This is a genomic window from Flavobacterium sp. GNP011, from assembly GCF_056428925.1.
Genome location: NZ_JBWJVJ010000013.1, coordinates 57,672 through 115,342, shown reverse-complemented (window position 1 = coordinate 115,342; position 57,671 = coordinate 57,672). Strand labels below are relative to the sequence as shown.

Here is a 57,671-nt window from a genome sequence, read left to right as displayed (position 1 = left end):
TTGATGACATCTTTATTGTTTAATTTAAGCGCATTATAGGAAATTGAATTACTCAATGCAATAGTTGGCATATAAAAACACATAGCCAAAAGCATGATGTAAATAAAATTTTCAGGTGTCGTAACTTGAGGAATATAAAACAATACTCCTGCATACAATATATGTAGCACTCCGTACAACTTTTCAGCATTGATCCATCGGTCTGCCAATATACCAGTTAGGGTTGGCATAAACAATGACGCTATCCCCATGGTACTAAAAACCAATCCAAACTGGGTTCCTTCCCAACTTTTTGTACCAAACCAATAATTTGCAATTGTAATCAACCAAGCTCCCCACACAAAAAACTGGAGAAAACTCATTATGATCAATCTATTTTTAATTCCCATGAGATGAATTGTTTTTTTACTTTAAAAAATTTACAAGGCGTAAATCTACCATTAAAAATGTAATCTGCAAATAATTATATCGTTTTAGTGATATCGTTGACCATTTCTAAAACTTGAGTAAATTGTTCCTCACGACTCAAATGTGAATTGTCAATTTCAATTGCATCTTCTGCCATCACTAAAGGCGAATCTTCGCGATGGGTATCTATGTAATCTCTTTCTTCTACATTTTTTAGGACTTCCTCATAGGTTACCGCATCACCTTTAGCAACTAACTCATCATATCGTCTTTGCGCTCTGGTGCTAGCACTCGCTGTCATGAATATTTTAAGCTCAGCGTCAGGAAATACCACAGTACCAATGTCTCGTCCATCCATAACAATAGCCTTGTTCTTGCCCATTTCTTTTTGTTGTTCCACTAACTTAGCTCGAACTTGAGAAACCTCAGCAACTTTGCTCACAAAACGCGATACTTCAATAGTTCGAATTTCGGTTTCAACATTGACATCGTTCAAAAAAACCTCTGCAAATCCTAACTCCGCATTAAATTCAAAATGCAGTTTAATTGCAGGCAAACTTGCAATTAAAGTGGTACTATCAAAAGCATCTGCATTGATGTATCCTTGTTTCATTGCAAAAAAAGTTACGGCACGATACATTGCTCCTGTGTCTACATAAATATATCCTAAATGTTTTGCTAATTGTTTTGCTAGCGTACTTTTCCCCGTTGATGAAAATCCATCTATCGCAATGGTAATTTTTTTTGTCAAAATATAAAATTTAAAGTATTTGAAATGAATAAACTATTCTTGAAAATTTATGGTGAGCCCAAAGAGACTCGTGTTTCCAGCAAGCGTGTATCTGGAATAGGAATAATTGAACTTAAGTTTGTTTAATTTGAGTCCAAAACCAAAAGAAAGTCCCGAAAAATTGCGTTGTTCCAGAATGCGTAATTCCTCGGCTCGTCTAAAATTGTATCCCAAACGCAAGTTGAATCCTCTTTTTGGGAACAACTCTACTCCTGCAATTACATGCCTCAAAGCATTATTTACAAAAGATACTTTTTCAGGAGTTGCTGTTCCATTAAAAGATTGTTCTGATCGTGCTGGATTAGCAAAAGCAATATTCCATTGTTGTAAATTCTCTAAAGTTAAATGCCATCGAATGGGAACATTTTCTAACTCTTGCGAAACTCCTACTAAAACCTCCAGAGGTAACTTTTCTCGAACACCATTGTAAGTTGAAAATTGAGTACCTAGATTTCGTATGGCCAACGCCCAATTGACATCGTTCCGTTCATCAATATACAAAGCACCAATGTCTAATGCTCCTCCAAAAGAATGATAGGTTTCTAGACTCGACGAAATCAACTTGGCACTAGCACCAATATGCAAATCGGTATAAGGAACATTGTACGCATACCCCATAGATAAGGTTACTTCGCTTCCTGAAAAGGCAGTTGTGGCTTGACCATTTTCGTCATAGCCCTCAAAACTACCATAATTGATGTAATTTACACCTGCTTGAAACGTTTGCAGGTGTCTGTCATAGGTGTACGCATAAGAAGCGGTTCCGTAGGTAAGCGCACCATAGTAATTTCCATAATTCAGTGCTAAATGATTGTCCATCTCTGCATTGATTGTAGCTGGATTAAAATGAGCTTGATTCACATCATCATCATATATAGTCAACACTTTTCCTCCTAAAGCCGCTTGTCTTGGAGAGGCAACGAGATTTAAAAATTGATATATTGTTTTACCGCCTATCTGACCGATTGATGCGGTACCGTAGAGTAACAAACTGAATATCACTATTTTTTTAAACATGTTGCAAAAGCGCCAAAAGTATACAATGATAACGCCAGTGCGAAGATATTATTTTTTAGAAAAAGAAAAGTTTAAAAAGGGACAATTCAGTCCTTAAAATCAACAGTTCAGTATAAAACCTTTTTGAAACGTTTGGTTTACACCTAGTTTTGACAAAGAATTCAAAACTAAAACTAAAAACTATGAAAAATTTACTTTTTACTACGCTTCTATTATTATGTTTATGCAACGTTCAAGCTCAGATGGACGATAAATTTTATTATCCAAAAAAAGCAAAAACCATCACAATAGATTCTTTACAATTCAAAGAGCACAATTATTATATTGAAAAAGATACTATCAATAGTGTGGTATTATCACCAAAACAAAAACAACCCAAGGCAACTATACTTTATTTTCATGGTGCCGGTGGTAATTGTATGAGTTACGTACCTTTGGTAAAACCTTTGGTTAAAAATGGCTACGAAGTAATTATGCTTGACATGAGAGGCTACGGAAAATCAAGCGGCAAACCTACACACCTCAACATTGCAGCTGACGCTCAAACTGTTTTTAATGAAATTCAAAAAAATCCCGACTTTAAAAACAAAAAAATCATCATTTACGGGGCATCAATGGGAACACAAGTTGCGGTTAATTTAACCAAAAACAATCAAGATAAAATAAGCGGATTAATTGTAGACGGCGTTATTAGTTCCTTTACAGAAATAGCAGTTAGTAAAACTGCCGAAGCGCAACATCAAATGATTCGTATGTATGTTACTTCACCTTATTCCGCAGCAGAAGATATCAAAAGCATACAATCAGTACCCGTTTTATTTATACATTCTAAAACCGACAAAGACGTGCCGTTTGGCCAATGTGAAACAGTGTACAACAACACCAAATCTACAAAAGAACTTTGGATATATGAGGGCGATCACCTGAAAGCACCACAATTATACCCAACTATTTTCATACAAAAAGTAAACGCACTATTTCAATAACGATATCCCATTTATAAAAAAATCCAAATTCTTGAACTGAAAAAACAGTTTAGGAATTTGGATTTTTATCGATTTCAAAAACGACTTACTTACAAAGTTTTTGCGTTTTTAACTTTCTGATCTGTTAAAGCAAATTGCAATACTTCGCTCATTTCCTTTACATAATGAAAAGTTAGTCCTTCTAAATATTCTGGTTTAATCTCGTCAATATCATTTTTATTTTCGTGACACAAGATAATTTCTTTAATATTTGCTCTTTTAGCCGCAAGAATTTTTTCTTTGATTCCGCCTACAGGTAATACTTTACCACGCAAAGTAATTTCGCCAGTCATGGCAAGGTTTTTCTTAACACGTTTTTGGGTAAACAACGATACTAACGAAGTCAACATAGCAATACCTGCACTTGGTCCATCCTTTGGCGTAGCTCCTTCAGGAACGTGCAAATGAATGTTGTATTTAGAAAGCATGTCCGATTCTAATCCTAAAAGTTTGGTATTAGCCTTGATGTATTCCAAAGCAATTGTAGCCGATTCTTTCATTACAGTACCTAGATTACCCGTAATACTCATGGTGCCTTTCCCTGGAGAAAGCAACGATTCGATAAACAAAATATCACCACCAACTGAAGTCCACGCTAATCCAGTAACTACACCCGCTACATCATTATTTTCGTATTTATCACGCTCTAAACGCGCAACACCAAGTGTTTTTACAAGATCTTCATCGGTTACTTTTTTATTATATTCTTCCTCCATTGCAACTGACTTGGCTGCGTTTCTAATCACTTGTGCAATTTTACCCTCAAGTCCACGTACGCCTGATTCTCTGGTATAGCCTTCCACAATTTTTTCCAATTGTTTTTTACCAAAAGTCAAATCTTTAGTAGTTAAACCATGTTCTTTTAATTGTCTAGGAAACAAATGCTGACGCGCAATTTCTACTTTTTCTTCAATGGTATAGCCTGACATTTTGATGATTTCCATTCTGTCTCGCAAAGCGGGCTGAATGGCAGCCATATTATTTGACGTTGCAATAAACATTACTTTTGAAAGATCATATCCCATTTCTAGGAAATTATCATAAAAAGAATTGTTTTGCTCCGGATCTAAAACTTCAAGCAATGCTGATGATGGATCACCTTGATGGCTATTTGACAATTTATCAATTTCATCCAAAACAAAAACCGGATTTGATGTTCCCGCTTTTTTCAAACTTTGAATTATTCGGCCTGGCATAGCACCAATATACGTTTTTCTGTGACCACGAATTTCAGATTCATCACGCAAACCACCCAATGAAATACGTACATATTCCCTACCCAACGCTTCAGCTATAGAACGCCCAATAGAGGTTTTACCAACACCTGGAGGTCCTGTCAAGCAAATGATTGGCGATTTCATATCGTTACGCAATTTCAAAACAGCTAAATGCTCAATCATTCGTTTTTTAACTTCTTCTAAACCAAAATGGTCTCTATCTAAGATTTTTTGAGCGCGTTTTAAATCAAAAATATCTTTGGAGTATTCGTTCCAAGGCAAATCAAGAAACAACTCTAAGTAATTTCTTTGAATACCAAAATCAGGTGCCTGAGGATTCATTCGGCGCATTTTAGAAAGTTCTTTTTCAAAATGCTTTTTAGTCTTCTCATCCCACTTTTTGGTTAAGGATTTTTGCAGCATCTCGTCCATTTCCTCCTCTTGCGAAACGCCACCCAATTCTTCTTGAATGGTTTTCATTTGCTGGTGCAAGAAATATTCTCGTTGTTGCTGATCTAAATCAAAACGAACTTTTGACTGAATATCATTTTTTAATTCAAGTTTTTGCAATTCGATATTCATATAACGCAAAGTCTCTAATGCTCTTCCTTTCAGTTCATTGATAACCAATAAATCTTGCTTTTCTTTAACCAATAAATTCATGTTTGAAGTCACGAAATTGATTAAAAAAGATTGACTCTCGATGTTCTTTATTGCAAAAGTTGCTTCGCTAGGAATGTTAGGACTTTCTTTGATAATTTGAATCGCTAGTTCTTTTATAGAATCAAGAATGGCTAAGAATTCGGTATCATTTTTCTTTGGACGTTTTTCTGGAACTTCCTTTATTTTTGCAGTAAGATAGGGATCCTCAGAGACAACAGAGTCAATTTCGAAACGTTTTTTACCTTGAAGAATTACCGTTATATTTCCGTCTGGCATTTTTAAAACGCGTAAAATACGAGCAACAGTACCTATTTTATGAATATCATCCTTGGTTGGATCTTCATCTTCCTCGTTAATTTGAGCCACTACTCCTATGGTTTTACCCGCAGCATTGGCATCATTAATCAATTTTATAGATTTATCTCTACCGGCTGTAATAGGAATTACAACTCCAGGAAATAAAACCATGTTTCGCAAAGGTAAAATGGCAAGCAATTCAGGCAAAGCTTCATTATTCATTTCTTCTTCGTCCTCTGGAGTCAATAATGGAATTAAATCTGCTTCTGAATCAAATTCTTGAAGTGACAAATTGTCAATGGTAAGTATTTTATGATTTGACATATATTTATTTAAGTCTTTTTGTCATTAAAAAAAGTTTTTGGATCACAAATATAGGATTTCAGAATCGTCTTTATTGAAAAAAACAAGGATTAATCTTTATTAAATGACCATCAAGTAAAAGTCTCAATCTTTATGCCAAAAGAAATGAATCAAATGCTAATTATCTTATAAATAAGATTCATAAAAACAAATGGTTTCCAGTAAATCAATATCTTTAAAACTTATTTTTATACAAAGTGTAACATTTATACCATTACCAAGTCTTTATTAAAACGAAACCACTATTTGAACATTAACCAATGTAATATCGAGGAGCTGATTGTATTGTGCAAGCAAAACAATCAAAAAGCACAATACGAAGTATACAATCGTTATGCTTCTGCTATGTATAATGTAGCTATAAGAATCGTAAAAGACAGCCATTATGCTGAGGATGTAATGCAAGAAAGTTTTTTAAAGGCATTCGCAAAACTTGAACATTACAAGCAAGAAGTTTCATTTGGCGCTTGGTTAAAAAGAATTGTGGTCAACCAAAGCATTGATTTTTATAAAAAAAATAATCAGTTTAAGCCGGAAGATTTTGAGGTGACTTTACATAAAATTGAAGATATAGATTCGGATTTATCAATGAATAGTGACTTCACTAATTTGAAAGTCAAACAAATTTTAGAAACCATAGCAAATTTAAAATACAACTATCAGATGGTTTTGACATTATTTTATATTGAAGGATATGATCAAGAGGAAATCAGTGAGATACTTAATATTAGCTACGCAAATTGCAGAACAACCTTGAGCCGAGCCAAAGACAGTTTGAGAAAAAAATTAGAAGAAATATGAAAAGGAAAGAAGACCCAATAGACGAACTCTTTAGTAAACACCAATTTCAATGGGACATTGAGAATTTAGATGCAGATCATGAAGTGCGTTTTAAAGAAAAATTAAATCAAAAGAAATTTAATTGGAGATTCATAGTAAGTATTGGCATTGCGGCGTCAATAGCAATATTCTTATTTACAACTATGGGTGATCCAACCTATAAAAAACCTTCGGAATTGCAATACGCATCAAAAGAAACCATTCAAACCGATTCTATTTTTACAGTTTTAATTGAAAGAGAATTAGAAAAAATTGAAGAAAAGAAGTCACCCGAAAACAAGAAAATTATAGCTGATGCTCTAAAACAAATGAAACAACTAGATGCTGACTATGAAAAAATAATTCAGGAATTAGAGGTCAATGGCGAAAGTAAACAGATTATCTATGCCATGATTAGTAACTTACAAACACGTATTTCCTTTTTGCAAAAGGTACTCGAACAACTTGAAAATAACAAACACAAAAACGTATTGCCAGATGAAAAAACAATATAACTATATACTATTATTGCTTTTAGTACCATTTTTAGTGCAGGCAGCTACAAATGATTTTATTCATTCTAAACAAAAAAACATCAAAAAAGCATATTATGTTAATTCAAACGCTATTCTAGCGGTAGATAATTCATACGGATCTCTTATGGTAACTACATGGGACGAAGATAAAATAGAAATAGATGTTCAAATAAGAGTTAGCGGTGACAACGAAAATTGGGTCAATCAAAAAATAGACGCTATAACAATTGATATACAAGCTCTAAAAGGATTAGTAACCGCAAAAACAATATTTGAAAATTCGAATATTAAAAGTTCTGGGAAAAAAAATAGTTTTGAAATAAATTACATTCTCAAAATACCAAGAAATGGAAGTATTAAATTGAATAACAAATATGGTAACATTACCACTACTGATATTGTATCAAATGCTGAAATAAAATGTAAATATGGAAAGATTACCACTGGAAAACTACAAGGAATTAGCGACATCAATATAGAATATTGTAACAATTCCAGCATAGAGCTTATCAAAAACGGACAAATAAACGCCCGATATTCAAGTATTAAGATTGAGGAGACCTCCAAACTTCAATTAACAACTGATTATACAGACATAGAAATCTTAAATGGAGATTCTGTTGCTTACAGTAGTGATTATGGTAAAATTAAAATTTCAAAAATAAGAAACTTAGAAGCTAGTGGAGACTATCTTACTATTCAAATCGGAGAAATTACAGGAAGCTTATCACTCCAAACAAAATACAGTTCACTTGCTATTCAATCTGTTCATGCTAAAGCTAAGTCTCAAATTATATCAGCAGCTTATACAGGAATAACTATTGGTTTTCAACCCAATTATTATTTTGACCTGAATGCCATTTTAAAATATGCTAATCTAAAATACGATAGCGCTCTTGAAATGGACAGTAAAGAAGAAAACTCACAAACAAAAAAATACACAGGCTTTCATAAAAGAAAAGGAATCAATAGCATAACTATAACATCTAATTATGGGAACGTAGTGCTCACACAAAACCAATAAACTAAACTAAATTAATTATGAAAAAATCACTTTTATTACTTGCAGGTTGCGCTTTATTATCAACTAATTTAACCTTTGCTCAGTGGTCTAGCAAAAATAAAATTCAAGGAAATGGAAACATAGTTTCTGAAAAAAGAACCACAACAGATTATGATGCTGTTGCTGTATCTGGTTTCTTTGATGTAGAACTGGTTTCAGGAAAAGAAGGAGACATTACTGTTAAAGGAGAGGAAAATTTAATTCCCTTCTTAAAAATTGAAGTTGTAAACAATATACTTAAAATTAGTTCCGAAAAAAATAAGTACTTGAGTACGAGTAAAGGCAAGCAAATTTTAATTTCGGTTCCCTTTGAGGAAATCAACAAAATAAGTTTGACTGGATCAGGTGATGTTAATACAAAAAAAACAATCAACAGTAATTCGTTATCAGTACAGTTAACTGGTTCTGGGGATATTAATTTAGAAGTTGCATCAAATTCAGTTGCAATTGATGTAACAGGATCCGGAGATGTCACTATTTCAGGAACTACGGACGAATTAAATACAGCTCTAAACGGTTCTGGAGATATCGATACTTCAAAACTGAAGGCTAAAAACGTTCATGCTGCCGTATCAGGTTCAGGAGATACTACTGTTTATTGTTCTGATAACTTACACGCTAGAGTTTCTGGTTCAGGTGATATCGAATACAAAGGCGATCCAAAGAAAAAAGACACCAAAGTAAGTGGATCAGGGAGTATATCGAAATCCTAAAAACCTATTTCAAAAGATATTAAAAAGGTGTTTTACTATTGTAAAACACCTTTTTTTGGAACTTTGCTCAAAAGAATTACAGCAATTATAAAGAAAAGCGCCAATATAGCAATAGCAAGTCTAGGACTTCCAGTCTTTTGATCTACAATTCCATACACCACCATTCCTATAACAATACCTATTTTTTCGGCTACGTCATAAAAACTAAAAAACGATGCTGTATCCTTTGTTTGAGGTAGTAACTTTGAATAAGTAGACCTGGATAAGGACTGAATACCACCCATAACAAGTCCTACACAGCTCGCCATAATATAAAATTCTAAAGGTTGAGTAATGAAGTATGCTGCCACACAAAGTAAAACCCAAAAGCAATTGATAAAAATTAACGTTGGAATATTACCAAATTTACTGGAAGCTCTTGAAGTTAAGAAAGCTCCTAAAACTGCGACTAATTGAATGAGCAAAATACAAATTATCAAACCTACTGTTCCTTCTTCTTTAGTAGGCCATTGAATTTCTTGTGCACCAAAATAAGTAGCTACCAGCATCACGGTTTGTACAGCCATACTCGACACAAAAAAACTTCTTAAATATGCTTTTAAAGCTTTATTTTCTTGCAATAAAAGCCATACTTTTTTAAGTTCATTAAAACCATTAAACACTACTTGACGGGTAACTTTGTGACCGCTATTTTTGTTGCCGTTGGGTAAATAATAATATGAATATTGGCTAAAAAGAATCCACCAAACACCTACCATAACAAAAGAGTAGCGCATTGCCTTCATTGCAGCTTCTCCATCTGTTCCAGAAATTCCAAAAAGCTTAGGTTTCATAATCATTAATAAATTAATAACTAATAAAATAACACTCCCGCAATATCCCATTGAGTATCCCTTAGCACTTATTTGATCTTGCTGTTCTTCATGAGCAATATCTGGTAAATAAGAGTTATAAAAAACCAAACTCCCCCAATATCCAATTAATCCTAATAAATAAAATAATAAACCAACATATATATTATCAAGGTCAAACCAATACAAACCCATACAGGATAAGGCCCCCAAATAACAAAAGAATTTCATAAACGCCTTTTTATTTCCAACATAATCAGCAATTCCAGATAATAATGGAGATAAGAATGAAACTAGCAAAAAAGCAAAAGCAGTAATAAAACTTATTAACGCTGAATTTTTAAGGTGCATCCCAAAAACATCAATATAATGACTACGGTCGGCAAACAATGCATCATAAAAGATAGGAAAAACAGCTGATGCAATTGTTAAGGTGTATACCGAATTTGCCCAATCATAAAAAGCCCACGCATTTAATAATTTTTTACTTCCTTTTTCTAATTCAGCCATTTGTTTTATTTTTTTGAATACGAATGTATTTATTTTTTTTTAAGAACAATGCAAATCCTATTTTTTTTACACATTAAGAAATCATTAATCATGCAATCATCATATGTAAACAAAAAAGCTACCCAAAATGGATAGCTTAGATTGTGAATAAGTTTAGCTCTATTTAATCACTCCTACTTTAGCTGCAATAGCTTTTGCTTCGGGAATGTATGCTTGCAGATTAGCAATTCGGGTAGCATCTGACGGGTGTGTACTCATAAACTCTGGTGGTGCTTGACCATTAGATTGAGCCGACATGCGCTGCCAAAAAGCAATAGAAGTTTCAGGATTATATCCTGCAATGGTCATTAAAACCAATCCTATTTTATCAGCTTCAGTTTCGTGGCTGCGGCTAAAAGGCAACATAACACCAAATTGAGAGCTTAAACCATAGGCTTGACCAATAATTTGCTGCGTTCTTTCACTTTTACCTGATGTACCCACAGCTATAACTTGCCCAAGTACCTCTTGAGCTTGTCCTGCACTCATACGTTGTGCACCATGATCTGCAAGAGCGTGCGAAACTTCATGCCCCATAACAGTAGCTAGACCTGCGTCATCTTTAGTAATTGGTAAAATTCCAGAATACACTACAATTTTTCCACCTGGCATACACCATGCATTTACCTCTTTATTATCAACTAATTTATATTCCCAACGATAATCTACTAAATACTGTCCTTGTCCTAAATAATTTAAATATTTTTCGGCTGCCGCCTTAATTCGAAAACCGATAGCTTCTACTTTTTTAGCATCAGCAGTTCCTGAAATTACTTTATTCTCTTTCAAAAAAGTATCGTATTGTTGAAAGGCTGTTGGAAACAACTGATTATTTGGTACAAAATTGAGTGTTTTTTTTCCGGTAATGGGATTGGTAGCACATGAATAAACAATTCCTAATGTGATCATACCAACTAATACATATTTTTTCATAACTGTAATTTTATAAGAATCAAAAATACAATAAATGCACCTTCTGTACTTACATAATTATTAAAAATAGTTTCAATATTAGACAAAATCACTCATAATATAAAAAGATGTAAATCCTTTTTCAACAAGAATATATCCTTCTTTTTCTAAGGTATTACTATCAAATGCGACTGCTACATTGTCAATTTCTAAAGTTTTAACCTTAAAAGGCAACCCTATTAAATTCATCTTATACTTTGAATAATTAGTAACGTACTTCCCTTCTTGATGAGATTGAATAATCAATTCATTTTCTTTTCCAGTAGCTTGGAAAGACATAAAACTGTAACGCCCTTTTTTGTAATCATAACCGTCTTGAGCATCCTCATAGACTACAGATAATTCTTTACCCTCTTTGTAATAAACATCTAGTATCAATTCATCAAACTCTAACTCACCCACATATTGTTGAACAGGATATTTAGGAATAATGGCTCCTGCCTTTACAAAAATCGGAATTTGATCAAACTTGGTATCTACCCAAAGTTCTTTTCCTCCTTTGCAAAGCTCCTTTGTCCAGTAATTATACCATTCACCACGAGGTAAATACATTCTTCTACCTAAAGCATTAGGTTCTAAAATAGGACAGACTAATATTTGATTTCCAAAAACAAACTCATCATTACGATAATGCGTTTGTACGTCATCTTGATCAAAATATACTAATGGTTTTAACATTGGTACACCTTCTTCGATATACTGCCAAAACATGGTATACAAGTAAGGCAACAATTGGTATCTTAAATTTACAAACTTTCTCGTAATATCAATTACTTCGTCATCAAAAGCCCAAGGTTCTTGATCGCCATGATCTCCAGAAGAATGCGTTCTACAAAAGGGGTGAAACACTCCTAATTGTATCCATCTTGCATACAATTCCCCCGAGGGCTGCTCTGCAAAACCACCAATATCTGAACCCGTAAAACCCATTCCTGAAATGGACATGCGCTGTACTTGAATATTTGCAATCCATAAATGCTCCCATGTCGCTACATTGTCACCTGTCCAAGAAGAGGTGTAGCGTTGCGCACCAGCATAAGCTGATCGTGTAATGACAAAAGGTCTCTTAGGGTAAGCAAAGCGTTTTACACCATGATAGGTAGCTCTAGCCATTTGAGTACCGTAAATATTGTGTGCTTTCCTGTGACTACATGGATTTCCATCGTAATGATGACGCACGTCCATAGGAAATGTTTTATTAGGAACTTCCATAACGGCGGGCTCGTTCATATCATTCCAAACTCCTTTTACACCTATATCAGATATTAATTCTTTAAATAAACCCGCCCACCATTCTCTTACAGTGGGGTTTGTAAAATCAGGAAAATTACATTCTCCTGGCCAGACTTTCCCTTTCATGTAAGGACCATCGGCACGTTTACAAAAATAATCATTTGCCAATGCTTCTTTGTAAACCGAATATTCCTTGTCTATTTTTATCCCTGGATCAATAATTACTACTGTTTTAAAACCATCTTCGGCAAGTTCAGCTACCATTTTTTTAGGATCTGGAAAATAATTTTTGTTCCAAGTAAAACATCTAAAACCATCCATGTAATCAATGTCAAGATACAAAGCATCACAAGGAATTTTTAGCTCTCTAAACTTAGCGGCAACTTGTTTTAAATTACTCTCTGGATAGTAACTCCATTTGCATTGGTGATAACCTAATGCCCACAAAGGCGGTAACTCTGGTTTTCCTGTCAAGTCAGTGTAGGTAGTTACTACATCTTGCATTTGTGGACCATAAATGAAATAGTAATTCATTTCGCCACCTTCGGCCCAATAACTAGTTACGTTGCGACGTTCGTGGCAAAAATCAAAAAATGTTCTAAAGGTGTTATCAAAGAAAATTCCGTATGATTTTTTGTTGTGCAAACCTATGTAAAACGGAACTACTTTATACAGTGGCTCTTGATCTTTTTGAAAAGCATATTGATCTGTTGCAAAATTTTCAATACGTTTTCCTTTAAGATTCATTTGAGTGGCTTTATCACCTAAACCGTAAAAACATTCCCCGTCTTTTGAGGACTTACTCATTTTTACAATGTTCCCACCATATTCATAACTTTCTTCCCAGTGAAATCCTAGTTCGTCCTCGAGAATAATGGTATCTTCTAAGTCATAAATAGAAAGTCTCATGTCTGATTTTTGAATCCTACATTTAACTTTGCTTGTTTTTATTTGGTAAAACTCATCATACTCACTTACCTCAAGAAAATTATATCCGTGAGAATGACTTTTATCAATAGCATACGAAAAATCATTACTAAAATAGCCTTTGGTGGTAAACCTAAAACGTATTAAACTATCTCTTAATACCGTTACTTTTAAAATAACACTGTTGTCTGTGTGAAAAAAAACAGAATCAACATCATGTTCAAACGATACTATTTTTGTAGGATATAAGTCCCCTTTGTATTCTAGTTCTGTATTTGTAATCATTTGGTATGGTATTTATTTGGACTGGTTTCAAAAATCAAACATACAAAAAACCAACGTAATCTATTTAAAACGTGCTGTTTATTAACGAAAACGTTATAGATGATCTTGTTATGCACAATACATTATTTTAAAATAAAATTAAAATTTGCATGCAATTATTTATACAATCTGGAAAGTAATTACACTCAATGGAGGAAGAGTCAAAGCAACAGAATAATCTCTACCATCGTAAGGAATACTTTGAATTAACATTATTTTCGAGTTTTGAACACCGCTTCCTCCATAAATAGTCTCGTCACTATTAAATATAGATTGTAAAGCACCTGATCTTGGAATCCCAATGGTATAGTTTTCTCTAACCACTGGCGTGAAATTACACACAACAACTAAATCATCTTCTTGATTATTTCCTTTTCTGATAAATGAAAAAACTGCATTTTGATGATCCGAATAATTAATCCATTCAAAACCATCAGGAGTAAATTGTTTTTCATACAATGCAGGTTGCGATTTATACAATTCATTCAAATCTGAAATGATCTTTTTAATTCCTTTGTGAAAAGAAAATTCTAATAAATGCCAATCTAAGCTTTTTTCAAAATTCCATTCGCTACTTTGACCAAATTCACCGCCCATAAACAAGAGCTTGGTACCTGGATGCATGAACATATAGGCATATAAAAGTCTAAGATTTGCAAATTGTTGCCACTCATCACCCGGCATTCTTCCTAAAATAGATTTCTTACCATAAACCACTTCATCATGTGATAGTGGTAACATAAAATTCTCTGTAAAGGCATATGTCATGGAGAATGTTAACTCATTTTGATGGTATTTTCTATAAATAGTATCTTTTTTAAAATAATCCAAAGTATCATGCATCCAACCCATCATCCATTTCATCCCAAAACCTAAACCACCTATAGAGGTACGTCTTGAAACCATTGGGAATGATGTACTCTCCTCTGCAATGGTTTGAACACCTTCGTAATTAAGATAAACTGCTTCATTAAACTCTTTAAGAAAACTAATTGTATCCAGATTTTCTCGCCCTCCATAAATGTTTGGCTCCCACTCTCCTTCATTTCTAGAATAATCTAAATATAACATAGACGCCACTGCATCTACGCGCAATCCATCTGCATGATAATGCTGCAACCAGAATAAAGCATTACTTATTAAAAAAGAACGAACTTCATTTCGTCCGTAATTAAACACCAAACTTTTCCAATCTGGATGGTATCCTTTTCTTCGATCTGGATGTTCAAAAAGATTAGAACCATCAAAAAATCCTAAACCATGTGCATCATCTGGAAAATGAGAAGGCACCCAATCCAGAATCACTCCTATTCCTTCTTGATGTAATTTATCTATCAAATACATGAGCTCTTGAGGATTTCCAAATCTAGATGTTGGCGCAAAATATCCTACTAACTGATATCCCCAAGATGGATCGTATGGATACTCCATTATAGGCATAAACTCTACATGAGTAAACCCAGTTTCTTTGAGATATTGAACTAACTCAAGTGCTAATTCTTGATACGACAGAAAACTATTATCCTCAACGTGACGTTTCCAAGACCCCAAATGCATCTCGTAAACAGAAAAAGGTTTGTTTAAACCATTACATTCTTTTCTGTTTTGTATCCATTCTGCATCGTTCCAATCGTAATCAAGATCCCATACAACAGAGGCTGTTTTTGGCGGTTGCTCACAAAAAAAAGCAAATGGATCTGCTTTTTCAGTGACAACTCCATCAATGCTAGATTGGATTTTGTATTTGTAAATGGCTCCTTTTTCAATATTTGGAATAAAACCTTCCCATATTCCTGATGAATCCCACCGTACGTTTAATAAATGCGAATGTTGATGCCAAAAATTAAAATCCCCTACAACAGATACTGAATGAGCCGATGGTGCCCAAACTGCAAAGTACACTCCTTGCACTCCATTCACAGACATCATGTGAGCACCTAGTTTTTCATAAAGCCTAAAATGCTTGCCCGCTTTGAACAAGTCAATATCAAAATCAGTAAAAAGGGAGTGTGTGATAACAATATTCATATAGGATTTGTGTACATTTAAATGATGTACTATTTAAGTTATTTAATACTAAAATTATCTGGTAATACAACTCCTTTTTTAATTACAACAATACCATCTTTAATCGCATATAAATCTGTAGAAAAATCAGCTAAATGGCTTCCTCCGTTTATATGAACATCATTCCCTATCCTGCAATTTTTATCTACTATTGCATTATTGATGTAGCAACGTTCACCAATTCCTACAAGCTGCTTACCAGCATCAATATCTTTGTTCATATCATCTATATTTTGATAATAATCATTACCCATGATATAGCTATTCTCAATCACGGTACCCGTTCCTATCCTGGATCTAATACCTATTACTGAATGTTTAATATCTTTGGCATTCAAAATACAGCCTTCAGAAATTAAAGAACGATCAATCATTGTTTTCTGAAATTTTGATGGAGGCAAAAGTCTTGGTCTAGTGTAAATTTTATTGGTATCATCAAACAAATTAAACTTTGGTAAGTCTTCTGTAAGACCAATGTTAGCTTCAAAGAAAGAATCAATATTTCCAATATCGGTCCAGTATCCTTCATATTGATAACTTAGTATTTTTTTATGACCCACTGCTTGGGGAATAATTTCTTTTCCAAAGTCTTTTGTTTCCTTATTTGACATGATGTCTACTAACAAATCTTTGTTAAAGATATAAATTCCCATTGAAGCAAGGTAATGCTTACCCTCTTGTTTCATTTGGTCACTCACATCTGATTCCCAATCTGGCAATAACTCTTTAGCAGGTTTTTCAATAAAAGATTCAATACAACTTTCGGCATTTGTTTTTAAAATCCCAAATTCAGGAGCATCTTTAGCATTAACTGGCAAGGTTGCAATGGTAATATCGGCTTGTCGTTTGATATGTTCTTCAACCATGTCGTTAAAGTCCATTTGATACAACTGATCTCCAGAAAGTATTAATGCGTAATCAAAATCATGATTTAAAAAATGGGGCATACATTGTCTAACAGCATCTGCAGTGCCTTGAAACCAAGTGGGATTATCTGGAGTTTGCTCTGCAGCCAATATATCAACAAAAGCATGACTAAAAATACTAAAATTGTAGGTGTTTTTTATGTGAGCATTTAAAGAAGCCGAATTGAATTGAGTCAATACAAATATTCGATAAATATCTGAATTCATACAATTTGAAATAGGAATATCTACCAATCTATACTTTCCTCCAATGGGCACAGCAGGTTTAGATCTCGACTCTGTTAAAGGATATAATCTGGAACCTTGTCCACCACCTAAAATAATTGCAATAACATTTTTCTTTTTAGCTTTCATTTTTTGTTAATTATAACATTATACATTTCTAAATATTCTTGACACACTCGTTCCCATGAGTTATCTGTATTCATTCCTTTTTTTATTACTGAAAAAAGTTGCTCTTTATCCTCAAACAAATTCAGAGCTCTTCTAATAGAATAACAGATATCCACAACAGATGCCTGATCATGACAAATACCATTTCCATCATCACCAATATCAATTACCGTATCTCTTAATCCCCCTGTTCTGCGCACTATAGGAATTGTCCCGTATCGCATAGCGTACATTTGATTCAGTCCACAAGGTTCAACTCTTGATGGCATTAAGATAAAATCAGAACCTGCATAAATCAAATGGGCTAGTGCCTCGTTATAGCCTATGTAGGCATTGAAATTACCTTTAAACTCAGGAATAAGATTTTTTAATTTATTCTCTATAACTACATTTCCAGACCCTAAAACAAAAATGTTGATTTCATTGGCTTGTTCTTTTAAGGCAAAATAGGCTGCATCTGGCAATAAATCACCTCCCTTTTCTTCAAACAATCTTCCTATAAAACTAAAAAGTGGTTTTGTTGCATCCAGATTAAAAAGAGAGCAAAGCTTTTCTTTATTGGCTTGTTTTCCAATAGCAAAGTCAGCTATAGAATAATTCTTCTCCAGCATATCATCTGTCATTGAATTCCAAATTTCTACATCTATTCCGTTCAAAATCCCTTTGGACTTGTACCGTACATTTTGAAACAGCGATTCTAATCCACTAGCAAAACCATTTATTTCGTCTAAATAACTTGGTGAAACGGTGGTAACTCCTCCTGCACATTTTACGGCTACAGCCAATGAATTAATGCAATGATCCCATTCTAAAACGTTCTTATGAATCAAATCAAATTCTGGAATATAATCCATTTTTTCAAAACCAAATTGTCCTTGGTACAAACCATTATGGATTGTAATCACGGAAGGAACTGCTCGGATTTTTTCATATTTAAAGCTGTACAACATCATAAACGGAATTAAACCTGTATGATGGTCATGGCAATTGATAATATCTGGAATTGTATCTCTATTTGAAATAAAATCTAAAGCAGCGATCTGAAAAGCTAAAAAGCGTTCTATATCATCCGGAAACCCGTATACTTGCTTCCTATCAAATAATTCAGGGATGGCAACCAAATACAACTCAAATCCTAATTTATTTTTTACCTCTTTATGAATACTAAAAGGAAAATTTAAATTCCCTAAAGATACATTGCCTTTAAAAACAGTTTCAAATGCATTTACATTCATAAAAACCACATCATATTCTGGAATAATAACCCGAACTTCATGGCCTGCTTTAGTTTGATACTTGGGTAGTGCTCCAACAACATCGGCAAGACCACCAACTTTTGCAACTGGATAACATTCAGCGCTAATATGAAATAACTCCATGAAATTAATTTGTGTTTAAAAAATACTTTTTGTTAAAAAAACATTTAAATTTCTTTTAAAGATCTAAAAAAAAGTACTTTTATGTTTTTCTAAATTTAGTAAAAAAATTACAAAAAAATAATCCTATCGAAAATTTAGTATAATGACAAAAAAGAGTACCGTTCATACACAATCCTTAAAAATTCCCAAGATAATTTTACACACAAGCAAATTAATCGCTTTTTTTTCTTCAAAATTAGTAACACTATTTGCTGCAAAACTATTTACTACACCCACAAAATATAAGGTTCCCAAAAGAGAACTCACAATGGAAAGTAAAAGTTTAAAAAGTACCCTAACCATTCCTGCAATAAATAAAGAAATCACACTCTATGAATATGGCATTAGCGATAGAAAAATATTACTTGTTCATGGTTGGGCTGGTCGTGGAACACAGTTATTCAAAATAGCAGATGCGCTTTTGCAAAAAAATTATAAAACAATAAGTTTTGATGCCCCTGCACATGGAAAATCCCAAGGCTCATCAGCAGTTATGATGGACTTTATAGCTTCCATTCTTGAAATTGATAAAATTCATGGACCGTTTGAAGGTATTGTTGGCCATTCATTAGGAGGAATGTCGGTATTAAACGCCATAAAAAACGGAATGAAAGTCAACAAAGCAATTATTATTGGTAGTGGCGATGTTGTCTCTGACATAATAAATGATTTTATAGCAAAACTAAAACTAGACCCAAAAATAGGTCTGTCTTTACGAGCTCACTTCGAAGAAAAATACAAGGATGATATGAATAATTATTCGGCATCTCTTGCAGCAAAGGAAGTACATATCCCTGTTCTAGTAATTCATGATGAAGATGATCCAGAAGTTCCAGTAACCGCTGCAAAGAACATTCACAATCATTTAAAAAAAGGAGAATTAATGGTAACAAACGGTCTTGGACACCGAAAAATATTAGGAAACTCAAAAGTAATTGAAGCAACAATAGCATTTTTAGAAAAATAAGAACATTAAAAATATATCATTATGAAATATCCAATAGAAAAAACGGAAGCAGAATGGAAAGCGCTCTTAGGAGAAGAAAGATATAGAATTTTACGTCTTAAAGGCACCGAATATCCACATACAGGAACGTTCAATTTGCACTTTGAAAAAGGAACCTATACCTGTGGAGCTTGCAATGAAAGTTTATTTGAAAGCAATACAAAATTTGATGCGCATTGTGGCTGGCCTTCTTTTGATGAATCAATTCCTGGAAAAGTACAATACATTGATGATGTATCTCACGGAATGAAACGTACTGAAATTTTATGTGCCAATTGCGGCAGCCATTTAGGACATGTTTTTAATGATGGACCTACAAAAACAGGTCAACGATATTGTGTGAATTCGCTCTCTATCAACTTTAAGTAAATGATAAAAAGGGATTAAGAAGGAATGACTTAATCCCTTTTTCTATTTAGCTCAAGAAAGAGGCTTTGTATTTTGGCGCTAATCTTTTTTTGGTGGCTTGCTCATAAGCATATCCTAGAGAAATTAACAAGCCTTCGGTATATGGTTTACCAAAAAAGGAAAGCCCAACAGGTAATTCATATACCTGCCCACAGGGTACTGTGATATGAGGATAACCGCTCATTGCTGCAGGTGAAGTTAAGGAATAAGTTCCCCAACGGTCACCATAAATAGTGTCAATACTGCATGACGGACCCATTGTAATTCCGCAAATGGCATCAAGACTATTTTGAGCCATGACTTCATTCAATATTTTTTTACTTCCATTAAAACTCTTTTCTAGACTATCTTGATATTCAGATGCTTTTAAATCTTTTTTCAAATTAGAACTCAATAAAGTTTCTTGTTTAAAATATGGCATAGCTTTGTCTTCGTTTGCGTTATTAAAATCAATCACATCCTTTAATGTTTTTACTTTAGCTTTTGCGGTAGTTAAATATTGATTGAGTCCATCTTTGAATTCATATTGCAATACTTCAAACTCAGCTTGTCCTAATACATTAATTTTGTCTATATAATCAATTTTTACTACTGTAGCTCCTTGCTTCTCTAACAATTGAATGGCATCATCAAATAGAGCATTTATATATTGATTCTCTCCTTGCGGTTTGTTTTCAATACCAATTCTCTTTCCTTTTAATCCGTCTAATTTTAAAAAAGAACTATAATCTGTTACAGATTTTCCTTTACTTTCAAGAGTTACAGGATCTTTTTGATCTACAGAAGCTAATACACTTAATAAAATAGCAGCATCAGATACTGTTCTAGCCATAGGTCCAGCTGTATCTTGCGTTTTAGAAATAGGAATAATACCAGAACGACTCACTAAACCAACAGTAGGCTTAATACCTACAATTCCATTTACTGAAGCAGGACAAACAATAGAGCCATCTGTTTCTGTACCTACCGCCACTACACACAAATTTGCCGAAACTGCTGTTCCTGAACCCGCACTTGAACCACAAGGATTATGATCTAAAAAATAAGGATTTTTGGTTTGACCACCTCTACTACTCCATCCTGATGAAGATTGTGTTGATCTAAAGTTGGCCCATTCACTTAAATTGGTTTTACCAATGATTACTGCACCTGCATCCCTTAATTTTTTAACAACAGTTGCATCATTCGAAGCTATGTTCCCAGCCATGGATAAGGATCCAGCCGTTGTTTGCATTTTATCAGCTGTGTCAATATTGTCTTTAATCAAAACGGGAATTCCATGCATCGCACCACGACTTTTTCCAGCTTTAAGTTCTTCGTCAAGTTGTTTAGCAATAGTTAAAGCATCTGGATTAACCTCTATTACTGAATTGAGTTTAGGACCCTTTTTATCTATTTCTTCGATTCGATTCAAATACAAACGCACTAATTGCTCCGATGTAAATGTGCCTGATTTCAGTTTAGATTGTAAAGAAGTTATTGATTCTTCATCTAGTTCAAAACTAAAATTAAACTCCTCTCCAGAAGCTGATGTATTTTTATCATTTGATTTAGACTCACAGCTAGTGACCAAAAAAGTATTTATTCCAATGGCTGCAATAGCTGATGAAGCCAAAAAAGATCTTCTTTTCATAAAAATATGTATTTTTTATTTTTTATCTAATGTAGTAAAATAATAGTCCAGAGGATAAATAATTAAAAATGATTTTATCATACTAAAAATTAAACTATTTATATTTTAAAGATTAGTTGAACCAATAAATAACAATATTATAATTTTGTACTAAAAAAGTAATATGTTCAATATTATAATCCTTCGTTTTAAAATACAATTCAAAATGTAAAACAAATAGAATATCTAACACCCCGTTTATTTTATTTAAAAAATTTAATATTTATTCATGAAAAAAATAGGTATCCTTTTTATCTTTCTTAATTTTTTAAAAATTGTAACGGCAAAAATATAAGATTGAATATGATTATGTAATTACTAACTAATTTGGGCGTTGTAAGAGTCTATAGTTATCTAATACCTAAATATGTGTGATTAAAGGAATTTTTTATTGTATTATATCTTGACCAAATAGACCATAATTTGTTTCAGCTAAAGTTGGATTAATTTGTAGTCAGTACAGCGTCAACAAAAATTGAACTTACTTGACATAAATGAGGTCAAACAGCACCTAAGTTCCAAGGTCATTTAATTTTATATAAAACATACTGTTTTTTATAAATTAGACCTGCTGTATTTAATAAATAATAAGAAGGTATTGAAATAGACTGTAATATTAAATAATTCAACAACAAGGAAATTAAAATATCCAATGAATAAATTCGCAGCAATCATAGTGTCATCGTTTGTAATGTTTTCTCGTAAGCAAGAAAAAGAAATATACTACCAAGCACCTAACGGTAAAATTTTTACCTCTAAAAAATATGAAGAAATAAAATTAAAAATGGCAAAAAGAGGTGAAATTCAAGAAGTAATTTTGTCAACAATTGCCAGAAATGATTCCAAAGTTAAATTATTCAAAACAATAGTAAAAGAAGTTAATGTTTTCGCTGCGATGGATAAATTTATAGGCAAAAAATTACCATTTGAAAACTTAATTGATCTACATATCAATAAAATAAATTTAGAATCATTAAAAGGGTAGCCAATTTTGGTAAATCTTTGGTTTGTCAATTGTCCTCCTTGCATTGAAGAAATACACGAGTTAAACCGAATAAAAGAAAACTATGGAGATAAAGTCATTTTTTTAGCTGTTGATCCCTAGTCAGCCTCTTTTTTTTATACATACCATACCAATGTTTTTACCAAAAATTTTACTTACAATTGAACTGATTTAAAATTAGAAGTGCAATTGCATGAGCAGAAGTAAAAAAAGAAAACATCCTTTATAATACAAGCTATAATTAAAATAAAAATACATTGTAAACGAAAAACCCTCCAACACATATGTGTTAGAGGGTTTTTCTATGTACTCAGAGCGGGACTTGAACCCGCACGAACATTGCTGTTCACTGGATTTTAAGTCCAGCGTGTCTACCAATTTCACCATCCGAGCTGGTTGTGGTACCTCCAGGGATCGAACCAGGGACACATGGATTTTCAGTCCATTGCTCTACCATCTGAGCTAAGGTACCTTACTTGTAAAAAGTAAATGATAAAAAAAAGCCCATCCGATTAGAATGGGCTTTCAAAGAAAGGCGACGACATACTCTCCCACATAACTGCAGTACCATCTGCGCAGGCGGGCTTAACTACTCTGTTCGGGATGGGAAGAGGTGAGCCCCGCCGCAATAACCACCTTAAGATTATTGTTTAAGGAGTTTCAAGTTTTTATAGTTTCAGGTTTTTCAACCTGTAACATTAAACATCAAACTTTAAACGCAGCTTTGCTGCAATATCTTAACATACTGAGATAAAGAATATAAAAAGTGTATTAGAAAGTTTCTCCCTCCCGATTACTCGGGAGGAAAAGGGTGTACATAAGCTTACGGGTTATTAGTACTACTCGACTATGACATTACTGCCTTTACATCTATAGCCTATCAACGTGGTCATCTCCCACGACCCTTAAAAGAAATCTCATCTTGTGGTGGGTTTCGCGCTTATATGCTTTCAGCGCTTATCCCTTCCAAACGTAGCTACTCTGCGGTGCCACTGGCGTGACAACAGATACACTAGAGGTTTGTCCAATTCGGTCCTCTCGTACTAGAATCAGATCCACTCAAATTTCTTGCGCCCACAGTAGATAGAGACCGAACTGTCTCACGACGTTCTGAACCCAGCTCGCGTGCCACTTTAATGGGCGAACAGCCCAACCCTTGGGACCTTCTCCAGCCCCAGGATGTGACGAGCCGACATCGAGGTGCCAAACCCCCCCGTCGATATGAGCTCTTGGGGGAGATCAGCCTGTTATCCCCGGCGTACCTTTTATCCTTTGAGCGATGGCCCTTCCATGCGGAACCACCGGATCACTATGCTCTACTTTCGTACCTGATCGACCTGTATGTCTCTCAGTCAAGCTCCCTTATGCCATTGCACTCTACGCACGGTTACCAAGCGTACTGAGGGAACCTTTAGAAGCCTCCGTTACTCTTTTGGAGGCGACCACCCCAGTCAAACTACCCACCAAGCAATGTCCCCCACATTATGGGGTTAGGCCTCAGATAAACAAAGGGTTGTATTTCAACAATGACTCCACAACGCCTAGCGACGCCACTTCACAGTCTCCAACCTATCCTACACATCATTTATCCAAGGTCAATACTAAGCTATAGTAAAGGTGCACAGGGTCTTTTCGTCCCACTGCGGGTAAGCGGCATCTTCACCGCTACTACAATTTCACCGAGCTCATGGCTGAGACAGTGTCCAGATCGTTACACCATTCGTGCAGGTCGGAACTTACCCGACAAGGAATTTCGCTACCTTAGGACCGTTATAGTTACGGCCGCCGTTTACTGGGGCTTCAATTCAATGCTTCTCCGAAGATAACATCTCCTCTTAACCTTCCAGCACCGGGCAGGTGTCAGGCCCTATACTTCATCTTACGATTTTGCAGAGCCCTGTGTTTTTGATAAACAGTCGCCTGGACCTCTTCACTGCGGCCAGCATTGCTGCTGGCGACCCTTCTCCCGAAGTTACGGGTCTATTTTGCCTAATTCCTTAGCCATGAATCTCTCGAGCACCTTAGGATTCTCTCCTCGACTACCTGTGTCGGTTTGCGGTACGGGTACTTATTACCTGAAGTTTAGAGGTTTTTCTTGGAAGCCCTTAGGCGCACTATCTCTTCTACCGAAGTATCCGAGTACTATCGTATTTCCCCAAAACCCGTGGATTTGCCTGCGGGTCTTATAGGTAGGTACTTCAACGAACTATTCCGTCAGTTCGCGGCGCTTTCATCACTCCGTCACCCCATCACAGTAATAACTAGTACGGGAATATTAACCCGTTGTCCATCGACTGTCCCTTTCGGGTTCGCCTTAGGTCCCGACTAACCCACAGCTGATTAGCATAGCTGTGGAAACCTTAGTCTTTCGGTGTGCGGGTTTCTCGCCCGCATTATCGTTACTTATGCCTACATTTTCTTTTCTAACCAGTCCAGCATGCCTTACGACACACCTTCAACCCTGTTAGAATGCTCCCCTACCACTCCATAATTTAATATGAAATCCATAGCTTCGGTAATACGCTTATGCCCGATTATTATCCATGCTCGTCCGCTCGACTAGTGAGCTGTTACGCACTCTTTAAATGAATGGCTGCTTCCAAGCCAACATCCTAGCTGTCTGGGCAGACAAACCTCGTTCTTTCAACTTAGCGTATATTTGGGGACCTTAGCTGATGGTCTGGGTTCTTTCCCTCTCGGACTTGGACCTTAGCACCCAAGCCCTCACTGCACGGAAACATTATATAGCATTCGGAGTTTGTCAGGAATTGGTAGGCGGTGAAGCCCCCGCATCCAATCAGTAGCTCTACCTCTATATAACTTTATGCCGTGCGCTGCACCTAAATGCATTTCGGGGAGTACGAGCTATTTCCGAGTTTGATTGGCCTTTCACCCCTACCCACAGGTCATCCGAAGACTTTTCAACGTCAACCGGTTCGGACCTCCACACTGTGTTACCAGCGCTTCATCCTGCCCATGGGTAGATCACACGGTTTCGCGTCTAACACTACTGACTAAAGCGCCCTATTCAGACTCGCTTTCGCTACGGATCCGTGGCTTAACCACTTATCCTTGCCAGCAACGTTAACTCGTAGGCTCATTATGCAAAAGGCACGCCGTCACCCCACGAAAGGGCTCCGACCGCTTGTAAGCGTATGGTTTCAGGATCTATTTCACTCCGTTATTCACGGTTCTTTTCACCTTTCCCTCACGGTACTGGTTCACTATCGGTCTCTCAGGAGTATTTAGCCTTAGCGGATGGTCCCGCCAAATTCAGACAGGGTTTCACGTGCCCCGCCCTACTCAGGATACCACTATTCATTATACTCGTTACCCATACGGGACTATCACCCTCTATAGTGTCACTTTCCAGTAACTTCCGGTTCCTTGTACATAAAATATCGTGGTCCTACAACCCCAACATTGCCGTAACAACATTGGTTTGGGCTAATCCGCGTTCGCTCGCCACTACTTACGGAATCACTTTTGTTTTCTTCTCCTCCGCCTACTTAGATGTTTCAGTTCAGCGGGTTTGCCCACCTATCGGTGTACTATCTCTTCAAGATAGTGGGTTGCCCCATTCAGGTATTTACGGATCAACGCATGTGTGCTGCTCCCCGTAACTTTTCGCAGCTTATCACGCCTTTCATCGCCTCTGAGAGCCAAGGCATCCCCCATACGCCCTTATTTTGCTTATTGTACCAATCTTAAATTTAATTAAGACCGTTTTCTTTGTCTTTTACTATAAATAGTAAAAAACGCTTTCTACTTTTTATTATTTCTTATCTCAATATGTCAATGAACTTTATTTAGGTCGAAAGTTATAAAGTCTAAGGTCATAAAGTCATACTTTTGACTTTCAGACTTTAGTCTTTCGACTAAATTTGTGGAGAATAACGGAGTCGAACCGTTGACCTCCTGCGTGCAAGGCAGGCGCTCTAGCCAGCTGAGCTAATCCCCCGTTTTTAGTTGGCAGTTATCAGTCGCAGTTCGCAGTTGGATAACGTGCTCACTTTAACGTGATTTCACTCTTCTTCTAAAATTTCCTTATTTAAGTCTAAATAGTTGTCTCGGACAGACTCGAACTGTCGACCCCTACATTATCAGTGTAGTACTCTAACCAGCTGAGCTACGAGACACTCTTATTCTTAAATTTTTATTCTTTTTTTTTAAATTAACAGCAAGAGTAATAAAATGTTGGTATCTGTTTCCAACTTGAACTTTCGTCTTCTTTCCCTAGCGTGTATTACTACTAACACTAAGGCTCTAGAAAGGAGGTGTTCCAGCCGCACCTTCCGGTACGGCTACCTTGTTACGACTTAGCCCTAGTTACCAGTTTTACCCTAGGCAGCTCCTTGCGGTCACCGACTTCAGGCACCCCCAGCTTCCATGGCTTGACGGGCGGTGTGTACAAGGCCCGGGAACGTATTCACCGGATCATGGCTGATATCCGATTACTAGCGATTCCAGCTTCACGGAGTCGAGTTGCAGACTCCGATCCGAACTGTGACCGGTTTTATAGATTCGCTCCTGGTCGCCCAGTGGCTGCTCTCTGTACCGGCCATTGTAGCACGTGTGTAGCCCAAGGCGTAAGGGCCGTGATGATTTGACGTCATCCCCACCTTCCTCACAGTTTGCACTGGCAGTCTTGTTAGAGTTCCCGACTTGACTCGCTGGCAACTAACAACAGGGGTTGCGCTCGTTATAGGACTTAACCTGACACCTCACGGCACGAGCTGACGACAACCATGCAGCACCTTGTAAATTGTCTTGCGAAAAGTCTGTTTCCAAACCGGTCAATCTACATTTAAGCCTTGGTAAGGTTCCTCGCGTATCATCGAATTAAACCACATGCTCCACCGCTTGTGCGGGCCCCCGTCAATTCCTTTGAGTTTCATTCTTGCGAACGTACTCCCCAGGTGGGATACTTATCACTTTCGCTTAGCCACTGAACTTGCGCCCAACAGCTAGTATCCATCGTTTACGGCGTGGACTACCAGGGTATCTAATCCTGTTCGCTACCCACGCTTTCGTCCATCAGCGTCAATCCATTAGTAGTAACCTGCCTTCGCAATTGGTATTCCATGTAATCTCTAAGCATTTCACCGCTACACTACATATTCTAGTTACTTCCTAATAATTCAAGTCAGACAGTATCAATGGCCGTTCCACCGTTGAGCGATGGGCTTTCACCACTGACTTATCTGACCGCCTACGGACCCTTTAAACCCAATGATTCCGGATAACGCTTGGATCCTCCGTATTACCGCGGCTGCTGGCACGGAGTTAGCCGATCCTTATTCTTACAGTACCGTCAAGTCTCTACACGTAGAGGTGTTTCTTCCTGTACAAAAGCAGTTTACAATCCATAGGACCGTCATCCTGCACGCGGCATGGCTGGATCAGGCTTGCGCCCATTGTCCAATATTCCTCACTGCTGCCTCCCGTAGGAGTCTGGTCCGTGTCTCAGTACCAGTGTGGGGGATCTCCCTCTCAGGACCCCTACCCATCGTTGCCTTGGTAAGCCGTTACCTTACCAACTAGCTAATGGGACGCATGCTCATCTTTCACCGTTGTGACTTTAATAGTGGTTTCATGCGAAACTGCTATACTATGAGGTATTAATCCAAATTTCTCTGGGCTATCCCTCTGTGAAAGGTAGATTGCATACGCGTTACGCACCCGTGCGCCGGTCTCTAGGTCCGAAAACCTATACCCCTCGACTTGCATGTGTTAAGCCTGCCGCTAGCGTTCATCCTGAGCCAGGATCAAACTCTTCATCGTATATTGTTTGTTCGCCGTGGCGAACTATTGTTATTCGACTCAGTTCTAGTGGTTTTTTCAAATCTTCCGATTCTATTACTCTTATTCTTTATGTTCTGTTCTTGCGAACAAAACGGCTGTCAATTCAATATGTCTAGGAACGTATTCTTACTATTTTTTCGCCTTTCGTTTGTTTCTCAAAGCGGGTGCAAAAGTAGCTATTCTTTTTTTAACTGGCAAGAAAAAATTGAAGTTTTTTTGAGATAATTTTTACCTCGTTTACTTCTCTATTTCTTATCAATCTTTCAAGGAACTTCCGTTGTTTTGCGGGGTGCAAAGATAACTTTCATTTTTAAATCTCACAAGCTTTTTTTAAAGTTTTTTTTTAAAGAGTAAATCCCTAATCACTTCGTTTTTCTTGCCAGTATTTTAAAGAACGTCTGCGTCATTGCGGGTGCAAAACTACAACCTTTATTCGCTTTTACAAGCTTTTTATTCGCCTTTTTTTAATCTTTTCTTAACTTTTAAACTAAAGTACTGATTAAACGACTCTTAAAACCTAAACTTTTTTTAAGTTATTTTGAGTTTTAATTGCCAAACAGTGAAATCAAGCCTTTGGAGGGTATTTGACACCATTCTATATATAAGGTGTAACGGTTTATATCTACTCAATAATAGAATCTTTATCTATTATATATGGTAGTATCGTTACTACAATAACAACATCATAAACCTTTATATATAGGTAGTGCTTATCTTCTCTAACAAAAACGTCTTCTACACTCATAAACCGCGTCAGGGATAGCAGCGAAAAGCCCACAGTGACGACCAAAAGGAAGGAACGAGGACTTGCAGCGAAGAGCCCGACCTTATCTAAACCACAAAGAGTAGCAGGATCAGCTGCTACTCTTGTTGTTTTAGATAAGGGAACGCCCAGCAAAAAAATTTAATATTCCCATCTACGGGTTTTGTTTAATTCCTCTTGCTCTTGAATGATCTCGGCTGGTATTACTTTTAAGAATGATGCATGTTGCTCAATTGCATATTCTACTTTTTCAACAATTTCATCGATGGTGTCATTTTCATAATCGATATCAAGTGGTTCTTTGATGATAAACGATTGAAGAATGCCTTTCTTTTTCATGCGCAATCCTTTTTTATCAAAGGAACGGCGAAAACCATCAATAACTATAGGCACCACTATAGGCTTGTGCTGTTTTATAATGTGAGCAGTACCTTTACGTACAGGTTTGAATGATTTTGTAGTACCTTGAGGAAATGTGATTACCCAACCATCTTTGAGAGCGATTTTAATATTCTCCGTATCATCTGGATTGATATCTTTTTTTTCTGTGACATCAACTCCTTTTTGGCGCCAAGTACGTTCTACAGAAATTGCTCCAGCATAAGCCATAATTCTTGGTAAAAGTCCAGCACGCATTGTTTCCTTAGCAGCAACATAATAAATGTTCATTTTAGGTTGCCATAAATAGGTTACGTCCTTAATATTATCTTCTCTACCACTTAGGCTTGCATTGAATACATGAAACATAGCTACAACATCAGCAAAATAGGTTTGATGATTTGATATAAAAAGCACATTACTATCTGGTAGGTTTCGGATGATCTCCGATCCTTCGATTTGAAGTTCATTAAAGCCTCTATATCTACGATGTGTAAATGCACCAAAGATTCTGATTAACCATTTTTTGATAAAAAGTATATGTCCGAAAGGATTTCTTTTGAATAATCCCATGTTTTTTTGTGTTTTATAATAGAATGCAAACTTACGAAAAAAAATAATTGCGAAAAATAAGTAAAAAATGGTTAAACTATGATTCCCTATTATGTTGTAACACCTGAATCAAAACGTCTTTCAGTTCACTTAATATCATTGCTGTTGCTCCCCAAACAATATGTTCATTAATATTAAAACCAGGAATAAAAACCTCATTTGAATAAGAGGTAATTTGTTTTTTGTTAACTAGAATTTCATTGTTTAGAAGTAGCATCAAGGGTATTTCGATTATTTGAGCAACCTCTAGTGGATCAGGAATAAAATCGAGAGGTTCTTTACTAATCCCTAAGAATGGATATACCATAAAATTGCTAGGTGGAATATACAATTCTGTAAAAGGTTTAATGATTTTGATTTTAGTTGGGTCAATTCCAATCTCCTCATGAGTTTCGCGCAATGCGGTGTATGAAAAATCCAAATCGTCTTTTTCATGTTTTCCACCGGGTAACGCAACTTGAGCTGAATGAACGCCATCATACGAATTTCTAACGATAAGAACTAAGTGAGCTTTTCCATTTTTGGGATACAAAAGCATTAAAACCGAAGCTAACCTATGAATTTCATTTGAAACGTCTATCTTTTTAAGGCTTTCTATTCGTTCAAGAGGAGCCATTTTTATGTGTGCATCAAAAGCTGGTAAATGGGAATTTATTATTTCTGGAACAATCTCTAAAAATTCTTGAAAATCCATAATCAATGTCTATTTTTGCAAATTGAAATAAAATCTAAATGTAGTTTAGATAATAGAGTATAACAAATTTTACCATAAACAAAATACTTACATATGTATAGCAAAGAGGAAAACCAGAGGTTAAAACGTGAATTTTGGATTGCATTTGCTGAAAAATACCCTAGAAAATGGTTACTCTATGACACAAAAATTAAAGATTTTTCATTTAAGTTTTTTGTAGACAATAAAAAAGCTCAAGTACTTATTGATATTGAACATAGAAGTACCGAAAAAAGAATTGCCTATTTTGAAAAACTTGTTTCCTTAAAAAATATCTTAAAAGAAGATTACATATCCTCATTAGTTTATGAACAGGACTATACCTTAGAGAGTGGAAAAACTATTAGTCGTATTTGGGTTGAAAAACTACATGTAAGTGTGAGTAATAGAAGCTACTGGGATGAAATATTTGATTTTTATTTTGAAAAAATGAATGCGTTAGAGTTATTTTATCTTGAGTATGACGCTTATATTAAAGACATATAAAACCAAACTTTTTGAATTAAATAAGATTATAGACAATTATCCTATCATCATAATTAATGTAAAGTTGTTTTCTGTTTTCCTGTTTTTTTCTAGTAATTATAGACAACGTACACTCTTCTCCTTGATTGTCTTTACAAAAAAAAGCGTCAATTTTATCTGATTCATTTTCGGTAGTATCAATATATTCTACAATATCAAAAAGTTGAATAATTTGTGAATATACAACTATTCTATTTTTCTTGGTATCTAGAGTCACGACCAGATTTGCATTTTTTGGCGCGGACCATTCCCCCCATTTGCCTTTTTCATTTTTTGTAGAAACACTTAGGGATGAAGTTTTGAATTTATAATTTTGGCTGTATAAAACAGGTCCCGTTATTATAAAAAACAGTATTATTAAAAATTTAATGCTCAATCTCATCGCTTAAAAATTAATTTTTGACATTTCTTTTTTGGCCTCCTCAAACTGTTCTAAAATATCATTCATAATTACACTTACAGGTGCTACATTATGAATTATACCCGCAATTTGACCTATCTCCAATTCACCATCAACTAGGTCACCCTCAAACATACCACGTTTAGCTCTTGCTCTTCCTAGTAATTGTATTAAATCCTCCTTAGTAGGACAAGTTGCATATAAATCCTGAACGTCTTGATAAAATTTATTTTTTATTAATCGCACAGGCGCAAGCTCTTTGAATGTAAGTTGGGTATCCCCTTCTTTAACTTGTACAATTGTATTTTTGAAATCAATATGTGCCGAAGACTCTACAGAAGCTACAAACCTACTCCCCATTTGAACTCCATCAGCACCCAATGTCATTGCGGCAAGCATTCCTCTGCCTGTTGCAATACCTCCTGCAGCAATTAATGGTATTTGAATTTTTTCCTTAACCATCGGTATTAATGTGAGTGTAGTGGTTTCTTCCCTTCCATTATGACCTCCGGCTTCAAAACCTTCAGCAACTACAGCATCTACTCCTGCTTCTTGTGATTTTAAAGCAAAAGTAGAGCTACTCACAACATGAACTACCGTTATTCCGTTTTGCTTTAAGTGAGATGTCCACGTTTTAGGATTTCCAGCTGATGTAAATACAATTTTCACCTCTTCCTCTACAATAATTTTCATTATCTCCTCAATGTTCGGATACAAAAGAGGTACATTAACTCCAAATGGGTTTGATGTTGCTTTTTTGCATTTTTGAATGTGTTCCCGTAATACCTCTGGATACATAGATCCTGCTCCAATTAACCCTAAGCCACCGGCATTACTTACAGCACTTGCTAGTTTGTAACCGCTATTCCATATCATTCCACCTTGAATTATTGGATACTTGATATTAAAAAGTGTCGTAATTTTATTCATTAGTCTAACTATAACTATTGTTTGTAAATTTTTCCAGTTTTAATGAAATCCTGAGATTGGAACTTGTATAAATACAATCCACTTTGAAGTTCTTTAATTGAAACTGAAGAGTCGTTATTCTCCATTTTTTTTTCAAAAACTTTTTGTCCTGCAGTATTAAAAAATTGTATTATTCCAGATGTATTATTTTTTGGCAAAATTAAAGATAGTAGATCGGTAGTGGGATTAGGATAAATAATTATTTCATTAACTGCTATTTCATTTAAATCAAACTGATCTGAGAAAGCAGCATTAAAATCTGGAACTCCATATCCGTATTGATTGTTTGGAGCCGCAAATCTATCCGACGATTTGATTATTATATCTCTAATTTCTTTATTGGTCTTATTAGGTAAAGCCTGCCACAAGCAAGCTACCAAACCCGTCAATATTGGGCTTGAAAATGAAGTACCATTAGCCGTTACTATATTTCCCAAAGGGTCTGAAATAACGGCAGATTGACCTTGAGCCATGATATCAGGTTTTATTCTATTATCAAAAGAAGGTCCTATCGAACTAAACGAAGTTCTAATTTCATTTGCATTTACGGCTCCGATAGCTAAAACAGAAACTGCGTCTGCAGGAACTGCTATATTTGGATTGGAAGATGCACCAGAATTACCTGCAGAACTAACTACAATCATGCCTCTTGAAAAAGCAATCTCAGCTCCACGGGACATAAATGCTGTTTTACCATCCATTTCACTATACGTATGATTGTAAGATGTATTGTCAAAATCAAAATAACCCAAAGAAGTATTGATGATATCTACACCTAAACTGTCCGCTTTTTCGGCAGCTTCAACCCAAAGTGATTCTTCTACTGGGTTTTCAGATGTATCATTTTCAGTGATAAACAAATAATAAGAAGCATCTGGTGCTGTACCAACAAGTTTATTTTCCTTAAAGCCTCCTATTGTAGAGAGTACCGATGTTCCATGAGAAGTTCCCGTGTAAAAATCTGGATTTCTTAAAACGTAGTTATAACCTCCTAAAATTTGATTATTATCTCTTAATCGCTTAAATGGTTGGGCTGAATTAACACCTGGAAAACCAGAATCCATAACCGCAATAATCTTACCTGAACCAGTATAGTTTTGTTGATGTAATAAATGCCCGTTTAGCATTTGAATTTGATTAGATGATGTGCCGTAAGCATACTCTATCTTCGTCTTTGCTGTTTTTGAAACATTTTTTTCCTTTTTAACCGCAATACTTTTGGCTGATTGGTTCAACGCTTTATTTGCAAAATCAAGTTTTTCAACAAATGGTAATGCTTTCAGTGCATTTAGATCTGTTTGTGTTCCCCTAACATGTATTGCGTTGAGCCATTTTGAAGCAGCCAAAACAGAAACTCCGCTCTTGCTTTTTATTTGATTAAGATAGGCACTTTCTATTGGAACATCTTTTGCATCCAAGTCAATTTTCTGAGTGCTTCGTCGGTCTAATGCCCTTTGAGAAAGCATTTTTAACGGCGCTTTAAAAAAAATTGATGCACTAGGTTTGTCTTTTAAATACACCCAAGCATCTTGTTGTGCATGAAGTAAAGATGTACATATAAATAATAAGATGAAGTATTTTTTTTTCATAGTGCCCTGTATTATTAAATGTATAAAATTTAAAATTGATCTATTATGTGTACAAAGAAATTCTAAAAAATCATGAAATCACACCAGAGCCTACTAATTCTTCTCCTAAGTACCAAGCTGCAAATTGCCCTTCGGTAATTGCTGATTGTGGCTCCTCAAAAGAAATAAACATTTCATTTTCAAATTGATGTAATGTTGCTTTTTGTAATGGCTGACGGTATCGAATACGTGCCATTACTTCTAAAGTCCCACCATTTGTTAATGCCAAATCTTCTCGTACCCAGTGCACCTCGTCTTTTAAAATTCGTAATGCCTTTTTAAATAAACCTGGATGGTGGCTTGTAAGTCCAGTATATACGGTGTTTATAATTACATCCGTTGCAATTATAAACAATGGGTCTTTTGTACCCCCTACATTTAAACCTTTACGCTGACCGATAGTAAAATAATGAGCTCCTTTATGATTACCCATGAATTTCCCCATCTCTGGCGTATAAGCAATTTTTGTAGCTTCAATACGGAGTGAATCTTCTACCGTTAATCCTGATTTGTCTTCTTGCTGATATATAGGATGATCTTTATCAATTTGAATAATGGCTCCTTCTTTAGGCTGAAGTTTTTGCTGTAAAAATTCAGGAAGCCTCACTTTACCAATAAAACAAAGACCTTGAGAATCTTTCTTTTCGGCTGTTACAAGTTCCATTTGAGCTGCTATTTCACGAACTTGAGGTTTAGTCAATGCACCTATTGGAAACAATGACTTTGATAATTGTTCTTGTGATAATTGACATAAAAAATAAGATTGATCCTTATTAACATCAGCACCAGCAACTAGTTGATATACTTTCTTGCCCTCAATTTCAGTTTCACTTTTTTGACAGTAGTGTCCAGTAGCTACAAAATCAGCTCCCAAACTCAATGCAATTTTCATAAAAACATCAAACTTTATCTCTCTATTACAAAGCACATCGGGATTTGGAGTTCTACCTTTTTCATATTCATTGAACATGTAATCCACAATTTTCTCTTGATATTGTTCGCTTAAATCAACTGTTTGAAAAGGGATACCTAATTTTTCGGCAACAAGAAGAGCATCGTTACTATCTTCTAACCAAGGACATTCATTAGAAATAGTCACTGAATCATCGTGCCAATTTTTCATAAACAATCCTATAACTTCATATCCTTCTTGTTGCAACAAATAAGCTGCAACGCTTGAATCTACCCCACCTGAAAGTCCTACAACAACACGCTTCATCTAAAAAAAATTATACTATTTAAGGGTGTAAAGTTACAAAAGATTTACATTAGAAATTCCCAAGATTTTTTTAATTGTTTTTGATGTTTTTACTTTTTTCTTGCAGGCTCATATTTGTTTCTTTGACAAGTTTCCCTTTTTCATAAAACTGCCAAATACCCATTTTTTTTCCATTTACAAATTTGCCTTGCGAGACAATGGCATCAGTTGCATCTCTAAAAATTGCAGAACCGTTATAAATATTGTCTTTATAAAATGTTTCTTCAAGAACAACTCCGTTTTCGGCAAATTTTTTATAAAGACCGTTTTTTAAATTATTTTCATAACTAATTTCCTCCGCAATAGCACCGTTAGGATAATACACAGAGCGCACACCTTCTAATTTACCTTTTACATAGTTCTCAACAGTCATTAAGGTTTTTGAGGCTTCGTGATAATATTTCCATTGTCCCTCAAAAAGTTTGTTTATCACATTTCCTTCACTGACTTTATTACTTTTTTGATCAAAAAATATTGTGTAAGCAGCACTATTTTTTAAATTAAACTCGCGCGTAGCTATAACTGACATCGCTTTAGTATCATCAAAAAATTTAAAAACACCCGTTTCCTTTCCATGATCGAAGATTCCTTCGTAACGAGGACGTTTGGATTCTTCATAAAACCCTTTCCATAAACCGTGTTTTTTGCCTTTATCATCATATTTGTTAAAATCTGTTTGAGCATAGAAAAAATACGAATTCAAAAGAATCAAAACAAACAGTGTTTTCTTTAAAATTATCTTCATCTTAAATTTTTAGATTATAACGAAACTTAGGTGGTTAAATTATTTAGTAAAATAAAAAACTCTCGAAAAATCGAGAGTTTTTAAAAAATTTAATTTACTTATTCTTTTTGTCCAATGCTTTTTGAGCTTCAGCTTGTTCCATTACTTCTTGTAACTTTCTTTGAAACTTACCTTGTTTCTTGGGTTCTTTCAGTTTGTTTTCTTGAATTTGTGCATGAATTTTATCACTGTCAATGAAATACTTTTTAATAACCAACATGATTAATATCGTAACCAAATTTGATATAAAGTTGTACAAACTTAATCCTGCACCATAACTATTAAAGAAAAACAACATCATTATTGGCGAAACGTAAATCATGATCTTCATCATCTTGGCCATATCTGGCATACCTTCTTGTTGTGGCGCTGCCATTTGCTGATCTCCAGATGTCATTTTCATATAAAAGAAAATAGCTATCGCTGCAAGAATAGGAAACAAACTAATATGATTTCCGTAAAAAGGAATATAGAAAGGCAATTTTACAATTTCATCAAAAGAAGAAAGGTCATCTGCCCAAAGGAAACTTTTATGTCTTAACTCAAATGCGGATGGGAAAAACTGAAACGAAGCCATCAAAAAAGGCATTTGAATCAATGCAGGTATACAACCAGCCATAGGATTCACGCCCGCTTTGTTGTAAAGCTTCATTGTTTCTTGTTGCTTTTTCATTGGATCTTTCTTGAACTTCTCTCCCAATTCAGCAATTTCAGGTCGCAATAACTTCATTTTTGCTTGAGACAAGAATGATTTGAAAGTTATAGGCGACATAGCCAATTTTATCAAAATAGTAAAAACTATAATTGCAATACCATAGGCAATATATGATCCTAAGAAATCAAATAATGGTACAAATATGAAACGATTAATCCATCCGATGATTCCCCAACCCATTGTTACAATTTTCTCTAAATTCAAATCATAACTTGCCAAAGTTTTATAATCAGATGGTCCCATGTACCAACTTAATTTGTGATCAATTTCACCATTAGTAAACGCTAATGGAATATTTGCTTTAAATGATTTAGTAAATGTTGTATCTACTTTTTCATCATTCATCAAGTTAGTTGATGTTACTTGGGCGTTCTCAAATGGAGTTTTAGAAACTAATATAGTTGAGAAAAAATGCTGTTTGAAGGCTATAAATGTAGGCTTTTCAAGCAACTCATTCTCAGAAGCTCCAAGTCCAGCATAGTCTATTTTACCGTCTTTGTGCTCAAAATATATTTCAGTATATTTATTTTCGTAAGAAATACTTTTTTCATTTCTATTTGCCTTTAAATTCCACTCTAAATCTAAAGGTTTTGAAGTATTCAACACTTTTTGAAGACCTTGAGAACGGATATCAAAACCAACCATATAATCATTTGGCTTCAAAATATATTTGTACTCTAAGAACTCATTGGCTCCAGCCTTTAATTTCATAGACAAAACTTGGTCTGCACCAATTTTTGTTAATGATGGTTCAAAATATAAATCTTTTGTGTTTAAAGTGCGGTTGTCCAAAGTGACTAACTGCACGTTTAAATTTGCATTATTGTCTTTGATTAATTCTACTAACTGTCCAGAACCTTTTTTAAATTTCTCATATTCTTTTAAGGTTGCCTCAACAATATATCCTCCTTTATTAGCAATTGTAAGTTTTACCAAGTCGTTCTCAATTGTTGTTACGCTAGCTTTTGCAGACGGCAAAGTTGCAGAATACGCAAAACTTCCTAAAGATTTTTCTAATTGTGCAAGTTGTTTTGTATCCCCAGTTGCGGCAACAGCCTGAGCAGCAATTTCAACCTTTTTAACTTCTAGGGCTTTTGCTTTTGCCTCTTTAACTTGCAATGCCTTTTGTGCTTTTTCTGCTGCAACCACCTTTGGGTCCGGTTGATTTTGATACATGATAAAAATCAAGATTACAAAAATTAAGGCAAAACCGATAATTGAATTGAGGTCAAATTTTTTTTGTTCCATTTTAATATTTAAAAGTGTTTAATCTATTAGTAGCAAGTTTCAGTAAATGTTTCACTACATCCTTACTATTTCTTTTTAGCTTGAACTGCAGCCGCTACAAAATTAACAAAAATAGGATGCGGATTTGCAACCGTACTCTTATATTCTGGATGGTATTGAACACCTATAAAGAAAGGATGATCCTTAATCTCTACAATTTCAACCAATCCTGTCTCAGGATTTACTCCAGAGGATATCAATCCTGCACTTTCTAACTGGTTCACGTAGGCATTATTGTACTCATAACGATGACGATGACGCTCAAATATGGTTTCTTTTCCATAAATTTTGTATGCAAGTGTATCCTTTTTGATGTCACATTTCCAAGCTCCTAATCGCATGGTACCGCCTTTGTCAGTAACTGTTTTTTGTTCTTCCATCAAATTTACAACAGGATGTGCTGTATGTTCATTCATTTCAGTAGAATTGGCGTCAGCATACCCTAAAATATTTCTAGCCTGTTCAATTATCGCCATTTGCATTCCTAAACAGATTCCGAAAAATGGAACTTTATTCTCTCTAGCGTATTGTACAGCAGCAATTTTACCTTCTATTCCTCTTTCTCCAAAACCAGGTGCTACTAAGATTCCATCTAAGTTTGCACATTTTTCTTTGATATTGCTAGCATCTAAGTGTTCTGAGTGTATTGAAATTACATTTACCTTTGTTTCATTGGCTGCACCTGCATGAATAAAAGCCTCCAAAATAGACTTGTAACAATCTTGCATTTCAACATATTTACCCACCAAACCAATGTTGACAGTATGCTTAGGATTTTTCAATCTTTTCAAGAAAATGTTCCAGTTTTTTAAATCCGGTGCGGCTTTCTTTGGTAAATCTAATTTTTTCAAAGCTACAACATCTAATCCTTCTTCGAGCATTAAATTTGGAACCTCATATATTGTTGAAGCATCTATAGATTGTATTACTGCTTCACGTTTTACATTACAAAAAAGAGCCAGTTTATTACGCAGTTCTTCTGATAATTCATGCTCGGTTCTACAAACAAGTATGTCCGCTTTAATACCGCTTTCCATCAATGTTTTTACTGAATGCTGAGTTGGCTTTGTCTTTAATTCTCCGGCTGCAGCCAAAAAAGGAACTAACGTAAGATGAATTACAATACCGTTGTGTTCTCCAAGCTCCCAAACCAATTGTCTAACAGACTCAATGTATGGCAACGATTCAATATCTCCTACAGTTCCACCAATTTCTGTGATTACGATATCATAATCCCCAGAATTGCCTAACAACTGCATTCTTTCTTTAATTTCATTGGTAATATGAGGTACAACTTGTACCGTTTTACCTAAAAACTCTCCTCTTCTTTCTTTTTCAATCACAGACAAATAAATTCTACCTGTGGTAACATTATTAGCTTGAGACGTTGGCACATTCAAAAAACGTTCGTAGTGACCTAAGTCTAAGTCTGTTTCTGCTCCATCATCTGTAACATAACATTCTCCATGTTCATAAGGGTTTAAAGTCCCTGGATCAACATTAATATACGGATCAAATTTTTGAATTGTTGTACGATATCCTCTTGCTTGTAACAATTTTGCTAACGATGCTGCAATGATTCCTTTTCCTAGAGAAGAAGTCACACCGCCAGTAACAAAAATATATTTTGTTTGATTCATTTTGTTGTATTTTGTGTTGTAGTTGTGTAAAAAAACGTGGCAAAAGTACAAATTTAATTGGACTATTAGAACATATACTTCTGAGATTTTATAGTTTAAAAAACAGAAGGATTAAACCCGTATTGATGACTTAAAAGCAAAATTTAAATGCTATGGTTTGGGATATTTTTTTTTAATATTCCGAATCAAATCTTCTAGGCCATTAAGTTTTAATTCATAAACTAATTGTAATTGTTGCCCTAACTCACCTTTTGGAAAGCCTTTATTGGCATACCAAACAATATAATATTCAGGTATTTCAATTAAAAACCAGCCTTCATATTTACCAAAAGGCATTTTAGTATGAGCCAGTTTTATAAGTTGATTTTGATCCATTTTATAAAAAGAAAAAGCAAGAAATAAATCTCTTGCTTTATAAGTATTGATTACTATGTATTATTTCCAGTTAAACGAAATGCTTTTTTCTATTTCTGGATGTAAACTTAAAAAGACAGGACACGTTAAGGCTGCTCTTTCTAATATTGTTTTTTCTTTCTCATTTTGAGTTCCGAAAACATCAAATGCGATTTCAATTCTGCCTATCCTTCTTGGTTCTGCATTCATGATTTTAGTAACATTTGCAATAGAACCCTTTAAATCAACATTTAAATCTCTTGCTTTAATACCCATAATAGTCATCATGCAAGTAGCCAATGCATTCGCAACGGTATCTGTAGGTGAAAAAGCTTCCCCTTTTCCGTTATTGTCTACTGGTGCGTCCGAAAGAATTTCTGTCCCCGATTGTAAATGAATCGACGATGTTCTTAAATCCCCTAAATATGTTACTCTTGATATCATTACTTTGCTTCTTTTATCGTTAAATCTGTATCATAATACAAGATATAAATTCCGTTATTACTATACCCTCCCGTTGTGTTTTTAGAGTAATCAAACTTATTATCTACTTGCTCTGTTGCAACTTCAAAGGTTGTTTCCTCAAACTTTTTACCTTGTGATAAACGCAAAAGCGTATCATAGGTCACATCAAATCCTCGTGTTGCAAAAACACTTGGGTATACTTTATTTTTCTTTTTGTATTCTTTTTCAAAAATTAAAGCCTCTGGAGATTCATTTTCACGGCTTACTGATGGATACATCAGTTTCAGTTTTGTTAAACTTGAAAAATTAATTTCATCTGTATCTAATGTTTCATTAGGCTCTAAAATAACTAATTGTACTTTGTAAGTTGCCATAGCACTCATTAACGTAGAAAGTGTAGCCTTTATCATGCCTGTATTTTCGGTTTCCATGACTACATAATTCATCTTGTCTTTCAACAAAAAACTTTTGATACTTTCTGCAGTAATTCCACCTGTAGCCGTTAGAGGTACAAAACGCACATCTTTGTGATTGTCTGAAATAAATTTTATAACTGAACCTTTTTTCTTGTCTACAACTGCAATCATATTTCCGCCTTTGTTACGCATGTAGTCAAAAATAGCATTCTTAACCGCATCCGGATTAGGAACCGCCTGAAAAATATTTGCAAATTTCACTTCGTTTTCTTTAGACAAAGGAGATATTACTGATACTTGATTTTGTAAAACAAGCTCTGCCATTTTCTCTACGTTTGCTTGATAAAATGGACCTATTATTGCGTCAGATTCATCAAGATTATTACTTTTTAGCAATGCTGCAACAGCCGAACTGTTTTTAGTTTCTTGTGAATCTAGTATTTTTATTTCTACATTTAACCCTAATGTTTTTGCAGAATCAATTGCCATTAAAGCACCCGAATAAAAATCTAAAGTCATGTTTAAAAATTTATCTTTCTTTAAGCGTGCGGTGATAGAATTTACAGTGTCGTTTTCAATTTTTGTAACATTAAATGGCAACAATAAGGCTAATTTCTTTCTCTCGTTATTTTTCTTAGCGAGGACAGCAAATTCCTTTTTTATAGCTTCTACCGGCGAGATAGTAGCTGATTCTGGAATTTTGATCTCCATTCCTACTTCTACTCCATTAGCCAATGCCGGATTTTCTTTCAATAGTTCTTCTTGAGATAACCCCGACATTTTTGACAAACTGTATAGCGTTTCTTTTGGTCTTACAACATAGCTTATAAAATTTACTTTAGGAGAAACTGGTTTAGAAACTATTTGTACAGACTCTTTTTTAACTTCAGTTGCTATAACAGACTTTTCAATTTTGGCTGGATTTCCTTTAATAATTAGCTCGTAACCTATGGGCAAATTGGATACAATTTCAGGATTTTTTCTTTCTAATTCTTCTATAGTAATACCGTATTTATTAGCAATAAAATATTTAGTTTCTTTAGCTAGAACAATGTGTTTAACCACTTTTTCCTGTGTAGGAACATTACTTTTTAAAGCCGTTTTAGATGGAATCACAAGAACTTGTCCAATTTTTAAAGCTTGAACATCCAGTAATGGGTTTGCTTTTTGCAGTTCCTCAGTTGTAACATCATATTTTTTCAAGATTCCATACAAAGTCTCTTTTGGAGCCATGACATGTTTTGTTGCAGTTGCCTCTTTTTTTACTGGTAAAGCAATAGCTTTTTTTGCACTTGGACTTGGAATCAACAAAATACTATTCAATTGCAATCCTTTTTGAACATCTGGATTTAACTGGTAAATATCATACGGTGTCACTTTGTATTTTTGAGCAATACTATTGATAGTTTCCCCTTTTTCAACCTTGTGAGTTGTGGATTTATTTTGTGCAAACGTACTCATAGTAAACCACAAAGCGGTCGTATATATTACAAAGAAGTATTTCATCGTGTTTTTTATAAATTTTATATTCTTAACAAACAACGGTATCAAATTTTATTCCAAAATCTGATACCGTTAATTCTTGTGCGCATATTATCACGCTATTTTAATTGAACTGGTGCTATTCCCATTCAATTGTTGCAGGTGGTTTAGAACTGATATCATATACCACTCTATTTACCCCTTTAACTTTATTGATAATGTCATTTGAAACTTTCATTAAAAACTCATACGGAAGGTGAACCCAATCAGCAGTCATACCATCAGTAGATTCTACGGCGCGCAATGCAATTACTTTTTCATAAGTACGCTCATCACCCATAACTCCAACACTATTTACAGGAAGTAGAATTGCTCCCGCTTGCCAAACTTTATCATACAAACCCCATGATTTCAATCCGTCAATAAAAACGGCATCTACATCTTGTAAAATTTGCACTTTTTCTGGTGTAATATCACCTAAGATACGTATTGACAATCCAGGTCCAGGGAAAGGATGTCTTCCTAGTAATTCTGGATCTATTCCTAATGAAGCTCCTACTCTTCTTACTTCATCTTTAAAAAGCATTCTGAGTGGTTCCACAATTTTCAATTTCATGTAATCTGGCAAACCTCCTACATTGTGATGTGATTTGATAGTTGCAGAAGGTCCTTTTACAGATACCGACTCAATTACATCTGGATAAATGGTTCCTTGGGCCAACCATTTTACATCTTCGATAATTTTTGACTCATCATCAAAAACTTCTACAAATACGCGGCCTATAATTTTACGTTTGGTTTCTGGGTCGCTTACACCGGCTAATTCGGATAGGAAACGATCTCCAGCATCCACTCCTTTTACATTCAATCCCATTCCTTTGTATTGGTCTAATACATTTTGGAACTCATTTTTACGTAACAAACCATTATTTACAAAAATACAATATAGATTTTTACCAATAGCTTGATGTAATAAAACTGCTGCCACTGTTGAATCTACTCCTCCAGAAAGACCCAAAACAACTTTATCGTCCTGTAATTTTTCTTTTAGTTCAAAGACCATTTCTTCAACGAAAGCATTTGGAGTAAAGGTTTGAGGAACGTCAGCTATTTTTACTAAGAAATTTTCTAACATTTTAGAACCATCCGTTGAGTGAAAAACCTCAGGATGGTATTGTATCGCATAGGTAGTTTCGCCTTCAATTTTGTAAGCAGCAAACTCAACATCATGAGTGCTGGCTAGTTTTACACCATTTGTTGGCAAAGCTTTGATACTATCACTATGACTCATCCAAACTTGGCTATTTGGAGAAACGCCTTCAAAGAAAATCTCATCTTCCTTGATAAATGATAAATTAGCTCTACCATATTCTCTTGTATTAGATGCAGCTACTTCACCACCGCTAAAATGAGATAAATATTGAGCTCCATAACAAACTGCTAATAAAGGAAGCTTGCCTCTTATTTGAGATAAATCTGGATGGGGTGCATCGTCTGCGCGAACAGAAAATGGACTACCTCCAAGAATTACTGCTTTATAAGATGATAAATCACTCGGAAAATGATTATATGGGAAAATTTCGCAGAATATATTTAATTCGCGAACTCTACGCGCAATAAGCTGTGTGTATTGCGATCCGAAATCTAAAATAAGTACGTTGTGTTGCATGCGCAAAAATACTTTTTATATTTTGAATTGAAAAATTGAATTTTGAAAAATATTCATTTAATTTGCTTACAAAGCCATTCTCAAATTGTAAACTTAAAATTTCTAAAATCCATACTACAGAAATTTACGTACATCCCAAAATAAATTCACAAAATGTAATTATGAAAACAAAAATTTCTTTAGTCATAGCTGTATTGTTATTGATAGCGACTTCTTGCAATGTAATTGATGATTTACTCACTTTTAACATTGACAATGAAACAAGTATACAAATTGATAGTGCTTTTCCTGTTGGGACAGCTTTTACAATTATCACTCCTGATGTTACGACAAATTCAAGTGCCACATTTGAAAACAATAATACGAAGGCCGATTTAGTAAAGGATGTAAAAATTACTGATTTGAAATTAACGATTACTAACCCTAGCAATAAATCATTTAGTTTTCTAAAATCAATACGATTGTTTATTTCGACAGATGCAAATGACGAAATTGAATTAGCATTTCTAGAAGACATTAATTCAACTGCCAATACTTTCAACCTAACGTGCACTTCGGCAAAACTTGACAAATACATTAAAGCTCCATCTTACACTATTAGAACAAGAGCTGTTGTAAAAGAAACTTTGACTCAGGATATTACTGTAAAAGCCAATATGAAATTTAGAGTTACTGCTGATCCATTTTAATATCCAGTTATCCAAAAAAGATATTCTAAACTAAGAATTATGTAGATTTTTATCCTTTTTATACACTTACTGTTGAAACCATTTTTTTTACTTTTACTCTTACTTGTTCAGTTGTCTTTAACTGGACAAGTCAAAGTTATTTCTTGGAATATTGAAAATCTTGGTAAATCAAAGAGCAATGAAACTATCGATTTTATTGCTCAAACCACCAGAGATTATGATATTATTGTCATACAAGAAGTAGTTGCTGGTTACGGTGGCGCACAAGCAGTGGCAAGGCTTGCAGATGCGTTAAATAGAAAAGGATCTAAATGGGATTACTACATCAGCAATCCTACGTCCAGTAGCGCTTATAAAACAGAACGATATACTTTTTTGTGGAAAACAAGCAGAGTAAAACTTATTGGAACTCCTTGGTTAGAAAACAAATACCATCTAGAAATAGATAGAGAACCGTATTACGCCACTTTTGAATTTGATAAAAAACAATTTACGCTAGTAAATTTTCACGCCATTACAAAAAGCAAGCAACCCGAGACTGAGATCAAGTATTTCAGGTTTTTACCCAATTTGTATTCCAATCTCAATTTGATTTTTTTAGGTGATTTTAATTGTCCGCAGTCGCATTCTGTTTTTGGCCCGTTAAAAAAATTAGGATATAAATCGGCGTTACAAAACCAAAAAACTTCTTTGAAAAGGAAATGTCAAAACAACAATTGTTTGGCGTCAGAATTTGACAATATCTTTTACAATTCAAATCGAATTTCATTTTTAGATACTGGCGTAGTTCATTTTTACAATAAATTCAATTCCATAGAAGAAGCAAGAAAAGTATCTGATCACATTCCTATTTGGATGTCATTTAAGGTACTGTAATTAACCAAAAACTTGAAAAGAAGTTCCGTCAAAACTAGCATAAACCATACTAGGATGTGAATCTTGATGATAAACAGTACCGTTGTGATCTATTGCAATTGCACCTGCAAAACCATCATAAGGCAATAATTCATTGAAGGTTTTAGCAAAAGCGTCTTTAAGTTGCATTCCGTCAGTTACTCTTGTAACAATTTTTACAGCCGTAGCATTACTTACAATATCTTCTCCTACTCCTGTCATGCTTACGCCACAAAAAGCATTGGCATAATTTCCTGCTACAGTTGCCGAATCTGAAATTCGACCTGGAATTTCAAAACCTTTACCACCAGTAGATGTAGCTGCAGCAATTTTCCCATTTTGGTCTAATGCTACACATCCTACAGTTCCTGTTCCCGTAGCTTTTAATTTAACTTCAAATTCAGTTCTACGTTGCGGAATTTCTGTAGAAAAATACTCAAACCCATTCGCTCTAGCAAAATTAGTAGCTCCAGATCCTCCTAAAATTCGATCATCTTCTTGCATCAGTAAAGCCGCTACCTCAATAGGATTTTTTACAGCTTCTATATTGATTACACCACTCATTTTTTGGGTTTCGCCATCCATAAGAGCAGCACTCATCCTAATTTTTCCGTCACTTTGAATTTGTGATCCCGTTCCTGCATTAAAAAGAGTATCATTTTCAAGTTGGGTTACTGCATAAACAACAGTTTCTGTTGCGGTATGAGTTTTTAAGTACTCATAAGATCGCATCACTATTTCTTCTAGTGCTTTCTGTTTTGCAATTTTAGTATCATCTGAAGTTGATGATTCCGAAAAAAAACCGCCGTGTATAATTAGTTTCATAATGAAATTTAGAATTTAAGTCTGATGAATCTATAAATAATGCGAAGATTGAATGTGCATTTTATGTGTATCCAAGTTGTACGTATCAAACTTACTCATGACGTGTGTGACCAAATGCGAAATAGAAATGGGTTGCCCCAATTCTACTTTGGTTAAATTAGTATCTTTTATTTCTCGGCCGTCTACAAGAATTACAAGTCCAGACCCGATGGCTTCCATCTCTTTATTATTGGTAATTAACAAACCCGTATCTTCACCAAGTCCTATTCCTAAAACTCTTGGATTCCCTACAACTGCTTGAAATAATCGACCAATACGACCGCGCTGAACAAAATGAGTGTCAATAATTACGCCATCAATAAGTCCTAGACCACTTGCAATTTTTACTTCACCTTTCAACAAGGCTTCAGAGCTGCTGCCTTGGTAAATCATATTGTTTGAAGCTGCTGCTGCACCTGCTGATGTTCCAGCATAAATAAACTCCTCATTATGATATTTATCAAGCAACATATCGTGAAAAGGAGTTCCGCCTAAAATAGAACTCAATCTTAATTGATCTCCTCCTGTAAACATTACAATATCAGCCGCTTTTAATCGTGCCAAAACTTCGGGATCAGCTGCTTGCTCTCTTCTTTCAATGGTCAGTATATCAACGTTCTTTGCATTTAAATAAGTAAATGCTTTTACATATTCGGGACCAATTTCACGCGGAATTACAGATGCTGTTGTAACAATCTCTATTCTAGATTCCTCTTTATACTTTGATTCGTTCAGAATTCTTTTTAAAATTCCAGTTTCAAAAAAATTTAAATTGGTATTCGCATTTTTATCTAAATCAGTTTCTGTAAAACTTCCTTTGTCTACAGCACCACCTATAATTATCAGTTTTCCAAGTATATTCATTTGGCAAAAATAACCAAAAAGTTAAAAATTACCATTTGCAAGGGCGTTTATTTAAAAAAAATACAATTTGAAGCATATTATTGCATAAAATTTTTATTTCATATCAAAAATGGCTACATTAGTAAAATCCTTGCTTTTATTTTAATTTCTAATACATTGTTTTTGAAAAATATTTCAAAACTCAAATTCTAGAATAAAAACATCTGTTTGGCTTTCACCTAAAAAAATCATTTTGCTTTTATGAAAATTATTAAAATACAAGCCCTACGTGGACCGAATATTTGGAGTATTCAAAGAAAAAAATTAATCCAAATGCGATTGGATTTGGAGGAAATGGAACAATTTCCTACCAATAAAATCGAAGGTTTTAGGGAAAGAATAGAAGCTATGTTGCCCAGCATGATAGAACACCGATGCTCTGAAGGTTGCAGAGGTGGATTTTTCTCAAGGGTAGATCGTGGTACGTGGATGGGACATGTAATTGAACACATTGCGCTCGAAATTCAAACTTTAGCTGGAATGGAAACTGGTTTTGGTAGAACCAGAGAAACTAAAACTCCAGGAACTTACAATGTTGTTTTTAGTTACACTGAAGAAAATGTAGGTTTATTTGCAGCCGAAGCTTCCGCTGCAATTGCCGAAGCCTTAATTGCGGGTAAGGAATATGATATTGATGCCGACTTGCAAAAAATGCGTGAAATTAGAGAACGTGTTAGGTTAGGACCTAGTACAGGGAGTATAGTAGATGAGGCCGTTTCGCGTGATATTCCATGGATACGTCTTGGAACCAACTCATTAGTACAATTAGGATATGGCATAAACCAAATGCGCTTTCAAGCTACAATTACCTGCAAAACAAGCAGTATAGCAGTTGATATCGCTTGCAATAAAGAACAAACTAAAAAAATGCTAGAGAATGCTTCTATTCCTGTAGCTAGCGGAAGTATTTGTGTTGATGAAGAAAGCTTAGCCGATGTGATCAAAAAAATAGGCTATCCTATTGTCCTTAAACCATTAGGAGGCAACCACGGAAAAGGCGCTTCCATAAACGTAACCAATTGGGAAGATGCACTATCAGGACTTGTATTTGCTCAAACCTATGGCAAACGAGTGATTGTAGAAAAATTTATCACAGGTTTTGATTTTAGAGTTCTTGTAATTGATAACAAACTAGTAGCAGCAGCAAAAAGAGTGCCGGCTCATGTTGTAGGTAATGCCGTTGATACCATTCAACAATTAATATATATTACTAACTTAGATCCAAGAAGAGGCTACGGTCATGAAAATGTATTGACACAAATTGATGTTGATCGTGATACCGAAGATTTATTAGAAAAACTAAACTACACACTTGAAACCATTCCTAACAATGGTGAAACCGTATTTTTAAAATCAACTGCAAATTTAAGTACTGGAGGCACATCAGTTGATGTGACTGATATGATGCATCCTGAAAATATTTTTCTAGCAGAGCGTATCTCTAGAGTTATAGGACTTGATGTATGCGGAGTTGATATCATGGCCGAGAATTTAACACAACCTTTAAAAGAAAATGGCGGAGTCATTCTTGAGGTTAATGCAGCACCGGGTTTTAGAATGCATTTGGCTCCCTCAGAAGGATTGCCAAGAAACGTTGCCGCTCCAGTGATTGACATGCTTTATCCTCCAGGAAAATCATGTAGAATTCCTATTATTGCGGTGACGGGAACCAATGGTAAAACGACCACTACCCGACTTTTAGCACATATTGTAAAAAACAATGGATTCAAAGTTGGTTTTACCACATCTGATGGTATTTATGTTCAAAACCACATGATGGAAAAAGGTGATACAACGGGACCATTAAGCGCCGAGTATATCTTGAGAGATCCAACAGTAGAATTTGCAGTGCTAGAAACAGCACGTGGCGGAATCCTGAGATCTGGACTAGGATTTAGCCTTTGCGATATTGGGGTAATCACAAATATTCAAGAAGACCACTTAGGTTTAAGTGACATACACACCCTGAGTGATCTTGCCAGAGTAAAAGCAACTGTGGTTAGAAGTGTTAAAAAGAATGGTTGGGCAGTTTTAAATGGAGATGATGAACATTGCATTAAAATTGCAAATGAACTCCAGTGCAATTTAGCCTACTTTAGTTTAAATGAAAATAGTGAATTCATAAAAAAACAATGCGCTGAAGGAAAAACAGTAGCCGTATATGAAAATGGTTTTATAACCATTAAAAAAGGGGAATGGAAAATAAGAGTGGAGAAAGTTACACTAGTCCCGCTAACATTAGGAGGAAAAGCTAAATTCATGATTGCCAATGTTCTTGCTGCAACGCTAGCAAGTTATTTATGGGGATTCAAAACGGGTGATATTAGTCAATCTTTAAAAACATTTATTCCCAGTGCAGCGCAAACACCTGGACGCATGAATATTTTCGAGTTTAAAAAATTCAAAGTTCTTATTGATTTTGCACACAATGCATCTGGATATAAAGGAGTTGCTGATTATTTGGAAAGCGTAACTGCATCCAAAAAAATAGGAATTATAGCAGGCGTAGGAGATCGTAGAGATGAAGATATTAGAGAATGTGCCCATATTGCAGCACGCATGTTTGATCACATTATCATCAGACAAGAAAAATTTTTAAGAGGCAGAACCGAAGAAGAAATTATCAATTTAATTCTCGAAGGCATTAAAACCTCAGGTAAAGATGTTACCTACGAAATTATTCCAAAAGAAACTGAAGCGATTAAACATGCTATCAATTGCGCCGAAGAGGGCAGTTTTATTACTGCATTGAGTGATGTAGTGACCAATGCCATTGAAATAGTACAAGAATACCTTGACAAAGAAAACGAAAAAGAGACGTTTTAGTTTTTTTTCTTGGAGCTATTCCTGCTGTCCGTTATATTCCCGCTCAAAAAACTACGGCAAAAAGCCTTGTTTTTTAAAATCGGGAGATGCCACTTCCATCAGGGCTAAAAAACAGAAAACCAGTTCATAAGACTGGTTTTCTGTTTTCAATACGATTTACGTTTTCAATTTTTTCTTTTTGGCAGCCGGAAACAATACGTTGTTCAATATCAGGCGGTATCCAGGAGAATTTGGATGTAAATCCAAAACAGTAGGTGGATCACCAACTTGGTGCTGAAAATCCTCAGGATCATGACCTCCGTAAAAGGTAAACATTCCTTTTCCTTTTTGACCATGAATGTACCTAGCTTCTGCATTTAACTCACAGCTTCCCATGACTAAAACATTAGATTTTATCAACCCTGCATCATAAGCTGTAGTTTGTCCCATAAATCCCTTGATTAACTGGGTATGATTCTGGCATAACATGCTAGGAATGGGATCCCATTTTGCCGAAAAATCCATGAGTGTGAAATAATCTTTATCTGGTGGTATTCTGCGTTTAGGCGTCATATCAATATCCGAGAATTCATATACCTCTGGTTTTCGTTCTAATGTAAAATCTTTAAAAGCAAATGAACTGCTGTAATTCATCTTGGTTTGATAATTGCCTTCACTGGCATCTCCATCAAACATAGCCTCGCAAATATCAACACCATCTGCTGCTAGTGCAATATCAAAGCTATCTGTGGCTGAACACATGGCAAACATAAATCCTCCACCAATAACAAAATCTCTAATTTTTTTGGCAACAGCTCCTTTTTGTTGTGAAACTTTTGTGTACCCTAATTTGGTTGCAAGCAGTTCAGCTCCTTTCTTTTGCTCGATGTACCAAGGAACATTCTTAAAGGCATTGTAAAATTTACCGTATTGTCCCGTAAAATCTTCATGATGCAAATGCAACCAATCATAAAGCAACAATTGATCCGATAAAACTTCTTCATCATATATGGGCGTAAATGGAATTTCAGCGTAGGTCAATACAAGCGTTACTGCATCATCCCAAGGTTGTTTCCCTTTTGGAGTATAAACTGCAATCTTTGGGGCTTTTTCAAGTACTACCGATTCCATGTTTTGTGATGGACTTGAAATTTCATTTAAAATAGTGGCTTGTTCTTGATCAGAAAGAATTTCAAAACTCACCCCACGGATCTGGCATTCTTTTCTAATTTCATCAGCGTCTGGCAACAAAAAAGAACCGCCTCTATAATTAAGCAGCCAACTGGCTTTATAATTTTTATTCAAACACCAAAACGTTATTCCGTATGCTTTTAAATGGTTTTTTTGAACCGTTTCATCCATTGGTAACAAAATAAAAGAAGCCTTCATGGTACAAGAAAACAAGAATAATACAAGTATAATAAAACGTTTTAGCATGTTGAATTTATTTATAACCCAAATATAGTAACTAAGCTACTCATGGATAAATAATTTAACTATTTAATTTAACAACAAGAATAAAAATCACGTAAAACTACGCATACTCACTTATTGGTTTAAACTTAACTTGCAATAAATAAAAAAAACTTACAATGAAAAATGTAACCTGGATTAGCAATGCTAATAATACCCCAATTGATCCTTTGAATATTTTAAAAAAAATAGCCTTGTGTATATTAGTCTTATTTATAATTGCTTTTTATGTCCTATGTTTTCAATATCTCGCTCAATAATATGAATAGAAACACTTAAAAACTTTGAAAAATTATTATACCACTTTATCTGCTGAAATTTTGTCCGTAGTTCAATCAAACGGGGATACAAGCTTGTTAAGACGCCAGCTATATTTTACTCGTGCTGACAAATTGGAAAAAAATTTAAATACAGATGATCTAAAAAAAACTTTTTGGATCAATATATATTACGCTTACTTTTTAATAATGAAGAAAGAAAATATTGACTTGAACAGTAGGTATAACTTAAAAAGAATACGAATTGCACGTACTGAAATTTCTTTGAATGATATTGAGTTTGGAATTTTAAAAAAATCAACAATGCGTTTGGGTTTTAGTTATTTTGTAAATCCTTTTCACTCTAAGTTTGTAAAAAAGATGTCTATTCAAGAAATGGATTATAGGATTCACTTTGTAATTCAAAGTATTACATTAAAAAAAACTATTTTCAATTATTATGATAGTGAGTTATTAAACGAGCAATTAGAGGAAACTATGAAACTTTTTATTAGTCAAAAACTTCAACAAGCTCCTTCATTTCAATAATTGTTAATAACAAAATAATTACTTTAAAATCTCTGCACATTTTCAACTTTTAGATTGTTCTAATCAATAGTCATAATATCATTTTGAATTGCAAATAATACTAAACCAGCAATATTTTTTGACTCTGTTTTTAATAGTAAATTGTTTCTATGCCCCTCTACGGTTCTTGGGCTTATAAACAAAGTATCTGCAATTTCAGTACTACTTTTTTGATCACAAATAAGTTTTAATATTTGAATTTCTCTGGCAGTCAAAAAATTCGAATCTAATGAACATTTTATTTTCTTTACTGTTGAAATATCCTCTTGGATTACCTTCATAATGTAATCTGTATAGTAATATCCTCTTGTGGCAACTTCATTTATAGTTATTAAAAGCTCTTGTGGAGTTGTATTTTTTACTAGATAAGCAACTGCTCCTACAGCAATCATATTAGATATAAAGGATTTTGTATTGTAACTTGTCAAAGCAATAATTTTTATACTTGGATAAACGGTATGAATTATTTTTGTAGCCTCTACACCATTTATACCCTGCATTTTCAAATCCATTATTATAATATCAGGATGATTGTCATGATTGCTTTCAAGAAAACCCAAGAGTTCTCCACCATTTGAAGCTTCATAAATTACATCAATGTTTTTTTCTCTATCCAATAAAAAAGAAATTCCTTTTCTAAAGAGAACTTCATCATCAACAATAATAATTTTTATACTATTTTTCATTATTGGAAATTAAAAATTATTGTAACTCCTTCGTTTGGTGCTGATTTCATATCAATAGTACCTTTTAAAAATGCAATTCGGCTTTCTATATTTTTCATCCCTAATCCTTTCATATTATCAGAACTATCCATTATAAAACCAATACCATTATCCGAATAAGTACATTGCTTTTTATTTTCAATTTCCTCAAAAAGAATAGCAATCTTAGTTGCTTTCCCATGTCGTAAAGAGTTATTCATTAGTTCCTGCAAAATCCTAAAGACATGTAAATGACGATCATTATCTATTAAATTAAATGAAGTCTTACAAGTATAAACCACATTTACTGCCTGCGAACTACTACACTCTAAACACAATTCTTCAACTCCTGCATGCAAACCAAATTTTTCTAGAACGGGCGGTAGTAAACCGTGAGCAATTTTTCTAGAGCTGTCCAACGCTTTGCCCGTTAAATCAATTATATTTTGTGTTATTTCCTGAACTTCACTACTTGTTAAGTTAGACCTATTTAACAAATGACTGTTTAAAGCTACAATATTCAGTTTTGAACTAATATCATCATGCAAATCCTGAGCAATTCTTTTTCGTTCTTCTTCTTGAGTTAAAATCACTGCTTGAATTTGATCTTGTTTAAATTGAATTTCTAAATCTTTTTTCTCTATTTCTTTTTTGATTATTCGTTTACGAGAAAAATAAAAAAAAACGATTAGACCTACAGCTAGCAGTATAAAAAATAGAGATGTATACAATATTATTGCAACAATCTCTTTTTCATACATTTGACTTTCTTTCATGGTTACTGTTTAATACTTTTTTAGAAAAACTTTTTTTCCATTCGACGAAAATAAGCAATTGAAAAAGAATTACTAAAAAAGAATTTACCGTCCAGGTCAAAAACTTAACAGCATCACTCAAACCTATTGTTAGGTTTCCTACAAAAAACAGAACGGTACTTGCTAGTAAATATATAATTATTCCTATAGTCAAATAGTAATACTGCTTATTCTCTAATAACATGTTGTACAAATGCATTACGGCATACAAAACTACAAGTAATGAGGTAAGAGCAATTTCAAATAAATTAAACTTAAAAAATTGCTCAGGATAGAAGCAATAATCCAGCAATAACAACATAGAACCCACAATCATAGTGTATTTTATTATACTAACTTGTGCTTTTGTCTTCATTAATGATTTGTAAAAAAAACCCAAACACAAAAACTGACCGATAAAGTAAACATGAACTAATAATAAGTTATCTATACTTTGAAGTACTAAAATTTCCATACTTACTTGTACAATAACTAAAACTGTAAGATAATAAACAAGATACTGGAAGGTTTTCCCGTTTTTAGAAAAACCACTCCAGTATAACAAAAAATTTAATAACAGAACAAAATATCCTACATAAACAAAAATCAAATACACGTGTATTAATTTTGTAGTGGACTGTCTGGGTCACCGTTTGGAGGGCAAGGTCTAGAAGCATCATACACAATACCACCTTCATCTGAATCACCCTCTTCATCAGTTTGCGAAGATCCAAAAACATCTCTATAAATACCCTTTTCGTCTTTATTTGCTCCTACAAAGATGAGTGTTTCTTCTTTTTTATCATTAATCCCAAGGTAGGCACGCACAGCATCTGTTTTAAGAGCTAATACCGCTTCAAGACTTTCTCTTGGAATTAAAAAAGCATCTACTTTCTTTTTAGATCCTTCTAACTCTTGCTTACCTCTGTAAGCTTTGGTCCACTTTTCAGCAGTTTGTAATGAAACTTCAATTGATTCTGCGAAATTTTCGTTGTCCATAATTATGCTATTTTTATGTTAGTTTATAGTACTTACTGTATTAAATAAGCAGTGCTAAGATATTTATTTTTTTTCAAAAAAGAACATTATAATTTCATTAATAATACAATGATAATTTCACAAAAAAAATGCCCTCAAAGAATATTAATTTGAGGGCATTTTTATATAATTACAATATACTAATTAAAAGGGAACATCACTATCATCTTCATCATCATTAAAATTACTTCCAAAAGCTTCATTAGCTGATGGCAAATTTTTTGTAATAAAAGGATTGTCGTCTTGGTTCATACTAGAAGGCAAATCATCATAGCCACCACTATAATCCTCCAAGTTGTCAAATTTACCTAAGTGTCCTATAAACTTTAGTCTCACGTTTTCTATACTACCATTACGGTGTTTTGCAATCATGATTTCGGCTTGACCAGTAGTAGGCGAAGCTTCGTCATCATCCCATTCGTCTATTTTATAATACTCCGGACGGTACAAGAAGGATACGATATCAGCATCCTGCTCAATAGCTCCAGATTCACGTAAATCAGACAGCAACGGACGTTTACTTGAACCACGCGTTTCAACCGCACGCGAAAGTTGAGAAAGTGCAATAACAGGCACATTCAACTCCTTAGCCAATGCTTTTAAATTTCGGGAAATAGTAGATATTTCTTGCTCTCTGTTTCCGCCACCTTTTCCGCTTCCGCCAGCAGTCATTAATTGCAAATAATCGACAATTATGATTCGAATTCCGTGTTGCGATACCAATCGTCTTGCTTTGGCACGTAAATCAAAAATGGAAAGCGAAGGAGTATCATCAATAAAAAGAGGTGCTTTTTCTAAATTTTTAACTTTGGTACTTAATTGCTCCCACTCGTGTTTTTCTAATTTACCTGTACGCAGTTTTTCAGATGATAATCCAGTCTCGGATGAAATTAAACGTGTAATTAATTGCACCGATGCCATCTCTAAAGAAAATAAGGCAACCGGCATTTTAAAATCAATAGCCATGTTTCTAGCCATAGATAATACAAATGCTGTTTTTCCCATGGCTGGTCTTGCAGCAATAATAATTAAATCACTTGGTTGCCATCCTGATGTAATTTTGTCCAACTTATCAAAACCAGTTGCTACACCACTTAATCCCTCTTGACCTGCAATTTCTTCAATACGTTTTTTGGCTTGCAGTACAAGACTTTGTGCTGTTTCTGAACTTCGTTTTATGTTTCCTTGAGTAACTTCATAAAGCTTCGATTCGGCTCTGTCTAATAAATCAAAAACATCTGTAGTTTCATCATAAGAATCTTCAATAATTTCAGTTGAAATCCGAATTAAACTTCGCTGAATAAATTTTTGAAGTATAATTCTAGAGTGGAATTCAATATGTGCTGATGAGGATATCTTTTGCGTAAGCTGGATTAAATAAAAATCGCCACCTGCCAACTCTAGTTTTGCGTTTTTCTTCAGCTGAGCCGATACCGTCAATAAATCTATAGGCTGCGTCTCAGTAAACAATTGAACGATGGCTTCAAAAATATGTTTGTGCGCTTCTTTGTAAAAAGCATCAGGTTGCAAAATATCAATTACATCATCAACCCCTTTTTTATCAATCATCATTGCGCCTAGAACAGCTTCCTCTAGTTCAAGCACTTGAGGCTGCAATTTTCCTTTTTCTAAGCTTATTATTGTGCTTTTATCAACCTTTACAGGATTAATATTTCTGAAATTTTCCATAACGCGAAAGTAACATAAATTTAAAAAAAATCAGCGATGAGTTGTTACAAAGAAATGTTGATAACCAACTATTTTTTGTTCATAACCCAAAAAAAATCCGTCTCGACCTAGGTTTTAGTACGAGACGGATGAACTATAAATTTGTAAGATTTTATTCTTTAAACTCTCCCATTTTACTGTATTTCTCCATTCTCTGAGCTATAAGATCAGCTGTTGATAAGTCTTTCAGTTCATTATAGCCTTTTAAGATATACTGCTCTACTGTTTTAAAGGTAGTTTCTTTATCATAATGAGCTCCACCTAACGGTTCTGGTATGATATCATCAACTAATTTTTGCCTCTTCATATCAGCTGAAGTCAGTTTCAAAGCATCGGCAGCTTGTTCCTTGTA

The 57,671-nt window shown here is 34.7% G+C and carries 46 protein-coding genes, 4 tRNA genes and 3 rRNA genes (2 of these 53 cut by a window edge); 13 read left to right on the top strand and 40 right to left on the bottom strand.

Translation table 11 applies throughout. The features are described from left to right. From AC061E_RS11615 to porQ, 3 genes are all read right to left on the bottom strand, one after another. Positions 1 to 389: the beginning of a nucleoside permease gene (locus tag AC061E_RS11615; protein WP_478286383.1), read on the bottom strand. Its footprint begins 988 nt before the window's first position; the window shows 389 of its 1,377 coding nt (coding positions 1-389); the start codon lies at positions 387 to 389; its stop codon lies beyond the left edge, outside the window. Between the two features lie 74 nt (positions 390 to 463). Beyond that, the gene (gene cmk / locus AC061E_RS11610; RefSeq protein ID WP_478286382.1) at positions 464 to 1,159 is read right to left on the bottom strand and encodes a (d)CMP kinase; all 696 of its coding nucleotides are present in this window, start codon (positions 1,157 to 1,159) and stop codon (positions 464 to 466) included. 33 nt (positions 1,160 to 1,192) lie between these two features. Then, positions 1,193 to 2,215, bottom strand: a complete 1,023-nt coding sequence (gene porQ / locus AC061E_RS11605) for a type IX secretion system protein PorQ (RefSeq protein ID WP_478286381.1) — start codon at positions 2,213 to 2,215, stop codon at positions 1,193 to 1,195. 182 nt (positions 2,216 to 2,397) lie between these two features. Between porQ and AC061E_RS11600 the strand changes: the two genes are divergently transcribed. Then, positions 2,398 to 3,201 (top strand): alpha/beta hydrolase, encoded by an 804-nt coding sequence (locus AC061E_RS11600; RefSeq protein WP_478286380.1) that lies wholly within the window; start codon positions 2,398 to 2,400, stop codon positions 3,199 to 3,201. An 89-nt stretch (positions 3,202 to 3,290) separates the two neighbouring features. On the opposite strand, the gene lon is transcribed toward AC061E_RS11600, so the two are convergent. Further along, positions 3,291 to 5,741, bottom strand: a complete 2,451-nt coding sequence (gene lon, locus AC061E_RS11595; protein ID WP_478286379.1) for an endopeptidase La — start codon at positions 5,739 to 5,741, stop codon at positions 3,291 to 3,293. A 285-nt stretch (positions 5,742 to 6,026) separates the two neighbouring features. On the opposite strand from lon, the gene AC061E_RS11590 reads away from it, so the two are divergent. From AC061E_RS11590 to AC061E_RS11575, 4 genes are read left to right on the top strand one after another with little or no spacing between them, the layout of a single operon-like run. Beyond that, complete coding sequence (locus AC061E_RS11590) at positions 6,027 to 6,581, top strand: RNA polymerase sigma factor (protein ID WP_478286378.1); 555 nt, start codon at positions 6,027 to 6,029, stop codon at positions 6,579 to 6,581. Further along, a complete protein-coding gene (locus AC061E_RS11585; RefSeq protein ID WP_478286377.1) occupies positions 6,578 to 7,114 on the top strand; it encodes an anti-sigma factor in 537 nt (178 codons plus the stop codon). The genes AC061E_RS11590 and AC061E_RS11585 overlap by 4 nt, the downstream gene beginning before the upstream one ends. Further along, a complete protein-coding gene (locus AC061E_RS11580; protein WP_478286376.1) occupies positions 7,098 to 8,159 on the top strand; it encodes a hypothetical protein in 1,062 nt (353 codons plus the stop codon). The genes AC061E_RS11585 and AC061E_RS11580 overlap by 17 nt, the downstream gene beginning before the upstream one ends. 17 nt (positions 8,160 to 8,176) lie before the next feature. After that, the gene (locus AC061E_RS11575) at positions 8,177 to 8,911 is read left to right on the top strand and encodes a head GIN domain-containing protein (RefSeq protein ID WP_478286375.1); all 735 of its coding nucleotides are present in this window, start codon (positions 8,177 to 8,179) and stop codon (positions 8,909 to 8,911) included. A gap of 35 nt (positions 8,912 to 8,946) precedes the next feature. Here AC061E_RS11575 and AC061E_RS11570 read toward each other — a convergent pair whose 3' ends face one another. The 6 genes from AC061E_RS11570 to AC061E_RS11545 all read right to left on the bottom strand — a co-directional run bounded on the left by AC061E_RS11570 (position 8,947) and on the right by AC061E_RS11545 (position 18,532). Then, positions 8,947 to 10,272, bottom strand: a complete 1,326-nt coding sequence (locus AC061E_RS11570; protein WP_478286374.1) for an MFS transporter — start codon at positions 10,270 to 10,272, stop codon at positions 8,947 to 8,949. A gap of 159 nt (positions 10,273 to 10,431) precedes the next feature. Further along, the gene (locus AC061E_RS11565) at positions 10,432 to 11,244 is read right to left on the bottom strand and encodes a M48 family metallopeptidase (RefSeq protein WP_478286373.1); all 813 of its coding nucleotides are present in this window, start codon (positions 11,242 to 11,244) and stop codon (positions 10,432 to 10,434) included. A 78-nt stretch (positions 11,245 to 11,322) separates the two neighbouring features. Next, on the bottom strand, positions 11,323 to 13,728 hold the full coding sequence (locus AC061E_RS11560) for a glycoside hydrolase family 31 protein (RefSeq protein WP_478286372.1): 2,406 nt from the start codon (positions 13,726 to 13,728) through the stop codon (positions 11,323 to 11,325). Positions 13,729 to 13,887: 159 nt separating this feature from the next. After that, entirely contained in the window at positions 13,888 to 15,795 is a 1,908-nt protein-coding gene (gene glgB, locus AC061E_RS11555) for a 1,4-alpha-glucan branching protein GlgB (RefSeq protein ID WP_478286371.1), read from the bottom strand. Between the two features lie 38 nt (positions 15,796 to 15,833). Beyond that, on the bottom strand, positions 15,834 to 17,114 hold the full coding sequence (locus AC061E_RS11550) for a glucose-1-phosphate adenylyltransferase (RefSeq protein WP_478286370.1): 1,281 nt from the start codon (positions 17,112 to 17,114) through the stop codon (positions 15,834 to 15,836). Then, entirely contained in the window at positions 17,111 to 18,532 is a 1,422-nt protein-coding gene (locus AC061E_RS11545; RefSeq protein WP_478286369.1) for a glycogen synthase, read from the bottom strand. The genes AC061E_RS11550 and AC061E_RS11545 overlap by 4 nt, the downstream gene beginning before the upstream one ends. A gap of 142 nt (positions 18,533 to 18,674) precedes the next feature. Here AC061E_RS11545 and AC061E_RS11540 point away from each other — a divergent pair, with 142 nt between their 5' ends. Both AC061E_RS11540 and msrB read left to right on the top strand, forming a co-directional pair. After that, positions 18,675 to 19,538, top strand: a complete 864-nt coding sequence (locus AC061E_RS11540; protein WP_478286368.1) for an alpha/beta fold hydrolase — start codon at positions 18,675 to 18,677, stop codon at positions 19,536 to 19,538. A gap of 21 nt (positions 19,539 to 19,559) precedes the next feature. Next, on the top strand, positions 19,560 to 19,946 hold the full coding sequence (msrB, locus tag AC061E_RS11535; protein WP_478286367.1) for a peptide-methionine (R)-S-oxide reductase MsrB: 387 nt from the start codon (positions 19,560 to 19,562) through the stop codon (positions 19,944 to 19,946). A 46-nt stretch (positions 19,947 to 19,992) separates the two neighbouring features. Here msrB and AC061E_RS11530 read toward each other — a convergent pair whose 3' ends face one another. Further along, entirely contained in the window at positions 19,993 to 21,618 is a 1,626-nt protein-coding gene (locus AC061E_RS11530) for an amidase (RefSeq protein WP_478286366.1), read from the bottom strand. Between the two features lie 691 nt (positions 21,619 to 22,309). On the opposite strand from AC061E_RS11530, the gene AC061E_RS11525 reads away from it, so the two are divergent. Then, the gene (locus AC061E_RS11525) at positions 22,310 to 22,642 is read left to right on the top strand and encodes a hypothetical protein (protein ID WP_478286365.1); all 333 of its coding nucleotides are present in this window, start codon (positions 22,310 to 22,312) and stop codon (positions 22,640 to 22,642) included. Between the two features lie 325 nt (positions 22,643 to 22,967). Here the strand turns inward: AC061E_RS11525 and AC061E_RS11520 are convergent. The 9 genes from AC061E_RS11520 to AC061E_RS11480 form a co-directional block, all read right to left on the bottom strand. Further along, a tRNA-Leu gene (locus AC061E_RS11520) sits at positions 22,968 to 23,053 on the bottom strand. A 6-nt stretch (positions 23,054 to 23,059) separates the two neighbouring features. Then, positions 23,060 to 23,132, bottom strand: a tRNA-Phe gene (locus AC061E_RS11515). A gap of 58 nt (positions 23,133 to 23,190) precedes the next feature. Next, positions 23,191 to 23,300 (bottom strand): 5S ribosomal RNA (gene rrf / locus AC061E_RS11510). Positions 23,301 to 23,473: 173 nt separating this feature from the next. After that, positions 23,474 to 26,359: ribosomal RNA gene (locus AC061E_RS11505) — 23S ribosomal RNA — on the bottom strand. A gap of 188 nt (positions 26,360 to 26,547) precedes the next feature. Beyond that, positions 26,548 to 26,621, bottom strand: a tRNA-Ala gene (locus AC061E_RS11500). A 104-nt stretch (positions 26,622 to 26,725) separates the two neighbouring features. Further along, positions 26,726 to 26,799, bottom strand: a tRNA-Ile gene (locus tag AC061E_RS11495). A gap of 131 nt (positions 26,800 to 26,930) precedes the next feature. Next, positions 26,931 to 28,444: ribosomal RNA gene (locus tag AC061E_RS11490) — 16S ribosomal RNA — on the bottom strand. Together the 16S, 23S and 5S rRNA genes with 4 tRNA genes alongside form the textbook arrangement of a ribosomal RNA operon. A 925-nt stretch (positions 28,445 to 29,369) precedes the next feature. Continuing rightward, positions 29,370 to 30,179, bottom strand: coding sequence for a lysophospholipid acyltransferase family protein (locus AC061E_RS11485; RefSeq protein ID WP_478286364.1), 810 nt, complete (start codon positions 30,177 to 30,179; stop codon positions 29,370 to 29,372). 76 nt (positions 30,180 to 30,255) lie between these two features. Continuing rightward, positions 30,256 to 30,912: an NUDIX hydrolase gene (locus AC061E_RS11480; RefSeq protein ID WP_478286363.1), complete on the bottom strand. Its 657-nt coding sequence runs from the start codon at positions 30,910 to 30,912 to the stop codon at positions 30,256 to 30,258. A 93-nt stretch (positions 30,913 to 31,005) separates the two neighbouring features. On the opposite strand from AC061E_RS11480, the gene AC061E_RS11475 reads away from it, so the two are divergent. Continuing rightward, complete coding sequence (locus AC061E_RS11475) at positions 31,006 to 31,437, top strand: DUF4268 domain-containing protein (protein WP_478286362.1); 432 nt, start codon at positions 31,006 to 31,008, stop codon at positions 31,435 to 31,437. Positions 31,438 to 31,453: 16 nt separating this feature from the next. On the opposite strand, the gene AC061E_RS11470 is transcribed toward AC061E_RS11475, so the two are convergent. The 11 genes from AC061E_RS11470 to guaA form a co-directional block, all read right to left on the bottom strand. Then, on the bottom strand, positions 31,454 to 31,858 hold the full coding sequence (locus AC061E_RS11470) for a hypothetical protein (RefSeq protein WP_478286361.1): 405 nt from the start codon (positions 31,856 to 31,858) through the stop codon (positions 31,454 to 31,456). 3 nt (positions 31,859 to 31,861) lie between these two features. After that, positions 31,862 to 32,806, bottom strand: coding sequence for an NAD(P)H-dependent flavin oxidoreductase (locus AC061E_RS11465; RefSeq protein WP_478286360.1), 945 nt, complete (start codon positions 32,804 to 32,806; stop codon positions 31,862 to 31,864). A gap of 14 nt (positions 32,807 to 32,820) precedes the next feature. Next, positions 32,821 to 34,434 carry a S8 family serine peptidase gene (locus AC061E_RS11460; protein ID WP_478286359.1) on the bottom strand — a complete coding sequence of 538 codons (1,614 nt, stop codon included), beginning with the start codon at positions 34,432 to 34,434 and terminating at the stop codon, positions 32,821 to 32,823. 70 nt (positions 34,435 to 34,504) lie between these two features. Continuing rightward, entirely contained in the window at positions 34,505 to 35,692 is a 1,188-nt protein-coding gene (gene mnmA / locus AC061E_RS11455) for a tRNA 2-thiouridine(34) synthase MnmA (RefSeq protein ID WP_478286358.1), read from the bottom strand. Between the two features lie 70 nt (positions 35,693 to 35,762). Then, positions 35,763 to 36,476, bottom strand: a complete 714-nt coding sequence (locus AC061E_RS11450) for a toxin-antitoxin system YwqK family antitoxin (RefSeq protein ID WP_478286357.1) — start codon at positions 36,474 to 36,476, stop codon at positions 35,763 to 35,765. 94 nt (positions 36,477 to 36,570) lie between these two features. After that, entirely contained in the window at positions 36,571 to 38,478 is a 1,908-nt protein-coding gene (gene yidC, locus AC061E_RS11445) for a membrane protein insertase YidC (protein WP_478286356.1), read from the bottom strand. A gap of 65 nt (positions 38,479 to 38,543) precedes the next feature. After that, entirely contained in the window at positions 38,544 to 40,157 is a 1,614-nt protein-coding gene (gene pyrG / locus AC061E_RS11440; RefSeq protein WP_478286355.1) for a CTP synthase, read from the bottom strand. Positions 40,158 to 40,307: 150 nt separating this feature from the next. Further along, positions 40,308 to 40,532, bottom strand: coding sequence for a DUF3820 family protein (locus AC061E_RS11435; protein ID WP_478286354.1), 225 nt, complete (start codon positions 40,530 to 40,532; stop codon positions 40,308 to 40,310). Positions 40,533 to 40,592: 60 nt separating this feature from the next. Continuing rightward, positions 40,593 to 40,994: an OsmC family protein gene (locus AC061E_RS11430; protein ID WP_478286353.1), complete on the bottom strand. Its 402-nt coding sequence runs from the start codon at positions 40,992 to 40,994 to the stop codon at positions 40,593 to 40,595. Next, positions 40,994 to 42,937: a LysM peptidoglycan-binding domain-containing protein gene (locus tag AC061E_RS11425; RefSeq protein WP_478286352.1), complete on the bottom strand. Its 1,944-nt coding sequence runs from the start codon at positions 42,935 to 42,937 to the stop codon at positions 40,994 to 40,996. The genes AC061E_RS11430 and AC061E_RS11425 overlap by 1 nt, the downstream gene beginning before the upstream one ends. A gap of 115 nt (positions 42,938 to 43,052) precedes the next feature. Then, positions 43,053 to 44,582 (bottom strand): glutamine-hydrolyzing GMP synthase, encoded by a 1,530-nt coding sequence (gene guaA / locus AC061E_RS11420; protein ID WP_478286351.1) that lies wholly within the window; start codon positions 44,580 to 44,582, stop codon positions 43,053 to 43,055. Positions 44,583 to 44,743: 161 nt separating this feature from the next. On the opposite strand from guaA, the gene AC061E_RS11415 reads away from it, so the two are divergent. After that, on the top strand, positions 44,744 to 45,271 hold the full coding sequence (locus AC061E_RS11415) for a hypothetical protein (RefSeq protein WP_478286350.1): 528 nt from the start codon (positions 44,744 to 44,746) through the stop codon (positions 45,269 to 45,271). 72 nt (positions 45,272 to 45,343) lie between these two features. Next, positions 45,344 to 46,147, top strand: coding sequence for an endonuclease/exonuclease/phosphatase family protein (locus tag AC061E_RS11410; protein ID WP_478286349.1), 804 nt, complete (start codon positions 45,344 to 45,346; stop codon positions 46,145 to 46,147). Here AC061E_RS11410 and AC061E_RS11405 read toward each other — a convergent pair whose 3' ends face one another. Then, entirely contained in the window at positions 46,148 to 46,990 is an 843-nt protein-coding gene (locus tag AC061E_RS11405; RefSeq protein ID WP_478286348.1) for an isoaspartyl peptidase/L-asparaginase, read from the bottom strand. A gap of 30 nt (positions 46,991 to 47,020) precedes the next feature. Then, positions 47,021 to 47,893 (bottom strand): cyanophycinase, encoded by an 873-nt coding sequence (locus tag AC061E_RS11400; protein ID WP_158730457.1) that lies wholly within the window; start codon positions 47,891 to 47,893, stop codon positions 47,021 to 47,023. Positions 47,894 to 48,133: 240 nt separating this feature from the next. Here AC061E_RS11400 and cphA point away from each other — a divergent pair, with 240 nt between their 5' ends. After that, positions 48,134 to 50,758, top strand: a complete 2,625-nt coding sequence (gene cphA / locus AC061E_RS11395) for a cyanophycin synthetase (RefSeq protein ID WP_478286347.1) — start codon at positions 48,134 to 48,136, stop codon at positions 50,756 to 50,758. A gap of 156 nt (positions 50,759 to 50,914) precedes the next feature. On the opposite strand, the gene AC061E_RS11390 is transcribed toward cphA, so the two are convergent. Further along, entirely contained in the window at positions 50,915 to 52,174 is a 1,260-nt protein-coding gene (locus AC061E_RS11390) for an asparagine synthetase B (RefSeq protein WP_478286346.1), read from the bottom strand. 320 nt (positions 52,175 to 52,494) lie between these two features. On the opposite strand from AC061E_RS11390, the gene AC061E_RS11385 reads away from it, so the two are divergent. After that, the gene (locus AC061E_RS11385) at positions 52,495 to 53,016 is read left to right on the top strand and encodes a DUF547 domain-containing protein (protein ID WP_478286345.1); all 522 of its coding nucleotides are present in this window, start codon (positions 52,495 to 52,497) and stop codon (positions 53,014 to 53,016) included. A 59-nt stretch (positions 53,017 to 53,075) separates the two neighbouring features. Here the strand turns inward: AC061E_RS11385 and AC061E_RS11380 are convergent, their stop codons facing one another. The 6 genes from AC061E_RS11380 to AC061E_RS11355 all read right to left on the bottom strand — a co-directional run. After that, positions 53,076 to 53,741 carry a response regulator transcription factor gene (locus AC061E_RS11380; RefSeq protein WP_478286344.1) on the bottom strand — a complete coding sequence of 222 codons (666 nt, stop codon included), beginning with the start codon at positions 53,739 to 53,741 and terminating at the stop codon, positions 53,076 to 53,078. Further along, a complete protein-coding gene (locus AC061E_RS11375) occupies positions 53,741 to 54,535 on the bottom strand; it encodes a sensor histidine kinase (RefSeq protein ID WP_478286343.1) in 795 nt (264 codons plus the stop codon). Before AC061E_RS11375 ends, AC061E_RS11380 begins: the two co-directional genes overlap by 1 nt. Beyond that, positions 54,513 to 54,929, bottom strand: a complete 417-nt coding sequence (locus tag AC061E_RS11370; protein WP_478286342.1) for a hypothetical protein — start codon at positions 54,927 to 54,929, stop codon at positions 54,513 to 54,515. The genes AC061E_RS11375 and AC061E_RS11370 overlap by 23 nt, the downstream gene beginning before the upstream one ends. A 245-nt stretch (positions 54,930 to 55,174) precedes the next feature. After that, positions 55,175 to 55,552, bottom strand: coding sequence for a hypothetical protein (locus AC061E_RS11365; RefSeq protein WP_478286341.1), 378 nt, complete (start codon positions 55,550 to 55,552; stop codon positions 55,175 to 55,177). Positions 55,553 to 55,735: 183 nt separating this feature from the next. Next, positions 55,736 to 57,280 carry a replicative DNA helicase gene (dnaB, locus tag AC061E_RS11360; protein WP_086453927.1) on the bottom strand — a complete coding sequence of 515 codons (1,545 nt, stop codon included), beginning with the start codon at positions 57,278 to 57,280 and terminating at the stop codon, positions 55,736 to 55,738. Positions 57,281 to 57,431: 151 nt separating this feature from the next. Next, positions 57,432 to 57,671, bottom strand: partial view of an acetyl-CoA carboxylase carboxyltransferase subunit alpha gene (locus tag AC061E_RS11355; protein ID WP_158730447.1) — the 3' end only. It continues 714 nt past the right edge of the window; the window shows 240 of its 954 coding nt (coding positions 715-954); its start codon lies beyond the right edge, outside the window; the stop codon is at positions 57,432 to 57,434.

Excerpts from the sequence above, each read along its gene's own strand:
- AC061E_RS11550 (WP_478286370.1), bottom strand. The coding sequence starts at position 17,114 with ATGAAAGCTAAAAAGAAAAATGTTATTGCAATTATTTTAGGTGGTGGA.
- yidC (WP_478286356.1), bottom strand. The coding sequence starts at position 38,478 with ATGGAACAAAAAAAATTTGACCTCAATTCAATTATCGGTTTTGCCTTA.
- AC061E_RS11390 (WP_478286346.1), bottom strand. The coding sequence starts at position 52,174 with ATGCTAAAACGTTTTATTATACTTGTATTATTCTTGTTTTCTTGTACC.
- AC061E_RS11565 (WP_478286373.1), bottom strand. The coding sequence starts at position 11,244 with ATGAAAAAATATGTATTAGTTGGTATGATCACATTAGGAATTGTTTAT.
- guaA (WP_478286351.1), bottom strand. The coding sequence starts at position 44,582 with ATGCAACACAACGTACTTATTTTAGATTTCGGATCGCAATACACACAG.
- AC061E_RS11475 (WP_478286362.1), top strand. The coding sequence starts at position 31,006 with ATGTATAGCAAAGAGGAAAACCAGAGGTTAAAACGTGAATTTTGGATT.
- AC061E_RS11545 (WP_478286369.1), bottom strand. The coding sequence starts at position 18,532 with ATGGAGTTATTTCATATTAGCGCTGAATGTTATCCAGTTGCAAAAGTT.
- AC061E_RS11540 (WP_478286368.1), top strand. The coding sequence starts at position 18,675 with ATGACAAAAAAGAGTACCGTTCATACACAATCCTTAAAAATTCCCAAG.
- cphA (WP_478286347.1), top strand. The coding sequence starts at position 48,134 with ATGAAAATTATTAAAATACAAGCCCTACGTGGACCGAATATTTGGAGT.
- msrB (WP_478286367.1), top strand. The coding sequence starts at position 19,560 with ATGAAATATCCAATAGAAAAAACGGAAGCAGAATGGAAAGCGCTCTTA.
- AC061E_RS11585 (WP_478286377.1), top strand. The coding sequence starts at position 6,578 with ATGAAAAGGAAAGAAGACCCAATAGACGAACTCTTTAGTAAACACCAA.
- AC061E_RS11465 (WP_478286360.1), bottom strand. The coding sequence starts at position 32,806 with ATGAATAAAATTACGACACTTTTTAATATCAAGTATCCAATAATTCAA.
- porQ (WP_478286381.1), bottom strand. The coding sequence starts at position 2,215 with ATGTTTAAAAAAATAGTGATATTCAGTTTGTTACTCTACGGTACCGCA.
- AC061E_RS11575 (WP_478286375.1), top strand. The coding sequence starts at position 8,177 with ATGAAAAAATCACTTTTATTACTTGCAGGTTGCGCTTTATTATCAACT.
- AC061E_RS11600 (WP_478286380.1), top strand. The coding sequence starts at position 2,398 with ATGAAAAATTTACTTTTTACTACGCTTCTATTATTATGTTTATGCAAC.
- AC061E_RS11560 (WP_478286372.1), bottom strand. The coding sequence starts at position 13,728 with ATGATTACAAATACAGAACTAGAATACAAAGGGGACTTATATCCTACA.
- glgB (WP_478286371.1), bottom strand. The coding sequence starts at position 15,795 with ATGAATATTGTTATCACACACTCCCTTTTTACTGATTTTGATATTGAC.
- pyrG (WP_478286355.1), bottom strand. The coding sequence starts at position 40,157 with ATGAATCAAACAAAATATATTTTTGTTACTGGCGGTGTGACTTCTTCT.
- AC061E_RS11430 (WP_478286353.1), bottom strand. The coding sequence starts at position 40,994 with ATGATATCAAGAGTAACATATTTAGGGGATTTAAGAACATCGTCGATT.
- AC061E_RS11570 (WP_478286374.1), bottom strand. The coding sequence starts at position 10,272 with ATGGCTGAATTAGAAAAAGGAAGTAAAAAATTATTAAATGCGTGGGCT.
- AC061E_RS11370 (WP_478286342.1), bottom strand. The coding sequence starts at position 54,929 with ATGAAGACAAAAGCACAAGTTAGTATAATAAAATACACTATGATTGTG.
- AC061E_RS11365 (WP_478286341.1), bottom strand. The coding sequence starts at position 55,552 with ATGGACAACGAAAATTTCGCAGAATCAATTGAAGTTTCATTACAAACT.
- AC061E_RS11415 (WP_478286350.1), top strand. The coding sequence starts at position 44,744 with ATGAAAACAAAAATTTCTTTAGTCATAGCTGTATTGTTATTGATAGCG.
- AC061E_RS11485 (WP_478286364.1), bottom strand. The coding sequence starts at position 30,179 with ATGGGATTATTCAAAAGAAATCCTTTCGGACATATACTTTTTATCAAA.
- AC061E_RS11460 (WP_478286359.1), bottom strand. The coding sequence starts at position 34,434 with ATGAAAAAAAAATACTTCATCTTATTATTTATATGTACATCTTTACTT.
- AC061E_RS11580 (WP_478286376.1), top strand. The coding sequence starts at position 7,098 with ATGAAAAAACAATATAACTATATACTATTATTGCTTTTAGTACCATTT.
- AC061E_RS11470 (WP_478286361.1), bottom strand. The coding sequence starts at position 31,858 with ATGAGATTGAGCATTAAATTTTTAATAATACTGTTTTTTATAATAACG.
- AC061E_RS11530 (WP_478286366.1), bottom strand. The coding sequence starts at position 21,618 with ATGAAAAGAAGATCTTTTTTGGCTTCATCAGCTATTGCAGCCATTGGA.
- AC061E_RS11480 (WP_478286363.1), bottom strand. The coding sequence starts at position 30,912 with ATGGATTTTCAAGAATTTTTAGAGATTGTTCCAGAAATAATAAATTCC.
- mnmA (WP_478286358.1), bottom strand. The coding sequence starts at position 35,692 with ATGAAGCGTGTTGTTGTAGGACTTTCAGGTGGGGTAGATTCAAGCGTT.
- AC061E_RS11405 (WP_478286348.1), bottom strand. The coding sequence starts at position 46,990 with ATGAAACTAATTATACACGGCGGTTTTTTTTCGGAATCATCAACTTCA.
- AC061E_RS11400 (WP_158730457.1), bottom strand. The coding sequence starts at position 47,893 with ATGAATATACTTGGAAAACTGATAATTATAGGTGGTGCTGTAGACAAA.
- AC061E_RS11380 (WP_478286344.1), bottom strand. The coding sequence starts at position 53,741 with ATGAAAAATAGTATAAAAATTATTATTGTTGATGATGAAGTTCTCTTT.
- AC061E_RS11525 (WP_478286365.1), top strand. The coding sequence starts at position 22,310 with ATGAATAAATTCGCAGCAATCATAGTGTCATCGTTTGTAATGTTTTCT.
- AC061E_RS11375 (WP_478286343.1), bottom strand. The coding sequence starts at position 54,535 with ATGAAAGAAAGTCAAATGTATGAAAAAGAGATTGTTGCAATAATATTG.
- AC061E_RS11450 (WP_478286357.1), bottom strand. The coding sequence starts at position 36,476 with ATGAAGATAATTTTAAAGAAAACACTGTTTGTTTTGATTCTTTTGAAT.
- AC061E_RS11425 (WP_478286352.1), bottom strand. The coding sequence starts at position 42,937 with ATGAAATACTTCTTTGTAATATATACGACCGCTTTGTGGTTTACTATG.
- lon (WP_478286379.1), bottom strand. The coding sequence starts at position 5,741 with ATGTCAAATCATAAAATACTTACCATTGACAATTTGTCACTTCAAGAA.
- dnaB (WP_086453927.1), bottom strand. The coding sequence starts at position 57,280 with ATGGAAAATTTCAGAAATATTAATCCTGTAAAGGTTGATAAAAGCACA.
- AC061E_RS11435 (WP_478286354.1), bottom strand. The coding sequence starts at position 40,532 with ATGGATCAAAATCAACTTATAAAACTGGCTCATACTAAAATGCCTTTT.